This window comes from Ruegeria sp. CF4 (assembly GCF_056537345.1).
This window is the reverse complement of the sequence record NZ_JBQFRJ010000008.1, coordinates 115,344-160,822: the sequence shown is the minus strand read 5'-3', so window position 1 is coordinate 160,822 and position 45,479 is coordinate 115,344. Positions and strand designations below refer to the sequence as shown.

Below are 45,479 nucleotides of genomic sequence, written 5' to 3'. Positions count from 1 at the left end.
AGCGCAGTTGACCGAGAACTACAACGCCGTGCTCAATACCGGGGACAAACCAATGTCCCCGGCCGAAATCCGCGATGCTCTGAAACTCTATGACGCTGTTCTGCCCACGGTTACGGACACGCTCAGCGTCGAGGCGCTGGACGTGGCCGCAGCTCAGACCAAGATTCTGGCCAATTACGGCGTCGGGTACAGTCATATCTGTGAACCGGCGGCCCGTGATCTGGGTATGACGGTCACCAACACGCCCGATGTTCTGTCTGAATGCACCGCCGATCTGGCCATGACCCTGCTTCTGAAGGCCGCCCGTCGCGCTGGTGAGGGCGAGCGCGAGCTGCGCGCAGGCGGCTGGACCGGCTGGCGTCCAACCCATCTGGTCGGCACTAAGGTCAGCGGCAAAACGCTGGGCATCGTCGGCTTTGGCCGCATCGGTCAGGAAATAGCCCGTCGCGCCCATCACGGGTTTGGCATGAAAATCCTTGTGCAGAACCGCAGCGCCGTGTCGCCCGACGTGCTGAAGCAGTTCGATGCGACCCAAGTCGAAACGGTGGATGATCTGCTGCCGCATTGCGACTTTGTCTCGCTGCACTGCCCCGGCGGGGCTGCGAACCGGCATCTGATCAACGGACGCAGGCTGGACCTGATGAAGCCCGACGCCTTCCTGATCAACACCGCGCGCGGCGAGGTGGTGGACGAGCATGCCTTGGTACAGTCGCTGATGTTCGACACGATCGGCGGCGCCGCGCTGGATGTGTTCGACGGCGAACCACGCATCAGCCCCGACCTGCTGCAATGCGACAACCTCGTGATGCTGCCGCATCTGGGCAGCGCAACAAAAGAAGCACGCGAAGCCATGGGCTTTCGCGTACTCGACAATCTGGGCGACTTCTTCGCTGGCCGCCCACCCCGTGACCGCGTGATCTGACGCACCCTTCTTCAAAGGACCAAACTCATGAGCTTTTATGCCCTTGAACAAGCCCCCGCGCGCCTGAACCGCAGTGAACTCGCCGTGCCCGGCAGCCAGCCCGGCATGTTCGAAAAAGCCGCCGAATCGGATGTGGACGTGATCTTCCTCGATCTTGAGGACGCGGTAGCCCCGGACGAAAAAGAACAAGCCCGCAAGAATATCATTCAGGCCCTGAACGATATCGACTGGGGCAGCAAGACCATGTCGGTCCGCATCAACGGGTTGGACACGCATTACATGTATCGCGACGTTGTGGATGTAGTCGAACAAGCCGGTGAGCGGCTGGATCTGATCATGATCCCCAAGGTCGGCACCACAGCGGATGTTTATGCCGTCGACATGATGATCACGCAGATCGAAGACGCGATGGGTTACAAGAAACGCATCGGGTTCGAGCATATCATCGAGACCGCTCTGGGCATGCAGAATGTCAGCGAGATCGCAGCTGCCTCAAAACGCAACGAAAGCCTGCATTTCGGTGTCGCGGACTATGCGGCTTCGACCCGAGCACGGACGACAATCATCGGTGGTGTGAACCCCGATTACGCGGTTCTGACCGATCCCGACGCAGACACGCACCGGGCCAGCCATTGGGGTGACATGTGGCACTATGCTCTGGCCCGCATGGTTGTGGCAGCCCGCGCTAACGGGTTGCGGCCCATCGACGGCCCTTTTGGTGATTTTCAGGACCCCGAAGGCTACAAAGCTGCTGCGAAACGTGCTGCAGTGCTGGGTTGCGAAGGCAAATGGGCGATCCACCCCAGCCAGATCGCGCTTGCGAACGAAGTCATGTCGCCCAGCGACGCTGAGGTCACCAAAGCGCAACGCATCCTCGTCGCCATGGCCGAAGCCGAAACCACTGGCAAAGGTGCCGTTTCACTGGACGGTCGTCTGATCGACTATGCCTCGATCCGGCAGGCAGAGGTCATGGTCGAAAAGGCCCGTCAGATCGCTGCCGCTTGAACAGATAAACACCCCGGCGCGCATTCTTCCTGTTGGCAGGATGCGCGCACTCTCAGCTTCTGACCTCAAATCAATAGTTTACGGACCCTTAGATCTGCGCATACCCTGACCCAGCGTCACTATCAGGAACAGGGCTTTGAAAATCGTTTCAGGCGGACAGACCGGTGTAGACATGGCAGCGCTTGAATTTGCCAGAGCAAACGGTTTGTCCTATGGCGGTTGGGTGCCAAAGGGTCGAACAAATGAATGTGGTCGTATATCTGAAGATTTTGAGGGCCTAACCGAGACACGATCCGAAGACGTTATCGAAAGAACCCGGTTGAACGTCGCATCCGGCGATGCCACGGTTGTATTCGTCGATGGATCAACCAGCCCGGGCACGCAACAGACCATCGCCTTCGCCTCGGATGTCGGCAAACCACATCTTGTGATCGATCTCAGGGACGGGATCGAATCCTGCACGCGTCAGGTCGAAACATGGTTGCTGGCCCACCCTGTAGGAATTTTGAACATCGCCGGCCCCCGCGCCTCGGAAGCACCGGGCATCGGCGCAAAAGTAACCGAGGTGCTGAGAGGCAACCTGCTGTTGCTCAGCAGTTGACCAGAGGTTTCCTGGTGAAATTCGCTAGTTGATTTAGCGGAACCTAAGCGAGTTACCTCGAACCCATGAGGATGTGCTAGAGTTCTGGCCTGTTTAAGAGGTCGGCCATGTCAAACACGCGCGCGTTCGAAAAGATGGAGATTGACGGCTGGTCCAACCCAGCCATCGCCAAGGGGTATGCGGATGGTTTTGCCCAAGCGACGCGGGTCGTCGCCGAGCGGCTATCTGATGCAATAAAGGCAGAGAGCGGAACTCAGGTCCTCGACCTCTGCACCGGTCATGGCGTGGTGGCGGCCGCATTGCTCAAGCGTGGGGCATCAGTTGTCGGATTGGATTTCTCTCAAGCGATGATTGCGCTTGCCAAATCTGCCACCCCCGAAGCGGAGTTTGTCCACGGGGACGCAATGGCAATGGAATTTGAAGACGCCAGCTTCGACGCAGTGACCATAGGCTTTGGCGTTCCCCATTTTCCTGATCCTTTACGCGGCTTGACCGAGGCCGCACGGGTTTTGAAACTAGGTGGTCGGCTGGCGTTTTCGATTTGGCAGGGCAAAGGCTCGGAAGGCGCCTTTGGATGGCTGTTCGACGCGGTAGGACGCTTGGGCGACCCAGAAGTTTCATTACCCGAAGGGCCAGATGCGCACCTGCTGGCAGACAAAACTGTAGCGCAATCTCTACTCACCGAAGCCGGTTTCACCGAGATATCTTCAGAGGTTTTAGCCACACAATTGGCGGTGTCAGAGCCCGAGTTTCTGTTTGACGCCTTTGACCGGGGCGCCGTTCGTGCGGCCGCGCTGCTCAGCGGTCAGCCTGCGGCCAAACGTGACGCCATTCGCACCGATCTGGCCGCACGGGCGCGCGCCGAAGGTGTAAGACAGGATTCCGGTATCTTGGTTCCTGCGCCCTCAGCCATCGTCTCGGCGATCAAGAAATGACCCCACATATCCAAAGTGGAAGCCGAAGCGCTCCAGACATAGCCAGACGGGGCACTATCCTATAGTCTCGCAGATAACTTCGCGGCTCTGGCCTAGGACGCGAAGCGGGGGTTAAATGTTATGAGGCTCAAATATGGGGGGCATGTCGCCAGTTCCAGGTCAAAACGGACTCAGTCACATCACGCGCCATTGCGATGCCGCTGACATGGTCAGAGGCCGCTAATGGTCTGGCGGGCAACCGGTTCCGATACCGATCTTGACGGGATGGAGCATCGGCATCTGACGGTGATGCTGGTGGATCTCGTCGGGTCTACTGTGCTGGCCCAAACACTTGAACCCGAAGACCTGCTATCAACCACACTGCGGTATCAGAAGCTGGTCGAACAGGCGGCAGCAGAATTCAACGGCAGGGTGCTGCAGATCGTCGGCGATGGTATTCTTGTGGCCTTTGGATGGCCCGCCGCATCCGAGAACAATGCCGAACGCGCCCTGCGCGCAGCGCTGCGTACTCACGCTGATCTTGCGACGCTGGCGGGCCCGATGGATCTGAGTTGCCGTATCGGAATTGCATCCGGTGTCGTTCTGGTCGGCGATATCGCACTTGGGTCCAATGTTCAGCCAGACGCCATATTCGGCGCGACACTCAACCTTGCTGCACGTCTGCAAGCTCTGGCCGCACCCGGAGAGACGATGGTTTCAGGCGCAGCACGCACTCTTGGGGCAGGACAACTGGAGTTTGAGCCCCTGGGAACGCAAACATTGGCCGGGTTTGATCATCCTGTGCCGGTCTATCGACTGGTCGGTGAGGCGCAGGAAACGCTCCACCTGAAAGACCGGACAGCCTTGTTCGGACGTGACGCTGAATGCGATCAGTTGCGAAACGCCTGGTCAGAGGCCAAAGCCGGGCGCGGCGGCGTGATCCATCTGATGGGCGAAGCTGGCATTGGGAAATCCAGGCTGATCCGCGATATGCGCAAGGCCATGAGCCCCCGCGCCTGGGTGACTTATCATTGCAGCCCATTCCGGGTGAACACGCCTTTTCACCCCTTGGCAACACAGGTCGAGCGCTGGTGCGGCATCCAGAATGGCGATGACACCGACACGCGGCGCAACCGCATTACGCAGCATCTGTCTGATATTCTAGATGGTCCCCAGCTTGAGACGCTGTTCTTCGTTCTGGCCCCCGGCCCCGGCGATTGCGGCGCGACCAGCGAGGACGAGCTGCGCCGAAAGCTCTCTGATATTTTTCTGCGCGTATATCAGCGGCTCAGCACGGATGGGCCGGTATTGCTTGTGGTCGAGGATCTGCAATGGGCCGATCCCTCAACCGTTTCGATCCTGCGTGACGTCGCCAAACATCTGATCGGGTTTCCGATTTTGATGCTGATCGCCTCGCGCGAGGAATTGCCGCAAACGCTTGAAACTCGGATCCCATCGCTTAGGCATATGCGCCTTGAACCACTTGGTGAAAAAGATGCCGCAGCGCTGGCGAGGGCTGCGTCGGATGCACAGCTGGACGACGTCACGACTGCGCAGATCGTGGCCCGCAGCAACGGTGTCCCGTTGTTTATCGAAGAATGCGCCGTAGCGATCGCTGCATCACCGGGTCGCGTTGCCGGCAATATTCCCACGACGCTGCACGACCTTCTGGCACAACAAGTCGACGCAGCTGGTGAACTGCGCCGCGCAGCAGTCGAGGCAGCAGTGATCGGTGGGGCCTTCGATGCGGCATTGTTGTCGCATATCAGCGACCTCAGTCAGTCGGATGCGGAAGAGGCAATCTCTCGCCTCGCAGCCGACGGAATGCTGCAACCATTGCCAAAGCTTGGTGCGCGTCGCAGCCAGTATTGGCGCTTTCGGCACGAACTGGTACGAGAGGCCGCTTATCAAAGCCTTGTCCGGGACCGTCGCACCCATCTTCACCAACGCGCTGCCGAAGCGCTGACCGCACAGCCGGAGGCTGCACGGCAACCCGAATTGATCGCACGTCACTGGGAACTTGCAGGCTCTGCCCCGCGTGCGGTGGCAGCTTGGATCGAGGCGGCGCGTCAGAACCTGCGGCGACATGCCAGCAGTGAAGGGGCACAACAGGCCCGAAATGGGTTGCGCCTGCTGAACGCCCTACCCGCCGAGCATCGCGACAAATCCGAACTGAGCCTGCAATTCCTGTTGGCCGCTGCCGAGCGCGTTCGGGTTGGTTATGGTTCTGAACCCGCGATTGAAGCGTTCGCGCGCAGCTTTGAACTGGCCAAGAAACTGGACGACCGCCGGACGCTGGTCCGCGCCGGGCGCGGGTTGTTCACCGCTGCGATGGTAAAGGGGGATTACTATAACGCAGAACGCTGGGGCACCGAGATGGTCGATGCGTATGACGATCATCACACCAGAATGGTCGGCAACTATATTCGCGGTGCGGCCCTGTCTCCACGCGGGAAATTTGCTGCGGCAACCGACGCTTTGAACGAGGCCACCGCCCATGCCGAGGCGCATGCCGCAGAGGCCGGGAACGAACCGGATGTGGCCGCGATGATACAGATTGAGGCCATGACCGCGCTGGTCCAATGCTTTCAAGGGCAGGCCGACGCCGCGCTTGCCGGGGCGAAATCAGCCGTCGACGCCGCTGGATCACTTGGTCAGCCGTTGATGCTGGCCAATGCGCTGCACTGGATGACCGAGATCCATATGCAACTGGACCACCCGGACTATCCCCACGTCGCAAAATTGCTTGATGAAGCGGTGCGCGACAACGGAGGCCCCTATTACCAGGCGGTTGCCGTTGCCCACCTTGCAGGATCAGCGATCCGTTCTGAAAATCCCAAACATGGCGTTCAACTGCTCGAAGCCGCCTGGCAGAAAATGCGAGAAACGGGAGCTGAAGCTGCTGGCGTTCTGGTCAATACAGAACTGGCCAGGGGGCATCTGGCATTGGGCCAGATCGACAAAGGGCTATCCGCCGTCGAAGCAGGGCTGGCCTGCGCGGCATCGACTGGCGAATGTAACTACGAGGCGGAATTGCGCCGGATCCAGGCCTCGCTTTTGCTGGAAGAAGGAAGCTCTGTCGCCGCGGCCGAAACGGCGCTGCATCAGGCCGTTTCTGTGGCCGAAAAGCAGGGCGCGCGATTGTATGAGTTGCGGGCATTGAATGATCTGGCCTGTATCCAGCCGGCAAACACCGAACTCGCCGACCGTATCGCAAATTTGCAGACAGATGACCTTGCGACCTATGCCAGTGCTTAATCCCTGCGTCCCAGTACGCATTCATCGGGGTTCAACCCAACAAACGCAGCGATTTCGGCAAAGGTCGACGTGCGTTTGACCATGTCAAATCCGCGCGCCGTGAAGGTTTCTTCCGAATACAGGTTCTTGGATACCATGGGATTGTTCATCAGTTGCGTGATCGCGTCATATCCAACCATCGAGGTCATCAGATCACCCATGATGACTGTGCCCTTATGCTGCTCGGCAAAAAGGCCCGGAAATAGCTCGACCCGGTCGACATTGCAATATAAGCGGCTGAGATCCGCGACCAACTCGTCGGCAAAAGGCTGATCCCCAACAAGTTCGGCAAAGCTGGTGTGGGGTTTGCGTCGGAAATGATGACGATATGCGTTCAATGACGGCAGCCGGGCCTTGCGGGTCAGCGCGATGGTCGCTTCGACCGGTGCAGGGGCGTCTTCTGAGGGTTTCTCGAACATGAAATCCGGCGTATTGCGCAGCGACATCCGGGCTGCGGGCTGATGTGAGAGGGATTCAATCATCTTCTCAAGCCCCGTCTCTTCGACCAGCCGGGGGTTGAACCGGAAGCCTTCGGTTCCAACCTGAACGCCGTCAATCAGGAACCGATCAGGGATCATCGAATGCCACCGGTAGAGCAGGTTGAACTCGATCGCGATCTGGTTGGAATGCTGCCAATGTTCCCGGCGATTTACACCAACCGGCAGCTTGAAAGGCATGTTGGCGATGTGGCCGATATAATCCTCCATCACCACCTTGATCAGCAAGGCGATCAGCGCGCAACGGGTGGTTTGAAACACCCTCTCTTTGTCCCAACCGGGTGTCCCGCGCTGTTGCAGCCAAAGGATATCAGCTAGCTGGTTATGCGCCCGCAACATCAGCGTATTGATCACCACATAACCGATGGTGCCATTGCCGTTGTCGAGCCCGGTGGCATGAAAGTCGAGCAAGCGTTCATTGATCTGGTCACAATCCAGATCGGGACGCGCACGTTTCAGGGCATCTCGCAGCTTTTGCTCACAATGCAACTTCCGCCCGGCATTGCTGCCTCCGGTGGCGAGACTGCCATCGAATGGTGGCGCAAATTCCACCCCGCCGGATGCAGCCCGCCGGAACAGCTTGGGCGACCATGTTTCACCATTCTCATCCGTTCTGACGGCCATCCGATGGGTCAACTCGCCCGTCTCGGGGTCACGTTCGCGCAGCATGTCGGTCTGGTAATCGTGCAAGCCATAGATCTGGCACAGATCAACCTCATGGTTTGAATCCGTCTGATCAGCCGGACCTTTGGGGCCGAATGTGCGCAGAAAACTGTCCGTGAACCATTGTGCCGCCGAGATGAACAGCAATGTCGAGCCCTGCGGGCACAGTAACGTCAGCGGACTGCCGTCCATCTGCTTGCGCCGTCGGAACAGATCGGCCACCTCGTCTTCGGGCGGCAGGAGCGGTGAAGGTTCCTCGGGCGGCAAATGGCGGCCAATCCACTTGTGGGAATAGACACCAGACCATGTTGTGTAGTCTGCCCCCAATGTCAGAGGGCGCGGCCGGTGAACCCGGGCAGCCCGTGCAAGCCTCAGCGCCACAAGACGGCTCGCAAGCCCGCGGTTCACCTGGAACAGGTGATCAAGCAATGTATCAATATCCAGCATCCTTGAACCTCCGTTCGGTTAGCGATTGGGGAAACGCGCGCGTGCAAGGCTCAGATAGGTTCTGAGGCGGATGGTGTTGATCGGTCCAAGCGGCTCATGTTCAGCAGTGACGCGCCAGGGAGAAAAGCTCATGGCGTCGCCATCATGCGGGTCAAACGCGGCGTGTTGGGCAATTGTAATATCCGCCACCGGGGTCACCGTCGGATGGTGCGGATCCAGCGGTGCATCCGGTTGCGGGTCACACGCCCAGCGGATGCGATTGTCCAGAAGATCGAAATCATCGCCCTCGCGAGGTGGTTCGACGATGCAGAACTCAAAACGGTTCTCGCCAGATGCCACATCCTGTCGCAAGTGCTGCCCGATCCCATCGGGACTATCCACCGGACATTCGGGAGCTTCGGGCCTTACGCTGCGCGCGAGGTAGCGTACAATCAGGTCAGGCCCCAGCCGATAAGGCGTTGTTGACCAAAAATGTGCAGAAAAGGGCGAGTGCATATAGTTCGACGCGAACTCAACCGCGATACGCTGATGTCGCTTCCCCTCTTTTGTCAGCAGCACACGTAAGGCGGCGCGCAGACCTTCCCGGATCAGCCGCAGGCTCCACCCTCGCCGCTTGTTAATGGCGTGCTTCAAAGCCTGACCCGTCGCAACAAGGCGGTTCAGCCGCTCATAATCTGTCGGCTCATAGCTGGGAAAGGTGTCCTTGTCGGTCAGTACGAAATCAAAATCGTCGCTGATCTGCGCAATTCCCAGATGTTCCAGCGCTTTGGCGTCAATCAGCTTGGGTTCGGGCACGTCGAACAGCTTGATCGCCATTCCATGGGCATCAGGCTTGCGATCATCCAGATGCGCCCCGTTAGAAAAACGAATGGCAGCTTCATAAGTACCCGGTTGTGCAAAAAGCCCATGGCAAAGATGGGCCGGCAGGTCGTCCCTGATGCGAAAGCTGGCGGCGACGCAACCATGACTGCGCCCATGCTGCGCTCGCAATCGTCGCCCATTCCAGCGAGGTACCGCTTCCCGGTTCTGATCGATAACGTCCTGAACAAGATCGGGGGGCACGGAGTTATCGGACATTTTCAACAATCAACCTGGTTCACAAAACTAATCCGGTTACGACACGCCTAAATATGCCGAACAAATGGCATTTCTGAATTTTAACAGCCTACACCAGTTTGCCTTTTCCATCAAATCCGCAAGTTGCAGCCCGTTGATTGACCCGTCGGGAAACCGTCACGACATAGCCCGTGGTCAATCGCGACAATGCCAGCCAATGGAACAAACCGGCAATCCTATCACAGGCGATTTAGCTTCAGATCGCTTCCGAGCGCGCTTCGTTTACGACCCAGTTCCGGAAAGCCTCGGCATCAGGACTCAATTGAGCACCTGCATTCGTCAAAACATGATACTCCTCGACCCCTGCAACTTCATGGCCCGGCAAACATCGTTTCAGCCCAAACTTCCCAATCAAATCATCGCTGGCCGGAGGTCGCGCCAGTGCAATTCCACACCCTGCCCCGGCCAGAGCCAAGGCATTCAGGGTCGTGTCGACATAGTTTACCCTCGCCCGTTCCGGCAGCACATCTGCCCCGAGAACCTGCACCCAGTTTTTGCGATGATCTGCGACCTCGATCAGCATGTGATCCAAGATGTCATCCGCGTTGTGGATACGTGCCGCCAAGTCGGGGTGCGCAACCGGTATCAACGTTTCCCCAAAAAGCCGCTGAGCCTCAGTCCCCGGAGGCGGTTGCCCAAACGCGATCCAGACTTCTGCGGTCCGGGGCGGTGTTTCAGGGCGGCCCGACAGAGAATACAGCTCTAACGACACTCCCGGATGGGCTTCAAGAAATCCCGGCAGCCGCGGCGCAAGCCATCCAGCCGACAACAGCAGCGACACCCCGACAACCAGTGGCTTGGATCGAGGCGAGGACAGCACGGCGGCGGCGGCCTCCATCCGACCCAGCGACTCCCCCACGACAACCAGCAAGCTCCGCCCGGCTTCAGTAAGCGCCACACCCGCAGCTTTGCGTTCAAATAGCGGTCGCCCAAGATGCTTCTCCAGCGCCCGTATTTGCTGACTGACAGCAGGTGGCGACATGGCCAGACGTTCCGCCGCGCGGGCAAAACTACCGGTGCGCGCAGCGGCCTCGAAAACACGCAGCCAATTGAGGGATGGGATCCGTTTGCTCATGACAAAGAATAAGTTCAGCTTAACCTCTGGGGCAAGAGAAACGTCTTCTCAGATGGCACGCACCCATTAGGCTCAATCCAGCATCAAGGGAGGAAACGATGCGAGATTCGATGCCAGACTATGTCGAAAGCTACCGCGCAAACGGCTACGTCGCGGGATTACCCGTGTTTTCCGAAGATGAAGTCTCAGCGCTGCGTCAAAAAATCGAAACGCTTGAGGCAGAACATGCCGTGGGTGCAGCCGGATATGACTTAAACCAGTTTTTCCGCGTCAATGGCCATGTCGTGATCCCCCTGCTGGCCAAACTTGCCAGAACACCTGCCATCCTGGACATTGTTGAAGGAATTCTGGGTCCTGACCTGCTGGCTTGGTCTGTGGAACTGTTCATCAAAGAACCACACAGCCCTCATACCGTTTCATGGCATCAGGACATCACATATTGGGGAATGGGCGAAACCGATGATGAGGTGACCGCTTGGGTCGCGTTGTCTGACGTTTCCGTAAAGGCGGGCTGTATGCGCTTCATTCCCGGCAGCCACAAAGGCGGGATCGCTGACCATGAGGACACTTTTGCCGAGGACAATCTGCTGTCGCGCGGGCAATCCATTGCGGGGATCGACGAAAGCATGGCCCAACACGGACCGCTGAAACCCGGCGAGATGTCCCTGCATCACGGACGCTGCTTTCACGCGTCGGGCGCCAATGGCAGCGATGATCGCCGCATTGGCCTGGCGATCCGCTATGTCACGCCTGCGGTGCGAGATCATGCGCCAGGGCGGGATTGGGCGATGCCCGTGCGCGGCGAAACCCCGGCTGGCGACTGGGGGTGTATTGCAGGCCCACGCGGCTTGTTTCATCCTGCCGATCTGGCACTCTATCAAAAGATACTTGAGGGTCAGGCAGCGACTCTCGCCGCGGGCGCGGATCAGGCAGTCGGATTCTATGCAACTGGAGACAGCAAATGAACGAAACGGTCAGCTTCACAGCGATGAAAGACGGCACCAAGGAGGATTACGAACTTCTTGAGCGCCTCGAGAAACCCTTCCTCGCGCTGACCGCCGACCGCGTGCTGGAAGAATTGCGCCGTGCAGGTGAGGTCACTCTGGAAGGCTATCCGATCACACGTCTGCAGCACGGTTTGCAGTCAGGAACCCGTGCCCTTCGCGATGGCGTTGATATCGATTGGGTCGTGGGCGCACTGCTGCATGATATCGGCGACGGTCTGGCCCCGCAGAACCATGACCGCATGTCTGCCGAGGTAATCCGCCCCTTCGTTCGGTGGGAGGTCTCGTGGACTATCGAACATCACGGCATCTTCCAGACGCTCTATTACGGGCACCATTATGGCTGGGATCGTAACGCCCGTGATCGGTATCGCGATCACCCGTTGTTCAACACCTGTGCCGCCTTCTGCGAGCATTGGGATCAATCAAGCTTCGATCCCGATTACCCCATGGAGTCGCTGGAGTTTTTCGAACCCATGGTGCGTGAAGTGTTCGGCCGCACGGCCTATGACCCTGCCGTGATCCGCGAGGGAGAGATCACCAACCTGCCCGAACAGCTTGGCGGGAAATAAGAGATACACAGCATGAAACGTATCTACGATTTCAGTCGCAATCCGGCTGAACGAAACTTCACGGTCGCCGATCTAAAAGCGCTCAAGGGGTCGGGCCGCACGTTGTCGATGGCGAACCCGGCCAACAACGACGAACTGCAAGCCTGTGTCGACGCGGGCATTGACTTGTTCGTCGTCGGCGCGGACCAGATGGAAGACGTGCGTCGTATCGCGCCAACTCATTTTACTGGCGCGGGTTCGTCATGGGCGCAGTTTGGCTCAGATGACGAAATCATTGCGCATGCCTACGAGACCATGCGCAATGGTGCCGACATGTATTATACTCTACGGTCTTTCGACGTCATGGAGCGCATGGCCACCGATGGCATTCCTGTGCAAAGCCATATCGGTCTGATCCCGACATTCAGCCATCACTGCGGCGGGTTGCGTGGCTGGGGTCGAAAGGCCGACGAAGCCATAAAAATCTTCCAAACGCTGAAACGCATGGAGGACGTAGGCGTATTTGCTGTCGAGGCCGAGTGCATTGCAGAAGAAGTCCTGTCAGCCGTTAACACCAAGACAACGGTTGTAACGTTCTCTCTGGGCTCGGGGAACGCCGGAGATGCGGTATTCTCATTTGTCGCAGATATCTGTGGCGAATCCAGCGAAGAGGAGACCCCTCCAAAACATGCGCATGCGTTTGGCAATGTCGGGCGGTTGCATAAACAAATTCATCAGGAGCGCGTTGCTGCATTGTCCGAATTTCACAACGAAGTCACTGCGGGTCACTTTCCATATCCGGCGACCAATATCGGCATGCTGGACGGCGAGCATGAGAAATTCCTCGAAGCTTTGGACAAATGGCGTCCGACGCATGAATAGCTGTGATCGTATGTCAAAAACTCTAAGCCTGGATCAGTCTTTCTAACAGGTCCAGCAGCTGTTCGTAATCTTCGTCGCCAAGGGTTTCCCGGAACTGGGCGGCGATACGGGCACCTTCTTCAATATTGTCGTCAATGATGGCCTGCCCCTTGGGCAGAAGTGAGATGATCTGCCGTCTTCGATCATCCGGATCGGATTGACGCAGGATATACTCTTTCTCGGACATGGACTGCAGAATGCGCGTAACACTTGGCGCTAACAGTCCCGCGCGCCCGGCCAGTGCGGTGGCATCAACTGGCCCCCATTCATCCAGCACGCGGAGGATGCGCCATTGCTGCTCGGTCAGCCCGGAATCTTGCAACATGGCGCGGATCGGGGCCATTACAGATTCCCGCGCTCGGATCAGGGAAATCGGCAGAGACCGCGTAGTGGGTGGCAACTCATGTGCCTTGGAGTAAGCTTTTTTGCGCATGGCCCTGCTTAACATTGTTATCATGTTAATAAAAGAGCTTGACTCGAGGGATGTCATTTATTTATCGTGTGAATTATTAACATGACAAGGAAAACATGTGCCGCACTTTCAGATCGATTATTCGGGAAATCTTGAAAAGATCGTCGATATGACCGGTCTGTGTGAATGTATTCGCGCCACCGCTACCGGAATTGAGACCTTCCCGATGGCCGGTATCCGCGTGCGGGCCATACGGGTCGATCACTATGCCATTGCCGATGGCGATCCGCAGCACGGGTTCATCGACATCTCGGTCCGCCTGCGCGCAGGTCGTGCAGATGACGTAAAGCGAGCGGCGACCAAGGCTCTGTTTGACGCCGTGACGGAATTTTTGGCCCCGGCCATGAAAGGCCACTCGATCGCCGTGTCGCTTGAGATGCGCGATATCGACCCCGAACTGTCGCCTAAAACAGGCACAACCCGAGATCACCTGAGGAGTGCAGAATGACAGCACTGAGCCAGAATATTGAGAAGCTGAACGAGTTTTTGGCCCGGTTCCAAGCAGATGGCGTCAAGAACCGCGTCGCGGGTGAGGATCGGGACGGATCGGGCGGCGTTTTCCAGACGACCTCCCCCGTAGATAAATCGGTGATCTGTGATGTCGCGCGCGGCAATGCGCAGGATGTCGACGCCGCAGCCTGCGCAGCCGCAGACGCCTTCCCGGAATGGCGCGACATGCCCGCACCCCAGCGGCGGCGTATTCTGCTGAACATCGCCGACGCCATCGAGGCGCGCGCCGAAGAAATTGCTCTGTGCGAGTGCTGGGATACCGGGCAAGCATATAAGTTCATGTCCAAGGCCGCTCTGCGCGGGGCTGAGAACTTTCGGTATTTCGCCGATCAGGTCGTTCAGGCGCGTGACGGGCAGCACCTGAAATCCCCGACCCTGATGAATGTCACGACCCGCGTTCCAATTGGTCCGGTGGGTGTCATCACACCCTGGAACACACCATTTATGTTGTCGACCTGGAAGATCGCTCCGGCACTGGCCGCGGGCTGTACGGTCGTCCACAAACCCGCCGAGGCGAGCCCCCTGACCGCCCGTCTACTGGTTGAAATAGCCGAAGAGGCCGGGTTGCCCAAAGGTGTTCTGAACACCGTCAACGGATTTGGTGAGGACGCGGGCAAGGCGCTGTGCGAACATCCCAAGATCCGTGCCATCGCCTTTGTCGGCGAAAGCCGGACCGGTAGCCTGATCACCAAGCAAGGGGCAGATACGCTCAAACGCAACCATCTGGAGCTTGGCGGCAAGAACCCCGTGATCGTCTTTGAAGACGCCGATCTGGAGCGCGCATTGGATGCGGTGATCTTTATGATCTACTCGATCAATGGCGAGCGCTGCACATCCTCGTCGCGTCTTCTGGTTCAGGACACAATCCGCGCAGACTTTGAGGCCAAGCTGGTCGAACGTGTAAATAACATTCGCGTTGGACACCCACTGGATCCCGCGACCGAGATCGGTCCGCTGGTGACCGAAGAGCACTTCAACAAAGTCACCTCATATTTCGATATCGCCAGACAGGACGGCGCGACCGTGGCCGCCGGCGGTGAGGTGGTCGGAGATGCAGGCTATTTCGTGCGACCTACCCTTTTCACCGACGCAACCAACCAGATGCGCATCGCGCGGGAAGAGATCTTTGGCCCCGTCCTGACCTCAATCCCCTTCACGACTGAAGAAGAGGCGCTGAACATCGCCAATGACACGCCCTATGGTCTGACCGGCTATGTCTGGACCAACGACCTGACCCGTGCACTGCGGTTTACTGACAGGCTCGAAGCGGGGATGATTTGGGTGAACTCCGAAAACGTGCGGCACCTGCCGACCCCGTTTGGTGGCGTCAAAGCCAGCGGCATCGGGCGCGATGGCGGCGACTGGTCGTTCGAATTCTATATGGAGCAGAAACACATCGGCTTCGCCACCGGTCAGCACAAGATCACCCGGTTGGGGGCAAGCTGATGGGAGAGTTCGTTCTTGCCGCGAAGATGACCCACGTCCCGACCCTGTTGATGTCGGAACAGGAAGGCCCGATCAAAGGCAAGCGTCAGGCCGCGATTGATGGTCACCGGGAAATCGCGCGCCGCGCCAAGGCTTTGGGCGCCACCACCGTGATCATCTGCGACACACATTGGGTGATCAATGCCGGGTTCCATATCAATGCAAATGCACGTTTCGAGGGGCTGTTCACCTCGAACGAGTTCCCACAGTTCATCCAGAACCTACCTTATGCCTACAACGGCAACCCCGAGATGGGTGATGCGATTGCAAAGATCGCATCGGACAAAGGCGTATATACCTTGGCGCATCACCTCAACAGTCTGGAACTGGAATACGGCACGCTGGTCCCGATGCGTTTCATGAGCCGCGAACATGAAATGAAGGTAGTCTCGGTCGCAGCATGGGCCACGGTCCACGATCATGACGAAAGCCGCGTGATCGGAGAGGCCATTCGGGAAGCGGTTGAGGCTTCAGACGAAAAGGTTCTTCTGGTTGCCAGCGGATCACTCAGCCATAAAATCTGGGCCAATAAGGACTACGCTGCCAACAACGGTACTTTCACCATCAGTTCCGAGTTCAACCGTCAAGTTGACCTGCATGTCCTTGAGATGTGGAAGAGCGGCGATCACGCAACCTTCCTGAAGATGTTGGGCGATTATGCCAATTTCTGCTGCGGCGAGGGGTCGATGCACGACACAGCGATGCTCTACGGCGCGTTGGGCTGGGATCAATACACCGGCAAATGCGAGGTGGTGACCGAGTATTTCCCGTCTTCGGGCACAGGCCAGACCAACGTCATTTTTCCCGTTCAATAGGAGGCCGCGGTGCCCGTTCCTGCCCCTAATCTCTATCCCGATTTCAACACCATCCGCCTGAGCCATGTTTGCCTGAATGTCAGCGATCTGGCGGCCTCTCGGGCCTTTTATGTCGATATGTTCGGCCTGCAAGTCAGCGAAGAGACCGACGGCCACATCTACCTGCGCGCGCTCGAAGAGCGAGGGCACCATTCGGTTATTTTGCAGAAATCCGACCAACCCGGCACGGTCGAGGTTATGGGCTTCAAGGTCTTTGATGAGACGGATCTGGATCGAGCCGAAGCATGGTTTCAGGCCAAAGATCGTCCGACTCAATGGATCGAACGCCCGCATCAGGGCCGCACCCTGCTCACCTCGGATCATATCGGCATTCCGCTGGAGTTCTATCACAAGATGGACCGCCTGCCTCCGATCCATCAGGAATATGCCCGCTATCATGGCGTCCGGCCTCTGCGGATCGATCATTTCAACTGTTTCAGCCCGAATGTGGATGACAGTGTGGCGTTCTACAGCGAAATGGGCTTTCGCGTCACCGAATATACCGAAGATGAGGACAGCACGCGCCTGTGGGCGGCGTGGCTGCACCGCAAGGGCGGCGTGCATGACATGGCCTTCACAAACGGCATGGGTCCACGGATGCATCACGTCGCATTTTGGGTCGCGAACCCGCTGCATATCATCGATCTGCTCGATGTGATGTCGACCACCGGCTATGTGGACAGCATCGAACGTGGTCCTGGCCGGCACGGCATCTCTAACGCCTTTTTCCTCTATATCCTCGACCCCGACGGCCATCGGATCGAGATTTACAGCTCGGATTACCAAACCGTCGACCCGGATCACGAACCGTTGAAATGGGACCTCAAAGACCCACAGCGGCAAACACTTTGGGGTGCCCCTGCCCCGCGCAGCTGGTTCGAGCATGGAACCGAGTTTGTCGGCACATCGGTTCAGGACCCCGACCTGAACGCCACCCCAATCATTGCGCCCTGAAATGGAGACACCAATGCGATTTGCCAGCTTCTCTGCGCAAGATGAGCAGTTCTATGGCGCCATCACGGATGCCGGAGCCATCGCTCTGAACGCAGCTTTCCCTGAGTGGCCGACCCTGTTCGATGCGGTCTGCGCCGGGGGGTTAGGCGATCTCGGGCGCGCTGCCGAAAGCGCTGCGGTCACGCACACGGATTTTACTTATGACATGGTTCTGCCCGACGCGCGGCGCATCCTGTGTGTTGGCGTGAATTTCCCGGATCGGAATGCAGAATACAAAGATGGCAGTGCCCAGCCACAGAACATGTCTCTGTTTCCGCGCTTTGCCAGTGGCTTCACAGGCCATGATCGCCCGCTGATCCGCCCCCCGGAAAGCCACCAACTGGACTATGAAGGCGAAGTGGCGATCGTCATTGGCAAAGGTGGCCGCCGCATTCCTCAGGCTCAGGCCTATGATCACATCGCTGCGCTGACCCTGTGCAACGAGGGCACCATCCGGGATTGGGTGCGGCATGCCAAGTTCAATGTCACCCAAGGCAAGAACTGGGACCGGTCCGGCGCGATGGGCCCATGGCTGGTGCCTTTCACCGATCCGGCCCAGTTGGACGACGCGCGCATCATCACCCGTGTGAACGGAGAGGTGCGTCAGGATGATTTCCTGTCGCGCATGATGTTCCCGATCCGGCGCGAGATCGAGTACATTTCAACCTTCATGACCCTGCAGCCGGGCGACATGATCGTCACCGGCACGCCTTCGGGTGCTGGTGCGCGGTTCGATCCCCCACGCTTTCTGAAACCCGGAGATGTGGTCGAGGTCGAGGTTGAAGGCATCGGCCTGCTGCGCAACGGCATCGAGGACGAGACCGTATGACCCCACAGGACTACGCCGAAGCCGCCGCTGATCTGCTCGCAGCAGAGCGTAACCGCCAGCAAATCGGATTGCTCAGCCTGCGTCACCCTGAGATGGCGATGGATGATGCCTATGCGGTGCAGAACGCGATCTATCGCGCCAAGCTGGCCGAGGGTCGCACGGTGATCGGCTGGAAGATCGGGCTGACCTCGAAAGCGATGCAATATGCGCTGAATATCGACATTCCTGACAGTGGCATCCTGTTCGATGACATGCTGTTTGAGAATGGCGCGACCATTCCAAAGGGGCGGTTCATCCAGCCCCGTATCGAAGCTGAGATCGCTTTTGTGATGAGGGATGCCATTAGTGGAGCAGATGTCACCCGCGAACAGGTTCTAGCGGCAACGGATTATGTGGCCCCATCGCTTGAAATCCTCGATACTCGAATTCAGCGCGTGGACCCGGAAACCGGTAAAGCGCGCACTGTATTTGACACGATTAGCGACAATGCAGCCAATGCAGGCATCGTTTTGGGTGCTGAACGGCACGCAGTTGATGCGTTTGACCTCCGCTGGGTCGGAGCACTGACCTTCCGCAACGGTGAGATCGAAGAGACGGGTCTTGGCGCAGGTGTGCTAAACGATCCGGTCGAAAGCGTCGTCTGGCTGGCACGGCGCATGGCGCAATATGGGCAGAGTATCGAACCCGGTCAGGTCATTCTGTCTGGCAGTTTCATTCGGCCAGTCGAATGCCCATCCGGCACCGAAATTCACGCTGATTTCGGTCCCTTCGGCGGCGTTGATATCCGTTTCGCCTAAGGGGTGGCCACCACCCCTTGCGCGCACCAGTTGTCGAATATGCGCAAGGCTTCCTCGGCAAAACTCACGTCGTTTATATGCGCTTCGATCTTATACAAATCGACATTGGACGGGGCTGCGGTCGCAAGCTCCGATAAGAAGCTGTCGAGACCTGCCTTGTCATGCAGATCTGCCCCTTCCCTGTCCCATTCACCCAGTCCCAAAATCGGCAGCATCAGCGCGACCGGGCCGGTTGCCGTGGCCATTTGGCGTGCATGCGCCCGTGCGACTTCTCGACGTTCTTTTGTGTCCAACACGACAGAAGTCAGCAACCGGTTATGAGCATGATGCGGGTGATCCGCCCATTTCTCGGGCATCGGTTGCCAGCCCACGATATCAACCAGGTCATAGCAGCCAGGTGCCACGATTTGCGGCGTCCCGTTCAGCCCCGCATGGGTCAATCGCCCCTCACCCGCCGAGATATTCGATCCGTTGATGTGATTGCCCAGCTCTTGCGTGCAAAAGTCGAAAACGCACGCGAACGCTCCCTGTTGTGCGAGGCTTTCAAACGCGCGACCGCCCATCCCGGTTGCGTGGAAAACGGCCACTTCATAGCCCCGCGCCTCAAGCGCAGGTTTCAGCGGCACCATGTATTTCAGCGCGGATTTCCCGAGCGAGGTCATCCCGATCAGCGGTTTCTGCCGATCCGGCGGCACCACGGCTCGCGCAGCGCCCAGAACCGCACCGGCCGCCTGGCTGAGCGACGCCTTGCAGACCGAGTTCAGCCCATAAAGTCCCCCGGCCCATAGGATCATCTGCGTATCTGCAGCCAGCCGATCTGCCGGGATCAACGGCGAGAACGACACCGTGGACACGATATATTTAGGCACTCCCAAAGGCACTGCGGCGCACACATCCAGCGCCAAATCTGTTCCCATCGTACCACCCAGCACGATTACGCCGTCAAATTTGCCCTCTTGGTACAAGCGCGCGGTCAGCAACGCCGCGCCGTTCGCCATGATTTGCATCGCATGGTTTTCATCGCCGGAGGCAATGGCGGCGTCGATCGAGCTGCCACCTTCTTCGGCCACATCGTGCTTGGAGTAATCCGTCGGTTCAGAAGGATCGCCCAGAACCGAGACATCCATCGTCAGCACGCGACCACCCTGATCGCGGATCACACCGGACAGAAAACCCAACTCATCATCCTTGGTGTCGAACGTGCCGACTACGAGAATGGTTTTGTCCGCCATGGCGCACTCCTTCCGCAATGGTTTACAGCTTGATCCACGCTGTCTTGAGGTTGATGTATTTCTCGATGGCGTGCAGGGACTTGTCGTGCCCATTGCCCGACTGTCCGATGCCACCCAGCGGCACGGTCCCGTCCGCACCTCCATAGGTATTCACATGCATCACACCGGTACGCACGGAGCGCACCATCTTGTGCGCACGCGACAGATTTGCGGTCCAGACCGCACCCGCAAGCCCGTAGACCGTTGAATTCGCCATCCGCACTGCGTCTTCTTCTGACTTAAAGGATGTCACACCCAACACCGGGCCAAAGACTTCTTTTTGGGCCAGCGTCGCCTCAGGCCTCACCCCGGCAACAACGGTGGGGGCCATAAAATAGCCGCCTGTCTCCTGCAAAATGCGGTCGCCGCCGGTGATCACCTCACCACCTTCAGCACGAGCGGTTTCGACGAAGCCAAGATTCTGCGCCAGTTGAGTTTCAGAATTCACCGCCCCAATGGCTGTCTCTAACGACAACGGGTCCCCGACGCGCATCGCTTGTGCTGCTTTGGAAACTGCAGCCACGAATTCATCATGGATGCTGGCCTCAACCAAAAGACGCGAGCCCGCCACACAAACCTGACCGGCATTGCGGAAGATACCCGCCGCCGCGACCTTGGCGGCCTGATCCAGATCGGGCGCATCCGCAAAAACGATGTTGGGAGATTTGCCGCCGAGCTCCAAATAGACCCGTTTCATGTTGGACCGCGCGGCATATTCCATCAGTCGGCGACCTGTCGCGCCCGAACCGGTGAAGACAAGCGCATCGACATCCATCGACAGGCCCATCGCCTCACCCACAACCGCACCTTCGCCGGTCACCGCATTCAACACACCCGGCGGCAAACCGGCCTCATGCGCCAGCTCCACCATACGCATCAACGACAATGAGGCCGTCTCGGCCGGTTTCAGAACAACTGAATTGCCCATGGCCAAAGCAGGGCCCAGCTTCCACGCGCCAATCATCAGCGGGAAGTTCCACGGGATGATCGCACCAACAACGCCCACCGGTTCCTTGTGGATCAGACCCAGAATATCGCCCGGTGTCGGGGCCACTTCGCCGTAAATCTTGTCGAGCGCTTCGGCATAATACCGTATCGTACCGGCAGCCGAGCCCGGCTCAGCCTTCAGGGCCATTCCGATCTCAGTGCCGTTGTCACGCACCCCCAGCACAGCAAGCTCCAGCGCGTTCGCCTCGATCAGATCCGCCCATTTCAGCAGTACCTTCTTGCGTGCTGCTGGGGGCTGACCGGCCCATCGCCCATCCTCAAACGATGCTCGTGCCGCAGCGATAGCGGTCTCCATATCCTGCCGGGTACCCTTCGCGACAGTGGTCAGAACCTGCCCGTTGAGCGGTGAGATCACGTCCATCACCGCGCCGCCCGAAGCTGCGACATGCTCGCCATTGATCAGGTGAGTGAACGCCGGAACCGGTTGTGTGCGCAGGGCGTCGATCGAGGATTGGTCCATCATTTTCTACCGTTGTTGGCTGTCATGCAGATCATGGTCCTCATCCGGCAAATGCGCGCGGTATTCCTTGACCAGGGTCCGCACGTGGATCGCCAGAACAAGCACGATGATGACAAACAGAATGAAAGAAATCGGCCGGTCGATCATATCCAGAGGCGTCTTGAGGCGAGGCAGGGCCGAACGCAACTTGACCTCCATAATGCCGCCCAGAACCATGCCCAGAATGATCGGAACAATCGGCAGGTTGAGCCGTTTGAGGACCAGGCCCAGCACGCCAAATCCGGCAGCGATCATGCAATCACTCAGCGAATTGCGCAGTGAATAAACGCCGACGAAGGACAATAGCAGGATCATCACACCCAGAAACCGGGTTGGTACGCGGATAATCTTGGTCAACAGATTGGTCGAAAACAGCAGAAACACCATGACGATCACGTTGAGCAGGATCAGCGCGAGGTAGAGCCCGTAGACCAGATCGATGTTGTTCTGGAACAGCTGCGGTCCGGGGATCACGTTATGGACATAGAAGACCGACAGCATCATCGCCGTCAGCGCCTCACCCGGAATACCCAGCGCCAACAAGGGGATCATCGCCGCTGCCGGAACGGCGTTATTAGCCGCCTCCGAGGCGATCAGACCTTCGGGTGAGCCTTTGCCGAACGCATCCGGGTCTTTTGAGGTTTTCTGCGCGTAGGTGTAGCTCATGAATTGGGCGGTGAACTCTCCGGTGCCGGGGATCATCCCCAGAACGACGCCAAAGCCTGAGGCGACCGTAGCGACACGTTTGTGACCCAACAACTCTTTGATCCCGGCGGTCATGCGACCGGTGATCGGTTTGGCGTCTGGGCTATTGTCCGGGGCGGTCAGCAGGAAGAACGCCTGACTGAGGGCGAACAGCCCCAGAACCACAACGATCAGATTGACGCCCGAACTGAGGAAGCTGAATCCGAACGTGTAGCGCTGAGTATAGGTAACCGAATCCAGCCCAACGGTCTGCAGAAATATCCCGAACATCGCGAGCATTCCGGCGGCAAATATCTGGCCACGATGGGCCAGGATAACCAGAATGATACCCAACAGCGCAGCCAGAAAGATCTCGCGGCTGCCAAACATCGGTGCAACAAGGGCCAATACAGGCGACAGCAGGATGAGGCACAGGATACCAAAGATGCCCCCCCAGAACGATGCGCTGTAGGCCAGCGAAACGGCACGATGCGCCTGCCCATCCCGCGTCATCGGATAACCGTCGTAGGAGGTCAGCGCGTTGACGGCCGTCCCCGGCGTGTTGATCAGAACTGCCGGGATCGCACCCCCATACATGGATGAGCCATAGATCCCCAACAGCATCGTCAGGCCCACAATCGGGTCCAGCGAGAAGGTCGCGGGCAGCAGTATCGCAATGGCCACCGCAGGGCCAACACCGGGGATGGCACCGATGATCACACCGCCGATCGAGCCGACGAATAGGGCCAAGATCACATCCCATCGGGCCAGCATTTCGGCCCCGGCAAGCAGGTTTTCCATTCGCGGCTCCGATCAGAAATAGGTCAGCATGATCTGACGCAGCCCATCCGGCAGGGCCTCATAAATCCTGCCCGCGGGGATTTTCACCTGCAGGAAGGTTTTGAACAAAACAACGATGACAACCGCGCTGGCAACGGCGGCTCCAATCGCAGCCGTGCTACGATATCCGACGCGCAGCACCAACAGGATCGAGAAGACTATGGTTGTCGGCAGGTATCCCAAAATCGGTACGGCCATCGCATAGACCACGAACCATCCCGCATATTCCAAGGCGCAGAACCATAGCCAAACCTCGCGCCAGCGGTCGCCAATCCGTTCCGATAAGGCTGAACCCAAAAGGTGCAGAGCCGCGAAACCGACCATCCCGATCAGAGAAACTGCGGGCCAGAACCGAGGTTGCGCAGCCAGTTTCTGCCCGCCGCGCCATGCGGTTTGATCCCACAGCTGCGTCAGCAGAAACACCGAAACGGCCAGCGCGAGCCATGCAAATACGATATCACCGGGACGGCGATAACGCTTGAACAATGCTTGAAGAGTTCTGACCCGGGACATCCTCGCCCTCGTCCGTTTGGGAAGCTTCAGGCCGGGCGTTCAACCCGGCCCACTGGCTGTGCGATCAGTTACCGCTCAGCATACCTTCGATGCGCGCCATGGTCTCGATGTCGGACTGGATCTGGCCCACCACATCATCGGCTGGCTGCCAGTAAACGGCGGCTCCGGTTTCGGCGGCCAGCTTTTGGGCGCGTTCAGACTGCATGGTCTTTTCGGCCACGGCGGTGATCTTATCGCGTGCCTCCTGTGGCGTGTCCTTGTGGACAAACAAACCATTCCACAGCGATACAGCCAGATCAGGGGCCAGTTCGGCTACGGTCGGAGTGTCCGGTGTCAGCGGAATACGCTCTGACCCGATCGAAGCCAGCACTTTAACACTGTCGAGGCAGGGAAGGATCAGTTGCAGCGTGGTGTTGATCACATCCACATCGCCCGAGGCCAGCGTGTTGCAATCCAGCGCATCAAAGGCGGCGTCGGAGGCGTAAGAAAAGCCCATCTCTTTCGCCAGCCCCAGTGTTACCTGCGTTGGCACCAGCGGCGCGCCGAAATGGCCAAGCACCACGTCGTTGCCGCCAGCATATTCCGCCAGACCCGCCATATCGTCATAGGGCGCATCACCCGATGTGGCGATTACGAAGGGATAGGTCAGAAAGTTGCCCAGCGGCACGAACGGATCGGGGTTCAGTTCGGGAATGCCGATCTGCGGACCGACGACCGGGATCGCAATCAGGAATGATCCAACCGTGTAGCCATCGGCGGGCGCATTCGCGACTTCGATCGCTCCGGGGAATGGACCGCCACCACCGCCCGGCTTGTTCACAACCGCCGCAGGCACACCGTATTCGGCCTGAAAGTCCTCGGCGATCATGCGCGTCAGGACATCTTCAAGATCGCCCGGAGGCCACGGAACCACAAACTCGACGGGCTTTTCCGGATATTCGGCCAGCGCAGCCCCTGTGACGGCGGCCATGGCCAGCGCCGTCGCGGACAGTGTTTTTGCAATCTTTGACATGAACGTCTCCCTGGTGTGGTTATTGTGGTTCATATTTTGAACCGTTGTTTCAAAAAAGGTTGCCATGTTAATCGCAATCTGTCAAACTTTTTTGGAAGCAACCAAGAACAGGCCCAAATGTCCTCTGCCTCAAAAACCCTGCAATTGCTGGAACACTTCTCTCCTGACCAGCCTGAGATCGGGCTGTCGCAACTCTGCAGATTGGCAGGGCGCGACAAGGCTACGACCTATCGATATCTTCAGGCTCTGGAAGAGGTTGGATTTATTGAGCAAAATCCCGGCACCAAACAATACCGTCTTGGACCTGCTTTGCTGCAACTGGCGCAGACCAGAGAGTTGACCGTACCTCGCAAGGCCGGGGTCGAGGCCCCGCTGCGCGCGCTTGCGGACGCGACCGGAGAAACCTCACATGTCTCGGTCCTGTCAGGCAAAACGCTCTATAAGCTCATGGCGCACGAATCGCCCCGCCACAGCATTCGTGTCATCATCGACATCCAAACCTTTCCACTGCATGCGACAGCCTCAGGCCTGTGTGCGCTGGCCTTCGGACCCGAGGACTTGCTGGAGGTGGCCAAGGCCGACTTGGCCGCATTCACGTCTGCCACCATGACGGACCCCGACGCGCTGCACGCTGCCATTCAGAAAACTCGCGCCTGTGGCTTTGGTAAATCCGAGGGCAGCCTTGAGGCGGATGTCCACAGCCTCGCCGCGCCGCTCTTCGATCAGGCAGGGCAATTTGCGGGTGCCGTTTCCGCTGCAAGCGTCGCCACACGTTTCACGCCCGAGCTTGAACATCAGATTCAAACGCATCTGATCACCGCCAGCCGGACCATCACACATAATTGGGGCGGCACCGTCCCAACTCAAATCGAGCAGGCCTGGTCGACAGGCCGCGACCCCTCACGAGACCTTCAGGAATTGGAACCCACCCCATGAAAGACTCGAATTTTCTCAAGGAACACAACGGCCGCCTGATGTGGCATCCCATGACCTCGCCGCAGGACAGTATCGACACGCCGCCCAAGATCATCACCGGGTCCGAGGGGGTTTCGATCACCGACATTGACGGTCACACCGTCGTCGACGCGGTCGGCGGCCTGTGGAACGTCAATCTGGGCTACTCCTGCCAACCGGTGAAAGACGCAATTGCGGCGCAGCTGCAGAAACTGCCATATTATTCGACCTTCCGCGGGGCCTCGAACGATGCCGCGATCGAGCTGTCCTATGAACTATCCGAGTTCTTTGCGCCAGACGGGATGGCGCGGGCGTTTTTCACGTCTGGCGGATCAGATTCAGTCGAAACCGCTCTGCGCCTGTCACGTCAGTATCACAAGCTGCGGGGCGAGCCGGGGCGAATCAAGTTCCTGAGCCTGAAGAAAGGGTATCACGGCACCCATATGGGCGGGGCGAGTGTTAACGGCAATGCCAACTTCCGCACCGCATACGAGCCGCTGCTGCCCGGCTGCTACCATATTCCAGCGCCCTATACGTATCGAAACCCGTTCAACGAAAGCGACCCCGAGAAACTGGCCCAGCTTTGCGCCGCAACCCTGGAGGATGAGATCGCATTTCAGGGCGCGGGCACCATCGCCGCGATGATCATGGAGCCTATTCTGGGCGCGGGCGGGGTGATCCCTCCGCACAAATCCTTCGCACCGATGGTAAGGGAGATCTGTGATCGTCACGGCATCCTGCTGATCACCGATGAGGTCATCACAGCCTATGGCCGTACCGGAGCCTGGTCTGGCGCGCGCCTTTGGGGCATTCAGCCCGACATCATGTGCACGGCGAAAGCGATCACCAACGGGTTCTTCCCGTTTGGCGCTGTCATGCTTGGTGACAAGATGGTTGACGTGTTCGAAGGCAATCCAAATGCCAAGATCGGCCACGGATATACTTATTCCGGCCACCCGGTTGGTGCCGCGGCCGCGCTGGCCTGTCTTGCCGAAACAAAGCGCCTGAATGTCACAGAAAATGCTGCTGCGCGCGGCACCCAATTGTATGAAGGCTGCAAAGCGCTGCAGCAGAAGTATGACTTAATCGGAGACGTACGCGGCGGGCATGGTCTGATGACAGCCATTGAAATGGTAAGCGACCGGGGCACCAAAAAACCGATCGACGCAGCAACAGCCAGCAAGGTGCAGGAAGTCGCGTATGACTCAGGCGCCATGATCCGGGTGTCCGGCCCCAACCTGATCCTGTCGCCACCGTTGGTTTTGTCTGAACAGGAAGCAGATACAATCCTGTCGGCGTTAGAGGCTGGTTTCCGCGCTGTCTAAAAGGCGTTCATTGGTTTGCTAAAATGACCGAGCGGATTTCGTTTACGGCTGAGCGCCCCAACGTTGCTTGGGGCGGCTCTACCAACCTGATCAAAATTAGTTGTCAGTACGTCGCTGGACTTTGCTCCATCGCGATATAGTTGTCAGATACAGACGGGGAACGGTCCGGACTTGCGTAGCGGGTAGCGGAACACACAACGTCGTGAACAGACCCCTACCCATTTTCCTTTCGCGCGAGTGTTCGCTAGTCGTTAACCGAGTTGCTTGTCTGGATTCTGCAAGATTTAATACAGGCCGCTTACGCCAACGACCAGAAACCCACGACCACGCATGCTTGACGCCCATATCCGACCACTGATCGACCCGCCTCTTAATGCAATTGGGCGGGGACTTGCCGCGCGTGGGGTGTCAGCCAACACGGTCACCTTGATTGGATTGGGCTTCGGAGTTCTGGCCACAGTAGCGATCATTGTCGACCACCTGTGGATGGCGATAGCACTGATCCTCTTGTCGCGCCTTGCGGACGGGCTGGATGGGGCAATTGCCCGCGCCCGGCGAAAGACTGACTTCGGGGGATACCTCGATATCACCTGCGATTTCATGTTCTATGGCTTGATCCCGATGGCTTTCATATGGACCGATCCAGCCGGAAACGCGTTGGCCGGAGCGTGGCTGTTGGTGAGCTTCTATTTCAACGGCGCGACGTTCCTGGGATATGCCATCTTGGCTGAGAAACATGGACTGAAAGCCCAAAAACACGGCGCAAAATCGCTCTACTTCACCGGAGGCCTGCTGGAGGGGACCGAAACAATTGCGTTCTTCATTGCAATCTGCCTGCTGCCCGCCTGGTTTACACCAATGGCGTGGGGTTTCGGCGCAGTTTGCTTTATCACGGCCCTCTCGCGCATTCTGCTTGCGCGACAGGTTTTTGCCCCCATGGAAGATAAGGAAAACCCATGAAATATCTCATCGCCGCCGCATGCGCAGCCCTTGCAGGAGCGGCATGGGCCGAGCCCGACCCGGCGAACTGGGACGACGTTCTGAACGAAGCCGATGGTCAGACCGTGTATTGGAACGCCTGGGGCGGATCAACGACGACAAATGACTTCATCGATTGGGTCGGTATTCGGGTCAAGCAAGAGCATGGCGTTACGCTGGAACACGTAAAGCTTGCCGACACAGCTGATGCCGTCAGCCGCGTGATCGCCGAGAAATCCAGTGGCAAAGATACTGATGGTGCGATTGATCTCATCTGGATCAACGGGGCCAACTTCAGTGCCATGAAAGAGGCCGATCTGTTGTTCGGCCCCTTCGCGGAGGCCTTGCCCAACTGGCGCTTCGTGGATGTCGAAGGCAAAACCGTAACCACCGACTTTACAGTTCCGACCGGCGGATTCGAAAGCCCGTGGGCCATGGCGCAGGTCGTATTTATCTATGACAGCGAGGTCCTGCCCGATCCACCCAAATCGGCCGAAGCCATTCGCGACTGGGTGGCCGAAAACCCCGGTCGTTTCACCTTTCCGCAGCCACCGGATTTTCTGGGCACCACCTTCCTGAAGCAGATGCTGATCGAATTGGTCGAGGATCCGGCGGTTCTGCAACAGGCAGCCGGTGACAACTATGCCGAAGTAACCGGCCCGCTCTGGAACTGGTTGGAGCAGGTTACGCCCGACCTCTGGCGATCTGGCCGTGCCTATCCGCAGACCGGTCCCAGCCAGTTACAGCTGATCAACGATGGCGAAGTGGATATGGCGATCAGCTTCTCTCCGGGTGAGGCCACCGCAGCCATCGCCAATCAGCAATTGCCAGAAAGCGCACGTACCTTTGTGCTGGATGGCGGTACGCTGGGCAATGCCAGCTTCGTGGCCGTTCCCTATAATGCGTCTGCCAAGGCTGGTGCCATGGTAGTCGCCAACTTTCTGATCAGTCCCGAAGCACAGCTGCGCGCGCAAGACCCCGAAGTGTTGGGTTATGGCACCGTGCTGGATATGGATGCTTTGCCGAAAGCCGACCAAGCTGCCTTCGATGCGCTGGAACTGGGCGTTGCGACCCTGTCCCCGGCCGAGCTGGGCCCGGCATTACCAGAACCGCATCCCAGCTGGATGACCCGGATCGAAGCGGACTGGGCCGAGCGATACGGCGTTGGCAACTGATCTCAAACCGGTCACCCGTTGGGGTCTGGCACCCACGCTGACCATCGGATTGCTGTTGGGTCCCATCGCCGCCGGTTTGGTCGGAACCATCGTTCCAGCCTTCGGCGGGTTACGCCCCGGTGGTGAGAGCGCCCTGTCATTCGACCCATGGCTTCGGCTTTGGGCCGAGCCGGGTGTACTGCAAGCCATATGGCTGTCGTTCAAAACCGGAGTGCTGTCGACCTTCGGAGCATTGCTCGGGTGCTTTTTGCTCATCGCGGGTTGGTATGGCACGCGGGTCTTTAACCGCGTGGAAAGTGCTCTGTCTCCGCTGCTGTCAGTTCCCCATGCAGCTGCCGCGCTTGGTCTGGCCTTTCTGATCGCGCCATCCGGATGGATCGCCCGCCTGATTTCGCCCGAGATCACCGGCTGGACTCGTCCACCCGATCTGCTGATCATTCAAGATCCGGGCGGCTGGTCGTTGATTACCGGTCTGATGATCAAAGAACTGCCCTTTTTGCTATTGATGTCGCTTGCCGCATTGCCGCAGATCAGATCGGCTGAGCGAATGAAGGTCACACAGGCGTTGGGCTACGGCAAGGTACGGGGGTGGTTTATGGCGGTAATGCCATCGCTCTACGCCCAAATTCGCCTGCCGGTGTATGCGGTTCTCGCTTATGCGATGTCGAATGTTGATGTAGCCATGGTACTGGGTCCGTCCCGTCCACCACCTCTGTCGATATTCATTCTACGCTGGATGACCGACCCCGATCTGGCGTTGCGCGCACCGGCGGCGGCCGCGGCATTGGTGCAGCTGGGAATGGTGGTGACCGCAATCCTGATCTGGCGCGGTGCAGAGAAACTTTTTGCCACGCTCATCAATCGGGCCGTCGAAAGTGGCGAGCGCCACGCTGGTATGCGCGATTACATTTTGCGCGCGGTGGGCGTGACGGTTGCCAGTTTGGCCGCGCTGGCGGTCTTTGGAGGTCTGCTCAGTCAGTTGATCTGGTCATTCGCAGGACGATGGCGGTTCCCGGATGCGCTGCCGCAGGGGTTCAGCCTGATGTCGTGGACCCGACATGGACCGGCGGCGGCAGAGGTCACCCTGGTCACCTTCGGGCTGGCGCTCGTTACTGCGTTAATCGCACTGAGCCTGGTGATCGGCTGCCTGAACTCCGAAACCCGTCAAGGGCGTGAGATGAACAAAACGGGATTGGTGATCCTGTATCTGCCCCTGATCCTGCCTCAGATAACTTTCCTGCCCGGCCTGCAAATTCTGATGATCCAGATCGGGGCGGCCCAAGGGGTCGCACCCGTGATCCTTGCCCATCTAGTGTTCGTCCTGCCCTATGTGTTCCTGGCCCTCGCCGGACCATATCGCGCATTGGACAACCGCTATGCCACCATTGGCGCCGCCATGGGGCTGGGCGCGGTCGGCATTCTGTGGCGCATCCGTTTGCCGATGCTGCTGGCACCGATTTTGACAGCGCTTGCTGTGGGCATGGCAGTGTCGGTCGGGCAATATCTGGCGACCCTGCTGACCTCGGGCGGGCGGGTCAACACGCTTACCACCGAAGCTCTGGCCCTGTTTTCCGGCGGTGATCGTCGCGCAATCGGCGTCTGGACCATCGCCTTGGCTGCAACCGCCTGGCTGCCGTTCTTTCTGGCCCTGATTATCCCCAGATTCGTATTCCGCAACAGGATTGGTCTGCGCCATGGCTGAAACGGGATTGGTTCTTGACAAGCTATCGATATCGCATGCCAATGGCAGACCACTAACACATCTGTCTGCCTCAATAGCGCCGGGCGAGGTGCTCAGCCTGATGGGCCCTTCAGGCGTCGGTAAATCAACGGTTCTGGCGGCGATTACCGGCACACTTCCACCTGCATTTAGATTGCAGGGACGTATCACGCTCAACGGACGTACCCTCAATGCTCTGCCACCGCAAAAACGGCGTGTCGGCATCCTGTTTCAGAACCACCTTTTGTTCCCCCACCTGTCCGTTGGTCAGAACATCGGGTTCGGATTGCCGCGACTTACGTCCGACCGGCAAGGCAGAATACAGAGCGCCTTAGCCGAGATCGGACTTGAAGGGTTTTCCGAGCGTGATCCGGAAACGTTATCAGGCGGTCAGCGTGCACGTGTTGCGCTGATGCGCATGCTTTTGGCGGAACCAGACGCCCTGCTGCTGGATGAGCCCTTCTCACGCCTCGACGTCAGCTTACGTGCGAAAATGCGCGATCTGGTTTTTCAACGCGCCCGGGCCGCCAGTCTGCCCGTCTTGTTGGTTACACACGATCTGGCTGATGCAGAAGCTGCGCAGGGTGAGATCATTGACTTGCCAGATAGGCAAAGCTGCTAATCCACAGATCAGCCAGCAACGCATCACGTATACTCATTTTCGATTAGCTCGTGGGGCGGCACGTCGCACTAAGTAACCCCCTCAAATCCAGCTTGAAAACCAGAACATGCTAAAATCAACACGTACCGCCCACTGCGCAAGCATCGCATTGTGGCGAAAATGTGTCCACTATTTGCTTTGAAACTTACTGTTTACATCACGGAAACAAAGCGTTTCGCGAAATCCTCCGGTGCTACGGGGTTTCCCCAATTTCTGGCGCGCGGCTTTTCTGGCACCTTGGAGTCATCGGATCGTAACTACCACTTACGCCCTCCGGCACAGAATGGGGCTGGCTCTTACCCCCTCAGCCAGCCCCTTTCTTTTCGGCTCATCACTGAAGTTCGCACTGAGGCCCTGCGCGTTTAGAGTCGTAGCCGTATTGGACCATAGCTTCGCCCACATCGGCACCTATCCTTTTGGCATCCGTGTCCAACCGGGATACCCTCGTGCCGACGGGTCGAGGTTGGCCTGTTGTTCACCCCCACACATGATTATAAGTGCCTGACGATGCGCCGAATTAAGCGCGAAATCGACGGAGGCCCGGTGGCGCATCAGCAGATCAAGAAATCGGATGATTTGGCAGAAAAACTGTCGGCCAGGATTGTTCGGGGTGAGTTTCAGCCCGGAGAAAAGCTGCGACAGGATCTGATCGCGCGCGAGTTCGGGGTGAGCCAGGTCACGGTTCGGGAAGCTTTGCTCAACCTTGCTTCGCAGGGATTAGCGATCAGCATGCCGCGCCGGGGCATGTGCGTGGCCCCCATGGATCAAAGCGCGATCGACGAACTGCACACTATGCGATGCGCACTTGAACCTGTCGCTCTGTACCGCTCAGTTCCTAATCTGACGCCCGCACAAATCGCAGAGATCGAAAAGACACACACAAGGTGCAACGCTGCAGAAACCTCTGCAGACTGGGAAGAAGCAAACCGCGCATTCCATATGGCGGTCATAGCTGCCTGCAGAATGCCGCGCATGATTGCCGCGATCAACAACCTTCAACTTTTGTATTCATGGCATTTCAATACGCGCCAAACTGTCCGCTGGCGGCAGGGCGAGAACCCGGACCATGCGGCCATCCTGGCAGCAATCAAAGACCGCAATGCTGAGCGTGCACGCACGATCATGCAGCGCCATCTGACCCGGATGTCCTAGGATCACCCCGGTTTTCGGGCAATGATCCAAACCGCATGATAGGTCAAAGGCAGGCCAAGAGGGCTTTCGAAAAGGCGCGTATAATCGTCGATGAATTGCGTCAGACGGGATCGGGTCCAAGGGGCTTGCGCCCGACCATTCACACCCGTCTTGCGCAAATGGTCGAGGACATCACGCGCAGATGCGAAACGCGCTTGCCGTATGGAGTTTCCTGTCTTCACGACTTCCAGGTCATCTTCAACGAAAGACGCCAGTTCGCGAGCATTGCAAAGACTGGGGGCCTTCGCCGTTGATCCGATCTGCGTCAATTCCCGATATTGCTGGGGGCCAAATCCTGACACGGCCAACCAGCCGCCGGGCGCAAGCGCAGTTGCCGCCCTGCGCAAAAAACTGGCGGGGTCATACAGCCATTGGATCATCGAGGTCGAGGTGATGAGGTCGGGGCTTTCCGGCCACTCGATATCCGCAGCGTCACCACCCAAGAACACGGCATTTGCCGCATCCGCTGTCCACTGTGCTTCGGGCGAAAGATCGTTGAGGGTCAGAGCCCCAAAGTCAAACCTCGCGCATAGCCGCTGAGTCAGATGACCGGTTCCACAACCCAACTCCAACGCCGAAGCGAAATACCGGGGCGCTCCGCTCTGGCAGAGGTCCTGAACCAGCAGATCGGCGATATGGGCCTGTTGATCAGCTGCGGCATGATAGCTTTCAAAGCTCCGGCTGAAACTGCGTTGTACCCGCTCTGCAAGCTGTATCATGACACGGTCCATCCGGCCCAACTTTGCCCTGTTTCAAAAGGAATATGTGGCCCGGACACGGACCGGATGGCGTGGCGCTGCGCGCTCCATGCGCGCTCTTGCGCTGCCGCGGGAATGACCCGATCGCGCTGCGGTATCCAGATACGATCAAACCGGGTATCCGGCGCAGGCCCGCGCCGGATGATGGCGTGCAATTCAGCCCGAGCGGCGGCCATATCGATGTCTGGCGCTGCACTTTTCAGGCCAGCCCGTCGGCAAAACCGCGCAAAACTGTCATCCGAGAGATTGTCTGCGGTCGCGCGGATAAGGTCTGGCGTTATCCCCCTCTCCTTATCCGCCGGAAACAACGTTCCTGCGACGGCAACCCGTCGCGCGGGCTGATATCCGACCCTCGACATCCAATGCGCGGCAGAGGCGACACCAAATGAAAAGGCGACAAGATTGACATCATCGAACTGTTCAAGTTCCGGTAGAGGGTCGTCCAGCCGCGTGTAATCCTGAACCAACAGGACAGAATGATCTCCTCTTAATCCATCGAAAGCAGCCGCCCCGACCGCCCAACCGCCGAACACAAGGGTGAGCAACGCCGTCTCTGAGCGCGACAACCATTGACGTTTCATCCGATGTCCTCGACCAGCGAAATCATGGCAGCCGTTACACGGCTCAGTTCATTCGAAGAGATGATATAGGGCGGCATGCAATATATGTTGCGGGTGAAGGGGCGCAGCCACACACCGGTTTCCGGCGCCCGACGATGTGCAATCGCGGGATCGACGCGGCCTTCCATTTCAATCACGCCGATGGCTCCCAAAACCCGGACATCGGCAACGCCGAGAAGTCTTCGCGCCGGGGCGAGTTCGGGTTCCAACTGACTGGCGATATCTTTGACCTCGGTGCGCCAGTCGCGCTGTGAAAGCTGATCAAGGCTTGCAATGGCTGCGGCGCAGGCCAGCGGGTTGGCCATATAAGTCGGCCCATGCATCATGACGCCGGCCTCGCTTGCACCGATGCCAGCCGCAACCGGTTCCGAGGCAACGGTGGCCGCCATCGTAATATGACCGCCGGTCAGCGCCTTACCGAGGCATAGGATATCCGGCACAATATCCGCGTGATGCATCGCAAACAGCTCGCCCGTCCGCCCGAATCCGGTGGCGATCTCATCAAGGATCAGCAAGATCCCATGCGCATCACACAAAGCGCGAGCGCGCTGCAACCAAGTGGGGTGATAGAAGTACATTCCACCCGCCCCTTGCACCACCGGCTCAAGGATCAGCGCGGCAATCCGGTCGCCCTTATATTTCAGCAATACTTCCAGCGCGCCCAACCCATTCAGGTCCGGGTCGTCACTCCACTCCTGATCGAACCCTATGGGAGGTCGCGGTAGAAAATGCTGGATCGATAGGGCACCGCGGAACAACCCATGCATGCCGGTAACGGGGTCGCAGACACTCATCGCTTTCCATGTATCCCCGTGATAGCCGCCGCGGATGGTTGCAAATTCCGAGCGTTCCGACCGGCCGTTGGCCATCTGATATTGCACGGCCATTTTCAGCGCCACCTCGACCGCAACCGAGCCGCTGTCACTGTAGAAAATACGATCAAGCCCGTCGGGCAGAAGATCCACAAGCCTGCGGCCCAGTTCGATCGCGGGCTCATGGGTTATCCCGCCGAACATGACATGGGGCATCCGGTCCAGTTGCTGCCGCATGGCAGCCGTGATGGCCGGGTGACGATGCCCGTGCACAGCACACCACCACGATGACATCGCATCAATCATTTGGACGCCGTCATCCCGCGTGAGCCATACCCCTTCGGATTGGGTGATAAAATGCATCGGTCCCGGATCGAGGATGTTGGTATAGGGGTGCCACAGATGGCGTGCATCAAACTCCAGCGGTGTCACAGAAAACTCCGGATCGTATCGGTATCGATTGCGGCAAAGGCCTTGGAAAGGGTCTCCTGCGACAGATCCGCGAGGTGCGGAAGCCGACCCAAATGCCGAACATTGCCCATCTCGACTATCGTCTGCTCCACATCCGGCTCTGCATCGCCAACGAAGGCGACACCGACCACCGGACACCCAGCCTCTCTCAAAGCCCGCAGCGACAGGAGCGTGTGATTGATCGTTCCAAGCGCTGTACGCGCCACGAGAATGATGGGGGCCTGCCATCTCGCAAACAGATCGAGGAAGAAATGCTCACGGTTCAGCGGCACCATGATACCGCCCGCGCCTTCGACCACGAGCGGCCCGGTGATATCGGGCAGGCTCAGACGATCCAACGCGATCTCAACGCCCATATCTTCGGCAGACAGGTGGGGTGAGGCGGGCATCCTGAGCCGATAGATCTCGGGCAGAACCTCAGCATCAGATAAGGATCTGATCGTTTCCGTATCGGTGATGTCATCAAGACCGGATTGCACGGGTTTCCAATAGCGGGCCCCAAGAGCACCAACCAACCCCGCAGCAAAGATGGACTTGCCGACGCCGGTATCCGTGCCGGTGACGATCAAAGCACTCATGCGGCAATCCTTTGGTGATATGCGATTGTGTCAAACAGAGCGCTGATATCCGCGTGGCTGACATTGCCGGTGATGGATATGCGCAGCCGCGATGTGCCGCGTGGAACTGTTGGCGGGCGGATGCCCCGGACGTCAAATCCCTGCCCCTGCAAAGCGGCGGCCATGGCCATGGTCCGGGCCTCATCCCCTAGCAGGATCGGGATGATCTGACTGCTAAGAGCAGCCTCAGCCACACCATTGCGCTCCGCTTCGGAATGGGCGTGATTGAGACGCGCTCGGGCCGCTTGGATCAGGTCAGTGTCGCGTTGCAAAACCTGCAACGCCACCCGCACAAGCGCTGCGGTCAGCGGAGCCGGAGCAGTTGTGAATATGAAAGGACGCGCCCGATTAATCAGTGCATCAATCATCACCCGTGGACCACAAACCAACCCGCCCGAAACTCCCAGAGCTTTGCCGCAGGTGTGCACTGTCAGCAACTGGGCTTCTGACGCGTGGGCCAAACCTCGTCCTTGAGGGCCAAAAACTCCGGTGGCATGGGCTTCGTCAACAATCAGCACTGCCTCGTGCGTGATCGCAAGGTCAGACAGCGCCTTCAGAGGAGCAGTGTCGCCTTCCATGGAATAGACACTTTCGACTGCGATCCAGATCTGACCCAACCCGCTATTCGCTTGCCATGCAGCAATGATCCGACGCGCGTCATCCACGTCATTATGAGCGAATGCGCGCGTTTCGGCACGACCCATGCGCATGCCTTCATGCGCACTCGCGTGAACCAGTTCATCATGCAGAACGAGGTCCTCTGCAGCAGGTAACGCGGAAAAAATCGCCTGATTGGCTTGAAAACCGCCGCCCATAAACAAAGCGGCCTCAGCGCCGAAGAAAACAGCCGCTTCCTGCTCCAACGCTTCATGTTCCTCGTGGTTGCCGCGCAGTAGGCGCGACCCGCCCGCGCCCACAGGCACGCCGCGATCCAGCGCACTGCGCGCCGCCTGTTCCAGCATCGGGGACCCGGCCAGACCCAGATAATCATTCGATGCAAAATCCAGCCCCCCCGCCAGGGACAACGACCGCCGCCGATGGCGTGTGTCCAGAACTTCGAGCATCGAGGTCAGGCGATCCAATGCCTTCATTCAGCCACGTCCTTGCAAGCCGGCTCCTGTACGCGTTCGGCTTGCATGCCAAGTTTGGCAAAAAGCATTGCGTCGACGTCTTCTTCGGGGTTTTCGGCGGTCAGAAGGGTCTCACCCACGAAGATTGAATTCGCTCCGGCCAGAAAACACAGGGCCTGAACCGCATCGCTCATATCGCTACGTCCTGCAGAAAGGCGTACATAGGATTGTGGCATCATGATCCGCGCGCAGGCGATGACGCGGACGAAATCAATCGGGTCGACCGGCTCAGCGTCCGCCAGAGGTGTATCCTGCTGAGGCATCAGCATGTTGACCGGAACGGATTCTGGCGCCGGGTCCAGATTGGCCAACGTCACCAACATATCGAGCCGGTCCTGCACACCTTCACCCATCCCGAGGATACCACCCGAACACACCTTGATCCCCGCCTCTTGCACGCGGGTCAGTGTATCGATCCGATCCGAGAATGTGCGGGTCGTGATGACCTCGGGGTAATAGCGTTCCGAGGTATCGATATTGTGGTTGTAGTAATCCAGCCCGGCATCACGCAGGCGCACGATCTGGTTGTCGTCCAGCATCCCAAGCGTCATGCAGGTTTCCATACCAAGACCCCGGACGCCTTCGACCATGGCGACAAGCGCATCCATATCCCGGTCCTTAGGCTCTCGCCATGCGGCCCCCATGCAAAAACGGGTCGCACCACCATCTCGGGCCTTGCGCGCCTGCTTCAGGACTCGCTCGACCTCGATCAGTTTCGAGGCCGACAGCTTGGAACCATTGCGGGCCGATTGCGAGCAATAGGCACAATCCTCGGCACAACCGCCCGTTTTGATCGAAAGCAGCTTCGAGGTTTGAATTTTGTTGGGGTCAAAATGCGCGCGATGCTGCGTCTGCGCGCGATAGAGCAGATCCATCAAAGGTAGGTCATATAAGGCTTGCGCGGCCTCGCGGGTCCAAGAGATGCCGATGGCTGTCATTTTATCGATAATAATCCTATAATCTCGATTTAGGAGGATTAAGTATCGATAAATTTGAAAACTACAACTCAATTCTTCGACAGCAGTCCAGTCTTAGCTTCTGTTGATATCGCAGCACTCGAGGTGCTGAGCGTTGAAATCCATCACTACGCTCAACGTCCTTCCACAAACAGCACCCTGTCTATTTTGCAGGATTTTGACGCTTGATTGCGTGAAAAGTTCGCAAACTGATGTTTCCGATAGTGAACCGAAGCTTACGATGCGCTCAGACCGGATTCTAACGCAACCAGGCAGGTAGACTATGAGTGACCTTGAAGCGCAGCGCAAACTCTCGATCGAAGCGACACATAACGGACCACCGGCCCGGACCATCAATCCGTTCTTCGGCGTAGGCCCGATCACCGACGTGATTCAGGACGAGGCTGACGGGCGCAAGAACCGCTTCGAATTTGACCGCTGGCTGGAGGGCACCTATCGCAAGGTAGACGACAAAGGCAACGACCTCGGCCCGTTCACCACGGCTGAAATCGGGCGTTCGATGCACCGCGGTTATCCGGCGGACGCGATCCTGCGTGACATGATGTTTCACATTCACCGCTATTTCGGGTTCCCCAAGGAAAACCCGATGGCCGTGGGCTTGGGCGGCGGCCACAGCGGCTTCACCGTCGCCATCATGCACCTGATGAACCCGAATCTGTCCGGTCAGAAACTGTTCGTCGACACCCCGCGTCCGGAATCCGAGGAAGCGACCAAGGGCGGATTCTTCCGTCAAAGCTGGGGCGCCCAGATCCTGGAATTGCAGCAATTCGCAGCCAACGGCCACGAAGACAAGGTCGTGTTCTCGGGATCGGAAGGCACTATCCCGTCCGCTGATGAACTGGAGTCGATGGGCATCACCCTGTTTGTCGGCGTTGGGCACGAGACGACCGGCGCCACCACTTACACCACGGAAGAAGTGAAGTCGCTGCTGGAATGGCTGGACCGTGACCCGGCAAACCGCCACACGATGATCGACGCCACCTCGATGCTCGGCGGCATGCCCTGGCCGCAGGACGTGGTCGAAGCCTTCATGGCGAAGTGCAACATTTTCACCCCGTTTCAGAAGGCAATCGGCGGTATCTCGGGATATTTCCTGGCCTCGCTTACTCCGGCGGCAATGCAGCTGATCGAAGACAACCAAAAGAACCCGGCCTGGGCCATCGCGCGCCAGTTGAAGCTGGTGGTTCCGACGGACGCTAAAAAACCGCTGACCGGCGAAAAGACCGTTGGGCTTGGCCCCTTCTACGACGCTGCGGCCGACAAGATGATCGGAGGCGTGATCAATACCTTCTCGTCACTGGCCTTTGCCGAAACCACCTATGGCCTTCTGCGCGTCGAAAAGATGTTCGGCTCGGTCGAGGTGATGAACCAACGCTCGGCAGCCAACCGAGCAAAGATCAACGCGTGGCTGGCCGGGCAGGAGCTTCTGGTCGCCGGTGTGAGCGACGCGCAAAAACGCGGTGCTGCGGTGACACTACTGGCGGTGAATGATCCCGGCATCACTGATCCGGCCATTCACGGGCGTATCATCGCCCGCTCGAAACAACTGCTGGGCTATGAAGGCCTGACACATCCGAATGGCGATTATGAACCCGGCCTGGACGCCGCGCGCTATGTAAACGCCTTCCCCGGCACGCCGGGCGACTACCGCGCCTGGATCGGCGGCATCCGCGAGCCCGAGGATATCGTGCGCCTGCTGGAAAACATCTCTTACGCCTATCACCGCGCCAAGGTGGTCGTGCTGGAGGAAGAGCTTGCCGCCCAAGGCACGACCTTCGAAGCCTCGAATGCAGGTGGATCGGACGTGCGCAAAGACGACCCGAACCGTGCCTATCGCATCCTGATCGCCGACCTCGTCGGCCTGAAATTCGGCTCCGACGGCCAACCGGACGCATCGGCTGTCAAAGCCTATGTGGAAGAACAAGGCGCGACATTCACCTATGGTGGCTGGGATGGCTCTGAACTGCCTGCAGGACAACATTTCTTCTATCTACCGGATCTGTCCACTCACGAGGAACTGACAGCAGCCTGCTGTGATAACCAATATGACGCTGTGATTGCGGCGGCGACCTTCTTTCCGGAAAACGCAACCTTCCCCGAAGGCGGCGTGCGCATCGGTGCTGGTACCGGCAATATGACCTGCGCCTGCTGGGGCGGCGGCGACGGCGCAGGTGGTGGTGCCCCGCTGATGAATACCCCCAGCTTCAACAGCCGCGCCACCGCGCAAACTGCGATGAAGGCTTTGCTGCGCGTTCTGCCGGACCTCAAAGTCGACGAGATGCATAAGCGTGTCGTTGCTGGTGATTTCGACACTGGCAAACACCTGCGAGACTACCCGACCGAGAAGCTGGAAGGGAAACGCCTGGGCGTCATCGGCTATGGCAATATCGGTCGAGAAGTCGCCAAACTGGGCAAGGCCTTCGGTATGACGGTCGCAATTTATGCCCGTGAGCATCATCGGAAGTGGATTGAAAGCGAGGGCTTCATCTATGCCGCAAGCCCGGAAGAAGCCGCGACAGGAGCCGATGTGCTTTCGCCCCATACAGGTCTTGGCGCCAAGGGCGCAAATGGTGTTTTTGCCAATGCGGGCCTTGTGGGCGCATCAGTACTGAACGCGTTAAACGACGGTGCGGTTCTGGTGAATTACGACCGCGGAGAAGTTGTCGATGCCGATGCTCTGAATGACGCGATGGCCTCGGGCAAGGTGGCCTATGCTGCCATTGACGCCGATCTTTTCATCGCCGATGACGGCAGCCTGTTCGGCCCGATGGTACCCTACCGTCCGCTGATCGAGGCTTATCCCGATCGTCTGGAGTTGCTGCCCCACGCCGCTGCCGACACCGAGCACACCTCGCGTGTTGAAGGCGCGAAACAGGCGGTGGATCAGATCCTGTCCGCGATCCGCTATCGCAAAGTGATCAACTGCAAGGGCGATCTGCCTGAGGGGTACGCAAGCGGCGGCGCACAGACAGTGCCGGGCGTGGGTAAGGTTTCCCCCTCAGTCATTGCTGCGGCTGCCGATGATGCCGAGACGCTGATGCGCCTGCGCGATATCACTGAGACACTGGCAGCGATCTGGGGCGCCATCGAAGCGACGCGCGACCCCGCCCGCCGGGCAGAACTGATCGAACGTCACGGCGAAGCCCTGACCTTGGCTGCAAATACCCTGCATCGCGATTTCGATGCCCTCGGCTTGGTCGGTGGTTACAACTAAGGGGCGCCCACCAACCCTGACAACCTGACCCCGGCGTGCGAGGGGCTCTCTTCGCGCGCCGACTTCATTGCCGACCTCCATCGCTACGATCTTTTGCTAGCTAGACAGTGATGAGATGTCCCTAAAAATTATCTACTCATAGTTGTTTTCTCGGTGCGCCTGAGATTTATCGAGCAACCACCTCGATTGCGCGCAAGCGCAACAAAAACCCACGTTTTCAATATGCTAACTATTTGCATCTAGCGCGCAATGAGAACTCGAACGTTAGGTGTTGGCATCCTCTACATCAACGTGCCTTGCTGGTTAAAATCGCACCATATCCCATTGTTTATATTTATATATTAGTAACTTACTTCAAATCCTAAGGACGCAATCGCACACTTCCTCATTGCTTCCTCCTCGAACAATTCAATCCACGGGTTATCAAAAAAACGATAGCAACGTTGATTGGATGCATATGGCTTTTTGAGCGACGCAGAACTGTCCACACGGACAACTTAAACAAGACTATCTGAAGCTCAACCTACCCAAGAGGAAGCAATATGCCAACCTTTTCACCTTTTCCCCCTTTTCCAACAACATCACCGGCACCGATGGCGATGACTTTGTCACCTCGCTGCTCACAGGCGAAGGCACCATCGATACCGGCGCTGGTAACGACACGATCCGCAGCTTCCTGAACGCGGATGAAACAATCAACGCAGGCTCTGGTCGTGATTTCATTGATGCAGGTGCGGGCAACGACACGATCAATGCAGGCACTGGCGTCGACACCGTTCTGGGCGGCGCAGGCAACGACGTGTTCGAGTTCACCGAAGACTTTTTTGCGCCAACCGGCGGCGTGAACAATCTGACTGTCATCGGAGATTTCTCTGCCGATGATCTCATCAACCTGACCGGTTTGGGATCTGATGCCTCCTTCGCTGATCTCGACACCAATGGCGACGGCGTTCTCGGCGAGGGCGACGACAATGTGTTCGCCGGAGCAGACGGCACCTTTGTCGAGCTGTATTTTGACAATGCAACCATTCAGATCGGTAATATCGACGGCATTCCAGAGCTGACCGAGGACCTGTTCTAGATAGGCTGAACCCAGCCTTAAGGCACAAGCGCCTCCGGTCTACCGGGGGCGCATCATGTTTATTTACTCTATTTTTCGACGCCAAGCCCTTGTGGAAAGGATGTTGAAGTGAAGACCGAAAGCCGTTCTGCATCACCCGGAAAAGGCGAACTCCGTTCAGCGCGCGACAGCGGCACGACATTCTTGGGCATCGCTTTTTTCTTCAGTGTTTTCGTAAACCTGCTGATGTTGACCGGACCGCTGTTCATGCTGCAGGTCTACGACCGGGTGCTGAGTTCGCGTGCAATCGAAACCTTGACGGCGTTGTTTCTGCTGGTCGCACTTCTCTACGGCTTAATGGCAATGCTTGATTTTTCACGCGGCCGTATTGTAGCGCGGTTCGGAGCACAGCTGCAAACACAGCTTGAAGAACGCGTATTTGCCGCGACATTGCGCAGGGCGCTGAACCCGAAGATGCGCGGCACACCAGCCTCGGCATTGCGAGATCTTGATACGATACAGGGTCTTTGCGCCTCACCCATTCTGTTGGCGTTGATGGATATCCCATGGACCCCGTTATTTCTGGCGGCGATTTTTCTGTTCCATCCGTGGCTGGGTTGGTTGGCGCTCGGGGGCGGATTGGTGCTGATCGGCATCGCCGTGCTGAACGAAGTCATGACTCGGCGCAAACTGCTGGCAGCGCAATCCCAAGCGGCGCACGCAGCATCATTTTCTGAACACGCAAGGCAAGCGGCAGAAATCGTTTGCGCACAGGGCATGCAGCATAACGTGACCGAACGCTGGTTGCGGCAACGCTCGGTTGCGTTGACGGATTCGATCCGGGCAAGTGATTGGAGCGGTAGCTTTTCATCGCTCACCAAATCGCTTCGTCTGTTCCTGCAATCGGCGATGCTGGCCCTTGGTGCATTGCTGGTGTTGCGCAATGAAATGTCGCCGGGGGCAATGATCGCAGGTTCGATCCTGCTGGGGCGGGCCTTGGCACCGGTGGAGCAATCAATCGGCCAATGGTCCATGATTCAACGGGCGCGTACAGCCTGGCACTCTCTGGACCGATTTCTTCAGACAACTCCGCCGCTGGCCAAGCGAACCAAACTGCCTGAACCCGAGGCCAGATTGGACGTGAAGTCTCTGAACCTTATCCCTCCCGGAGCGGCACAGGCGACATTGCGCAATATATCCTTCCGGCTGGAGCCCGGCACCGCCATTGGTGTGCATTGGTGTGATTGGCAAGAGTGGTTCGGGCAAGACGACATTGGCCAAGGCATTGCTGGGCCTGCTGCCACCCACCGCTGGTGAGATCCGGTTGGGCGGTGCAACGCTGGATCAGTATGACCCTGTCGAATTGGGCCAGTATCTTGGTTATCTGCCGCAGCAAGTGACGCTCTTCCAAGGCACCGTAGCCGAAAACATCTCGCGCCTGTCACTGGACCCTGATCCCGATGCGGTGGTTGCCGCATCTTAAAAGGCCAATGCTCACGAAATGATACTGGGGCTGCCAGACGGTTACGACACCATGCTTGACGGCAACGACAGCCTTCTGTCAGGGGGGCAGAAACAGCGCATCGGCTTAGCGCGGGCGCTATATGGCGATCCGGTTCTGTTAGTATTGGACGAGCCCAATTCGGCGCTTGATGGCGAAGGTACCCAGGCGCTGAACGGGGCCGTGCGTGCGCTTAAATCTGCAGGTAAATCCGCTCTGATCATGACGCATCGCCCTCAGGCCATCGCGGAATGCGACGCACTGATCGTTATGGAGCAGGGTCACGTAGTCCGGGCCGGGCCCCGAGACGAAATTCTTGGCGGAGTGGTCGAGAACGCAAACCTGCTCAAGCGGCAACTCAGCTCGGTTGGTGGATCAACATGAACAAATTGAAAAGGCCAGCGTGGTATATCACCCTGCCCGCCTCGGTCGGATTTGCGGCAGTGGCCATCTTGGTGATTAGTCTCGGCGTGTGGGGAACCCGGACCCAATTGGCAGGCGCCATCGTTTCTAGTGGCGTGATTGAAGCGCAATCCAACCGGCAGGTGGTGGAGCATCCCGATGGCGGCGTTGTAGGCGAGATTCTTGCGCGAGACGGTGACCGCGTGCAACAGGGCGACGTTCTGGTGCGGTTGGATGACACGATACTCGCTTCGGAACATACGATCGTTGAAGGTCAGTTGTTCGAGGCCCTGGTGCGGACAGCCCGGCTGGAGGCTGAGCGTGATGGCTCGGACGCAGCGCAATTGGCGGAGCAATTGCAAAGCTTGCAGCAGACGGAAGCGATCGCGGGAGGCCTCATATCCGGTCAGTTGGACCTGTTTGCCGCGCGCGCCGAAACTCAGGCACAACAAATTGAGCAACTGATCAAACAGCGAATTCAGATCGAAGCTGAAATTGAAGGAACGCAAGCTCAGCTGTTCGCTCTGAAGAAGCAGCTGGTATTGATTGCCAATGAGTTGCAAGACCAAAAAAGCCTGTTTGACAGGGGTTTGACGCCTGCCAGCCGCGTATCCGCACTGGAACGGGAAGATGCTGGCCTGACTGGTGAAATTGGCCGATTGGAGGCAACAATCGCTCGTCTGCGCGGGCAGATCGCATCGACCGAGATTCAGATCGTTGAGTTGCGGGCAATGCGCCGTGAAGAAGCGATCAGCGAGATCCGTGAGTTGAAAGCTGAAATTGCTGAGCTGTCGGAACGGAGGATCGTTCTGAGCGAGCAATTGTTGCGCATGGACATTCGCGCTCCAGTAACCGGGGCCATCCACAGCAGCATCGTGTTTGCAAACCAGTCCGTTATTCAGGCCGGAGAGCCCATGATGTACATCGTACCGCAGGATACCCCTTTGCTGGTGGCTGCACAGGTCGACGCAATCCACGTTGATCAAGTGCACAAAGGGCAGAATGCGACGTTGCGATTTCCGGCTTTCAATCAACGCGAAACGCCGGAGCTGCAAGGACAGGTGATCAACATATCGGCAGATGTTTTTACGGATGAAGCGACCGGTTTCAGCTTCTATCGCGCAGAGCTTATC

Annotated in this window: 39 protein-coding genes and 2 pseudogenes (1 of these 41 only partly in view); 26 read left to right on the top strand and 15 right to left on the bottom strand. The window is 58.2% G+C overall.

The annotated features are described in order from the left end of the window. The 5 genes from ACR0NF_RS16425 to ACR0NF_RS16405 all read left to right on the top strand — a co-directional run. Nucleotides 1-922, top strand: a 922-nt coding sequence (locus ACR0NF_RS16425; protein ID WP_480778601.1) for a 2-hydroxyacid dehydrogenase, incomplete at its 5' end; no start/stop codon positions are given. Between the two features lie 27 nt (nucleotides 923-949). Then, a complete protein-coding gene (locus tag ACR0NF_RS16420) occupies nucleotides 950-1,927 on the top strand; it encodes an HpcH/HpaI aldolase/citrate lyase family protein (RefSeq protein WP_480778600.1) in 978 nt (325 codons plus the stop codon). A 136-nt stretch (nucleotides 1,928-2,063) separates the two neighbouring features. Further along, the gene (locus ACR0NF_RS16415; protein WP_480472530.1) at nucleotides 2,064-2,528 is read left to right on the top strand and encodes a putative molybdenum carrier protein; all 465 of its coding nucleotides are present in this window, start codon (nucleotides 2,064-2,066) and stop codon (nucleotides 2,526-2,528) included. A 107-nt stretch (nucleotides 2,529-2,635) separates the two neighbouring features. Beyond that, nucleotides 2,636-3,463: a methyltransferase domain-containing protein gene (locus tag ACR0NF_RS16410; RefSeq protein ID WP_480778599.1), complete on the top strand. Its 828-nt coding sequence runs from the start codon at nucleotides 2,636-2,638 to the stop codon at nucleotides 3,461-3,463. Nucleotides 3,464-3,685: 222 nt separating this feature from the next. After that, a complete protein-coding gene (locus ACR0NF_RS16405) occupies nucleotides 3,686-6,700 on the top strand; it encodes an ATP-binding protein (protein ID WP_480778598.1) in 3,015 nt (1,004 codons plus the stop codon). Here ACR0NF_RS16405 and ACR0NF_RS16400 read toward each other — a convergent pair. The 3 genes from ACR0NF_RS16400 to ACR0NF_RS16390 all read right to left on the bottom strand — a co-directional run bounded on the left by ACR0NF_RS16400 (nucleotide 6,697) and on the right by ACR0NF_RS16390 (nucleotide 10,537). Then, nucleotides 6,697-8,346, bottom strand: coding sequence for a peroxidase family protein (locus ACR0NF_RS16400; protein WP_480667405.1), 1,650 nt, complete (start codon nucleotides 8,344-8,346; stop codon nucleotides 6,697-6,699). The genes ACR0NF_RS16405 and ACR0NF_RS16400 overlap by 4 nt on opposite strands. Before the next feature lie 18 nt (nucleotides 8,347-8,364). Beyond that, nucleotides 8,365-9,423 carry a catalase family protein gene (locus ACR0NF_RS16395; RefSeq protein ID WP_480778597.1) on the bottom strand — a complete coding sequence of 353 codons (1,059 nt, stop codon included), beginning with the start codon at nucleotides 9,421-9,423 and terminating at the stop codon, nucleotides 8,365-8,367. Between the two features lie 235 nt (nucleotides 9,424-9,658). Continuing rightward, nucleotides 9,659-10,537, bottom strand: a complete 879-nt coding sequence (locus tag ACR0NF_RS16390; protein ID WP_480667407.1) for a LysR family transcriptional regulator — start codon at nucleotides 10,535-10,537, stop codon at nucleotides 9,659-9,661. 98 nt (nucleotides 10,538-10,635) lie between these two features. Here ACR0NF_RS16390 and ACR0NF_RS16385 point away from each other — a divergent pair, with 98 nt between their 5' ends. Genes ACR0NF_RS16385 through ACR0NF_RS16375 form a run of 3 tightly spaced genes read left to right on the top strand, consistent with a single transcriptional unit; the run spans nucleotide 10,636 to nucleotide 12,974 of the window. Continuing rightward, complete coding sequence (locus tag ACR0NF_RS16385) at nucleotides 10,636-11,502, top strand: phytanoyl-CoA dioxygenase family protein (protein ID WP_480778596.1); 867 nt, start codon at nucleotides 10,636-10,638, stop codon at nucleotides 11,500-11,502. Continuing rightward, nucleotides 11,499-12,113, top strand: coding sequence for an HD domain-containing protein (locus ACR0NF_RS16380; protein WP_480472516.1), 615 nt, complete (start codon nucleotides 11,499-11,501; stop codon nucleotides 12,111-12,113). Before ACR0NF_RS16385 ends, ACR0NF_RS16380 begins: the two co-directional genes overlap by 4 nt. A gap of 12 nt (nucleotides 12,114-12,125) precedes the next feature. Then, entirely contained in the window at nucleotides 12,126-12,974 is an 849-nt protein-coding gene (locus tag ACR0NF_RS16375; protein WP_480472514.1) for a 3-methyl-2-oxobutanoate hydroxymethyltransferase, read from the top strand. 22 nt (nucleotides 12,975-12,996) lie between these two features. Here ACR0NF_RS16375 and hpaR read toward each other — a convergent pair whose 3' ends face one another. Then, nucleotides 12,997-13,446 (bottom strand): homoprotocatechuate degradation operon regulator HpaR, encoded by a 450-nt coding sequence (gene hpaR / locus ACR0NF_RS16370; protein WP_480667409.1) that lies wholly within the window; start codon nucleotides 13,444-13,446, stop codon nucleotides 12,997-12,999. Nucleotides 13,447-13,543: 97 nt separating this feature from the next. On the opposite strand from hpaR, the gene ACR0NF_RS16365 reads away from it, so the two are divergent. Genes ACR0NF_RS16365 through hpaH form a run of 6 tightly spaced genes read left to right on the top strand, consistent with a single transcriptional unit; the run spans nucleotide 13,544 to nucleotide 18,953 of the window. Beyond that, nucleotides 13,544-13,933, top strand: a complete 390-nt coding sequence (locus tag ACR0NF_RS16365) for a 5-carboxymethyl-2-hydroxymuconate Delta-isomerase (protein ID WP_480472510.1) — start codon at nucleotides 13,544-13,546, stop codon at nucleotides 13,931-13,933. Next, nucleotides 13,930-15,441 carry a 5-carboxymethyl-2-hydroxymuconate semialdehyde dehydrogenase gene (gene hpaE, locus ACR0NF_RS16360; protein ID WP_480472508.1) on the top strand — a complete coding sequence of 504 codons (1,512 nt, stop codon included), beginning with the start codon at nucleotides 13,930-13,932 and terminating at the stop codon, nucleotides 15,439-15,441. The genes ACR0NF_RS16365 and hpaE overlap by 4 nt, the downstream gene beginning before the upstream one ends. Beyond that, nucleotides 15,441-16,295 carry a 3,4-dihydroxyphenylacetate 2,3-dioxygenase gene (gene hpaD / locus ACR0NF_RS16355; RefSeq protein ID WP_480472506.1) on the top strand — a complete coding sequence of 285 codons (855 nt, stop codon included), beginning with the start codon at nucleotides 15,441-15,443 and terminating at the stop codon, nucleotides 16,293-16,295. Before hpaE ends, hpaD (ACR0NF_RS16355) begins: the two co-directional genes overlap by 1 nt. 9 nt (nucleotides 16,296-16,304) lie before the next feature. Then, nucleotides 16,305-17,288, top strand: coding sequence for a 3,4-dihydroxyphenylacetate 2,3-dioxygenase (gene hpaD / locus ACR0NF_RS16350; protein WP_480472504.1), 984 nt, complete (start codon nucleotides 16,305-16,307; stop codon nucleotides 17,286-17,288). Nucleotides 17,289-17,301: 13 nt separating this feature from the next. Next, nucleotides 17,302-18,156, top strand: coding sequence for a fumarylacetoacetate hydrolase family protein (locus ACR0NF_RS16345; protein ID WP_480472502.1), 855 nt, complete (start codon nucleotides 17,302-17,304; stop codon nucleotides 18,154-18,156). Further along, the gene (gene hpaH, locus ACR0NF_RS16340; protein WP_480778595.1) at nucleotides 18,153-18,953 is read left to right on the top strand and encodes a 2-oxo-hept-4-ene-1,7-dioate hydratase; all 801 of its coding nucleotides are present in this window, start codon (nucleotides 18,153-18,155) and stop codon (nucleotides 18,951-18,953) included. The genes ACR0NF_RS16345 and hpaH overlap by 4 nt, the downstream gene beginning before the upstream one ends. Here the strand turns inward: hpaH and ACR0NF_RS16335 are convergent. The 5 genes from ACR0NF_RS16335 to ACR0NF_RS16315 form a co-directional block, all read right to left on the bottom strand. Then, entirely contained in the window at nucleotides 18,950-20,185 is a 1,236-nt protein-coding gene (locus ACR0NF_RS16335) for a Tm-1-like ATP-binding domain-containing protein (RefSeq protein ID WP_480778594.1), read from the bottom strand. The two genes, hpaH and ACR0NF_RS16335, sit on opposite strands and share 4 nt — an antisense overlap. 22 nt (nucleotides 20,186-20,207) lie before the next feature. Further along, nucleotides 20,208-21,692 carry an aldehyde dehydrogenase gene (locus tag ACR0NF_RS16330; protein ID WP_480667476.1) on the bottom strand — a complete coding sequence of 495 codons (1,485 nt, stop codon included), beginning with the start codon at nucleotides 21,690-21,692 and terminating at the stop codon, nucleotides 20,208-20,210. Between the two features lie 6 nt (nucleotides 21,693-21,698). After that, entirely contained in the window at nucleotides 21,699-23,216 is a 1,518-nt protein-coding gene (locus ACR0NF_RS16325; RefSeq protein ID WP_480667415.1) for a tripartite tricarboxylate transporter permease, read from the bottom strand. Nucleotides 23,217-23,228: 12 nt separating this feature from the next. Beyond that, nucleotides 23,229-23,768, bottom strand: coding sequence for a tripartite tricarboxylate transporter TctB family protein (locus tag ACR0NF_RS16320; protein WP_480472492.1), 540 nt, complete (start codon nucleotides 23,766-23,768; stop codon nucleotides 23,229-23,231). 64 nt (nucleotides 23,769-23,832) lie between these two features. Beyond that, nucleotides 23,833-24,780, bottom strand: a complete 948-nt coding sequence (locus ACR0NF_RS16315) for a tripartite tricarboxylate transporter substrate binding protein (protein WP_480778593.1) — start codon at nucleotides 24,778-24,780, stop codon at nucleotides 23,833-23,835. 117 nt (nucleotides 24,781-24,897) lie between these two features. Here ACR0NF_RS16315 and ACR0NF_RS16310 point away from each other — a divergent pair, with 117 nt between their 5' ends. From ACR0NF_RS16310 to ACR0NF_RS16280, 7 genes are all read left to right on the top strand, one after another. Beyond that, nucleotides 24,898-25,716, top strand: a complete 819-nt coding sequence (locus ACR0NF_RS16310; RefSeq protein ID WP_480778592.1) for an IclR family transcriptional regulator — start codon at nucleotides 24,898-24,900, stop codon at nucleotides 25,714-25,716. After that, complete coding sequence (locus ACR0NF_RS16305; RefSeq protein ID WP_480778591.1) at nucleotides 25,713-27,059, top strand: aminotransferase class III-fold pyridoxal phosphate-dependent enzyme; 1,347 nt, start codon at nucleotides 25,713-25,715, stop codon at nucleotides 27,057-27,059. The genes ACR0NF_RS16310 and ACR0NF_RS16305 overlap by 4 nt, the downstream gene beginning before the upstream one ends. Nucleotides 27,060-27,389: 330 nt before the next feature. Beyond that, nucleotides 27,390-28,019, top strand: coding sequence for a CDP-alcohol phosphatidyltransferase family protein (locus tag ACR0NF_RS16300; protein ID WP_480658856.1), 630 nt, complete (start codon nucleotides 27,390-27,392; stop codon nucleotides 28,017-28,019). Beyond that, nucleotides 28,016-29,212 carry an ABC transporter substrate-binding protein gene (locus ACR0NF_RS16295; RefSeq protein ID WP_480778590.1) on the top strand — a complete coding sequence of 399 codons (1,197 nt, stop codon included), beginning with the start codon at nucleotides 28,016-28,018 and terminating at the stop codon, nucleotides 29,210-29,212. The genes ACR0NF_RS16300 and ACR0NF_RS16295 overlap by 4 nt, the downstream gene beginning before the upstream one ends. After that, nucleotides 29,202-30,914: an ABC transporter permease gene (locus ACR0NF_RS16290; RefSeq protein WP_480778589.1), complete on the top strand. Its 1,713-nt coding sequence runs from the start codon at nucleotides 29,202-29,204 to the stop codon at nucleotides 30,912-30,914. The genes ACR0NF_RS16295 and ACR0NF_RS16290 overlap by 11 nt, the downstream gene beginning before the upstream one ends. Continuing rightward, on the top strand, nucleotides 30,907-31,554 hold the full coding sequence (locus tag ACR0NF_RS16285; protein ID WP_480778588.1) for an ATP-binding cassette domain-containing protein: 648 nt from the start codon (nucleotides 30,907-30,909) through the stop codon (nucleotides 31,552-31,554). Before ACR0NF_RS16290 ends, ACR0NF_RS16285 begins: the two co-directional genes overlap by 8 nt. Nucleotides 31,555-32,100: 546 nt before the next feature. Next, complete coding sequence (locus ACR0NF_RS16280; RefSeq protein ID WP_480472476.1) at nucleotides 32,101-32,745, top strand: GntR family transcriptional regulator; 645 nt, start codon at nucleotides 32,101-32,103, stop codon at nucleotides 32,743-32,745. A gap of 2 nt (nucleotides 32,746-32,747) precedes the next feature. Here the strand turns inward: ACR0NF_RS16280 and ACR0NF_RS16275 are convergent, their stop codons facing one another. Genes ACR0NF_RS16275 through bioB form a run of 6 tightly spaced genes read right to left on the bottom strand, consistent with a single transcriptional unit; the run spans nucleotide 32,748 to nucleotide 38,130 of the window. Further along, nucleotides 32,748-33,503 carry a methyltransferase domain-containing protein gene (locus tag ACR0NF_RS16275; RefSeq protein ID WP_480472474.1) on the bottom strand — a complete coding sequence of 252 codons (756 nt, stop codon included), beginning with the start codon at nucleotides 33,501-33,503 and terminating at the stop codon, nucleotides 32,748-32,750. Then, complete coding sequence (locus ACR0NF_RS16270; RefSeq protein WP_480472472.1) at nucleotides 33,500-34,123, bottom strand: pimeloyl-ACP methyl esterase BioG family protein; 624 nt, start codon at nucleotides 34,121-34,123, stop codon at nucleotides 33,500-33,502. Before ACR0NF_RS16270 ends, ACR0NF_RS16275 begins: the two co-directional genes overlap by 4 nt. After that, nucleotides 34,120-35,406, bottom strand: coding sequence for an adenosylmethionine--8-amino-7-oxononanoate transaminase (bioA, locus tag ACR0NF_RS16265; protein ID WP_480778587.1), 1,287 nt, complete (start codon nucleotides 35,404-35,406; stop codon nucleotides 34,120-34,122). Before bioA ends, ACR0NF_RS16270 begins: the two co-directional genes overlap by 4 nt. Then, complete coding sequence (bioD, locus tag ACR0NF_RS16260) at nucleotides 35,403-36,023, bottom strand: dethiobiotin synthase (RefSeq protein ID WP_480472468.1); 621 nt, start codon at nucleotides 36,021-36,023, stop codon at nucleotides 35,403-35,405. The genes bioA and bioD overlap by 4 nt, the downstream gene beginning before the upstream one ends. Next, entirely contained in the window at nucleotides 36,020-37,153 is a 1,134-nt protein-coding gene (locus ACR0NF_RS16255) for an 8-amino-7-oxononanoate synthase (RefSeq protein ID WP_480667426.1), read from the bottom strand. The genes bioD and ACR0NF_RS16255 overlap by 4 nt, the downstream gene beginning before the upstream one ends. Continuing rightward, on the bottom strand, nucleotides 37,150-38,130 hold the full coding sequence (gene bioB / locus ACR0NF_RS16250) for a biotin synthase BioB (protein ID WP_480667427.1): 981 nt from the start codon (nucleotides 38,128-38,130) through the stop codon (nucleotides 37,150-37,152). Before bioB ends, ACR0NF_RS16255 begins: the two co-directional genes overlap by 4 nt. A 301-nt stretch (nucleotides 38,131-38,431) precedes the next feature. Here bioB and ACR0NF_RS16245 point away from each other — a divergent pair, with 301 nt between their 5' ends. The 5 genes and pseudogenes from ACR0NF_RS16245 to ACR0NF_RS16225 all read left to right on the top strand — a co-directional run. After that, nucleotides 38,432-41,383: an NAD(P)-dependent oxidoreductase gene (locus tag ACR0NF_RS16245; RefSeq protein ID WP_480778586.1), complete on the top strand. Its 2,952-nt coding sequence runs from the start codon at nucleotides 38,432-38,434 to the stop codon at nucleotides 41,381-41,383. 511 nt (nucleotides 41,384-41,894) lie between these two features. Continuing rightward, nucleotides 41,895-42,173 (top strand): annotated as a pseudogene (locus ACR0NF_RS16240) (hypothetical protein); the annotation flags it as partial. A 9-nt stretch (nucleotides 42,174-42,182) separates the two neighbouring features. Then, complete coding sequence (locus ACR0NF_RS16235) at nucleotides 42,183-42,464, top strand: hypothetical protein (protein WP_480561559.1); 282 nt, start codon at nucleotides 42,183-42,185, stop codon at nucleotides 42,462-42,464. Nucleotides 42,465-42,572: 108 nt separating this feature from the next. Beyond that, nucleotides 42,573-44,328 (top strand): annotated as a pseudogene (locus ACR0NF_RS16230) (type I secretion system permease/ATPase). Beyond that, nucleotides 44,325-45,479: the 5' portion of an HlyD family type I secretion periplasmic adaptor subunit gene (locus ACR0NF_RS16225; protein WP_480778585.1), read on the top strand. It continues 150 nt past the right edge of the window; the window shows 1,155 of its 1,305 coding nt (coding positions 1-1,155); the start codon lies at nucleotides 44,325-44,327; its stop codon lies beyond the right edge, outside the window. Before ACR0NF_RS16230 ends, ACR0NF_RS16225 begins: the two are co-directional and overlap by 4 nt.

Coding starts and splice junctions, on each gene's coding strand:
- ACR0NF_RS16420 (WP_480778600.1), top strand. CDS start 950: ATGAGCTTTTATGCCCTTGAACAAGCCCCCGCGCGCCTGAACCGCAGT.
- ACR0NF_RS16410 (WP_480778599.1), top strand. CDS start 2,636: ATGTCAAACACGCGCGCGTTCGAAAAGATGGAGATTGACGGCTGGTCC.
- ACR0NF_RS16405 (WP_480778598.1), top strand. CDS start 3,686: ATGGTCTGGCGGGCAACCGGTTCCGATACCGATCTTGACGGGATGGAG.
- ACR0NF_RS16400 (WP_480667405.1), bottom strand. CDS start 8,346: ATGCTGGATATTGATACATTGCTTGATCACCTGTTCCAGGTGAACCGC.
- ACR0NF_RS16395 (WP_480778597.1), bottom strand. CDS start 9,423: ATGTCCGATAACTCCGTGCCCCCCGATCTTGTTCAGGACGTTATCGAT.
- ACR0NF_RS16390 (WP_480667407.1), bottom strand. CDS start 10,537: ATGAGCAAACGGATCCCATCCCTCAATTGGCTGCGTGTTTTCGAGGCC.
- ACR0NF_RS16385 (WP_480778596.1), top strand. CDS start 10,636: ATGCGAGATTCGATGCCAGACTATGTCGAAAGCTACCGCGCAAACGGC.
- ACR0NF_RS16380 (WP_480472516.1), top strand. CDS start 11,499: ATGAACGAAACGGTCAGCTTCACAGCGATGAAAGACGGCACCAAGGAG.
- ACR0NF_RS16375 (WP_480472514.1), top strand. CDS start 12,126: ATGAAACGTATCTACGATTTCAGTCGCAATCCGGCTGAACGAAACTTC.
- hpaR (WP_480667409.1), bottom strand. CDS start 13,446: ATGCGCAAAAAAGCTTACTCCAAGGCACATGAGTTGCCACCCACTACG.
- hpaE (WP_480472508.1), top strand. CDS start 13,930: ATGACAGCACTGAGCCAGAATATTGAGAAGCTGAACGAGTTTTTGGCC.
- hpaD (WP_480472506.1), top strand. CDS start 15,441: ATGGGAGAGTTCGTTCTTGCCGCGAAGATGACCCACGTCCCGACCCTG.
- ACR0NF_RS16345 (WP_480472502.1), top strand. CDS start 17,302: ATGCGATTTGCCAGCTTCTCTGCGCAAGATGAGCAGTTCTATGGCGCC.
- hpaH (WP_480778595.1), top strand. CDS start 18,153: ATGACCCCACAGGACTACGCCGAAGCCGCCGCTGATCTGCTCGCAGCA.
- ACR0NF_RS16335 (WP_480778594.1), bottom strand. CDS start 20,185: ATGGCGGACAAAACCATTCTCGTAGTCGGCACGTTCGACACCAAGGAT.
- ACR0NF_RS16330 (WP_480667476.1), bottom strand. CDS start 21,692: ATGGACCAATCCTCGATCGACGCCCTGCGCACACAACCGGTTCCGGCG.
- ACR0NF_RS16325 (WP_480667415.1), bottom strand. CDS start 23,216: ATGGAAAACCTGCTTGCCGGGGCCGAAATGCTGGCCCGATGGGATGTG.
- ACR0NF_RS16320 (WP_480472492.1), bottom strand. CDS start 23,768: ATGTCCCGGGTCAGAACTCTTCAAGCATTGTTCAAGCGTTATCGCCGT.
- ACR0NF_RS16315 (WP_480778593.1), bottom strand. CDS start 24,780: ATGTCAAAGATTGCAAAAACACTGTCCGCGACGGCGCTGGCCATGGCC.
- ACR0NF_RS16310 (WP_480778592.1), top strand. CDS start 24,898: ATGTCCTCTGCCTCAAAAACCCTGCAATTGCTGGAACACTTCTCTCCT.
- ACR0NF_RS16305 (WP_480778591.1), top strand. CDS start 25,713: ATGAAAGACTCGAATTTTCTCAAGGAACACAACGGCCGCCTGATGTGG.
- ACR0NF_RS16300 (WP_480658856.1), top strand. CDS start 27,390: ATGCTTGACGCCCATATCCGACCACTGATCGACCCGCCTCTTAATGCA.
- ACR0NF_RS16295 (WP_480778590.1), top strand. CDS start 28,016: ATGAAATATCTCATCGCCGCCGCATGCGCAGCCCTTGCAGGAGCGGCA.
- ACR0NF_RS16285 (WP_480778588.1), top strand. CDS start 30,907: ATGGCTGAAACGGGATTGGTTCTTGACAAGCTATCGATATCGCATGCC.
- ACR0NF_RS16280 (WP_480472476.1), top strand. CDS start 32,101: ATGCGCCGAATTAAGCGCGAAATCGACGGAGGCCCGGTGGCGCATCAG.
- ACR0NF_RS16275 (WP_480472474.1), bottom strand. CDS start 33,503: ATGATACAGCTTGCAGAGCGGGTACAACGCAGTTTCAGCCGGAGCTTT.
- ACR0NF_RS16270 (WP_480472472.1), bottom strand. CDS start 34,123: ATGAAACGTCAATGGTTGTCGCGCTCAGAGACGGCGTTGCTCACCCTT.
- bioD (WP_480472468.1), bottom strand. CDS start 36,023: ATGAGTGCTTTGATCGTCACCGGCACGGATACCGGCGTCGGCAAGTCC.
- ACR0NF_RS16255 (WP_480667426.1), bottom strand. CDS start 37,153: ATGAAGGCATTGGATCGCCTGACCTCGATGCTCGAAGTTCTGGACACA.
- bioB (WP_480667427.1), bottom strand. CDS start 38,130: ATGACAGCCATCGGCATCTCTTGGACCCGCGAGGCCGCGCAAGCCTTA.
- ACR0NF_RS16245 (WP_480778586.1), top strand. CDS start 38,432: ATGAGTGACCTTGAAGCGCAGCGCAAACTCTCGATCGAAGCGACACAT.